The sequence below is a fragment of the Burkholderia latens genome (genome assembly GCF_902499045.1).
In the GTDB taxonomy this organism is placed as follows: Bacteria; Pseudomonadota; Gammaproteobacteria; order Burkholderiales; family Burkholderiaceae; genus Burkholderia; species Burkholderia latens.
In genome coordinates this window covers 1-42243 of sequence record NZ_CABVPL010000063.1, presented here as the reverse complement: position 1 = coordinate 42243, position 42243 = coordinate 1, and the positions used below count along the sequence as shown (strand labels likewise).

Genomic DNA, 42243 nt, shown 5'->3' with positions numbered 1-42243 from the left:
GACGATCGCCGCGCGGCGCGCGTCGGCGCGCGCGAGCCGGCGCGCTGCCACCGCGCCGGCAGCGGCGGTGCGCACGGCCGTCAGGTAGCCGTTGTCGAGCAGCACGGCTTCGGTCAGACCCGTGCGCGCGGACAGCACGAGCATCAGCCCGTTCAGGCTCGGCAAGCCGAGCGACGGGTTGTCGAAGAAGCCGGGGCTCACCTTGATCGCGAAGCTGTCGAAGCGCGGCAGGTACGCCGTCTTGACGTCGACTTCACCGTGACACGCGGGCAGCGCGAGGTTGAGGATCGGCGGCATGACGACCGCGTCGGTGGCGAGCGATGCGAACGCGGCCTCGACCTGGTCGATCGCGGTGAGATCGAGCGGCACCAGCGCGCGCAGTTGCGCGTGCCCGAGCAGCGTGACGGGATGGTTCATGTCAGTTCTCCGAAACGAGCCGCCGATGCACGGCCATGTCGATGTTCGCACCGCTCACGACCACGACGATCGGGCCGTCGCGGTCGCGGCGCGCGATCCGTTCGTCGAGCAGCGCGGCGATGCCGACCGCGCCCGCGCCTTCCACGACGAGTCGCTCTTCGCGATACGCATGTGCGATGCCGCGCGCGATCGCGGGCTCGTCGAGCAGCACGACGTCGTCGGCGAGCGCACGCGTCATGCCGAACGTGTAGCGGTTGTCGAGGCCGATCCCGCCACCGAGCGAATCGGCGAGCGTCGGCTGTTCCTCGACGTCGACCGGGCGGCCGGCCGCGAGGCTCGCATGCATCGCGGCGCCGCGCGTCATCGACACGCCGATCACCTCAATGCCCGGCCGGATCGCCTTCGCCGCGAACGCGACGCCGCTGAACAGCCCGCCGCCCGACAGCGGCACGACGAGCGTGCCCGCGTCGGGCAGCGCTTCGAGAATCTCGATGCCGATCGTCGCCTGCCCGGCGATGATCCGTGGATCGTCGAACGGCGGCACGTACGCATAGCCTTCGTCGCGCACGAGGCGTCGCGCCTCCGCCTGCGCGTCGTCCTGGCTGTCGCCCGCGATCACGACCCGCGCGCCGAGCGCGGCGACCGCGTCGACCTTGTTCGCCGGCACGAGCGACGACATGCAGACCGCCGCGTCGATGCCGAACGCGCGCGCCGCATGCGCGACCGCACGGCCGTGATTGCCGGTGGACGCGGTGACTACGCGCGGCACGCGTTGCGCGGCGAGTTCAGCGAGCGCATTGGTCGCGCCGCGCAGCTTGAAGCTGGCGGTCGGCTGCAGCGTTTCGAGCTTCAGGTGGACAGGTGCGCCGGCGCGCGCGGACAGCGCGGCGGATGCGACGAGCGGCGTGACGCTCGCATGCCCGGCGATGCGGCGGCGCGCGCGGTAGACGTCGGACAGCGACAGGAAGGACATGGAACGCACGCCTCATTGATGTGGTGCGATCCAGTCTAATGTCCCAAATTGCGCTTTCGAATGTCCTGATACATTGTGCGTCGCGCATGCGACGCCGGCGTCGCGTCAATGAAAATCGTGCACGTGCGGATACTGCTCGAACACACCCGCGATCGTCTCGAGCGCGGCATTGCACGCGGCATCCGTCGTCTCCGCGCCGATGCACACACGCACCGCGTTCGGCCGCTCGGTGCTGCCGACGAGGAACGGATCGGGCGACGTCACCGCGATCTTGCGCGTCCGCAATTCGCGCACGAGCCGGTCGGCCTGCCAGTAGTCGGGCACGCGCAGCCATGCCGACAACGCGTTCGGATGCGCGCCGAGCACATACGGGCCGAGCGCGACCTTTACCATCTCCTGGCGCACCGCGAGCCGCTGCCGCTGCAGTTCGACGAGGCGTCGCGCGGTGCCGTCGGCGATCCAGCGGGTCGCGATCTCCGCGATCGGCGACGTCGCCATCCAGCTGCTCACGCGCAGCACGCTCTCGACACGCAGTGCGAGCCGCCTCGGCATCGCGAGATAGCCGGTGCGCAAGCCCGTCAGCACGGACTTCGTCATGCTCGTGCAGTAGAAGCCGAGATCCGGAATCAGGCTCGCGATCGGCGTCGCCGTCTTCGCGGGGAGCGGGCCGTACACGTCGTCCTCGATTACGTACACGCCATAGCGCGACGCAATCCGCGCGATCGCCTTGCGGCGCGAATCGGACATCATCGACACCGTCGGGTTATTGAGGGTCGGCGTGCAGACGAGCGCGCTGATCTTCTCGCTGTCGCACATTTCCTCGAAATGTTCCGGGCGGATTCCGTGCTCGTCCATTTCGAGCCCTTTCAGCGTAAACCCGAGCACGTTCGCCGAGCCGATCACGCCGTGGTCGGTCAGGCTTTCGCACAGCACGGTGTCGCCGGGCCCGACGATCGACGCGAGCGCGAGAAAGATCCCGTGCGCCGCACCGTTCGTGATCAACAGCGATTCGGGGTGAACCGGCATGTTCAGCGCGGCCAGCCATGCGGCGCCGGCTTCGCGATGCGCGTCGAGGCCCGCGATCGGCCGGAACGAGCGGATCCACGGCTGGTCGTCGGCATCGGCCAGCGCCGCGCAGACGGCGCGCCACGCGGCATCGTGCTCGGGCGTGTGCACGATGCGCGCGATCGAGAAGTCGACGAGTTCGCGCTCGGTCGTATCGAGAATGTAGTTCGACATCGACTCGGTCACGCGTGCGGCGACGAAGCTGCCGCGCCCGACTTCGCAGCGGATCAGGCCCTGTCTTTCGAGCTCCTTGTACGCGTTGGTCACGGTCTGCACGCTGACGCCGAGGCTCGACGCCACGTCGCGCTGCGGCGCGAGCCGCGCGCCCGGAGCGAGCGCGCCGCTTTCGATGTCGGCGGCGATTGCCTTCACGAGCCGCTTGTATTTCGACTCGATGCCGTGCACCGCGCCGATCGCGTCCTGCCAGCGCGCCGAAACCTCGGTCCGTCCCATCTCGATGCCTCCGTCGTTGCTTTCGCATGGTCGCTCAGAAAGACACCTGAAAAATATTGTCCTAGTGCAATTGCGTGCGCAAACGGGACGATGCGGCGATCGCGCCAATACATCTGATGTTGTTGCTGCTGCCGCGCCGGCGCGGCATCGTGCGGGGTCACATCAGGTTCGAGCTGCCGCACTCTTCATGTATCGGTCGCCGCGGCTGGTTGCGGCCCGGTGGTCGGACCGGTACGGACTGCGCGACTGCATCGCCGCGCGGCGACGCAGCGTGTTCCCGCGCTCACGACTTACTTACAGCTTGACCGTCCCGGCGCCGGGCGCCTAAATTGCTCGTTGAAGATCGGCGCTCCCGCCGTACGCGACGACGCCCGGCCGGCAAAAACGATAGTTTGCTATCGAATGTTTTAGCCCCTATCATCTCGCCCATGACCAATCTGCACGATCTTCGCCTCGCCGTCAGCAGCATGCTGGTGCTCAGCGCGCGCAAGTGGCGCCGCACGAGCGACGCCGTGCTGACCGCATACAACGTGTCCGAGGCCTGCGCGACGCCGCTGCTGATCGCCGGCCGGCTCGGCGAAGGCGTGCGTCAGGGAACGCTCGCCGAACACGTCGGCATCGAAGGGCCGTCGCTCGTGCGCCTGCTCGACCAGCTGTGCGCGGCAGGCCTCGCACGCCGCGACGAGGATCCGCACGATCGCCGCGCGAAAACGATTTCACTGACGGCCGCCGGTCGCGCGGTGACCGCGAAGATGGAGGAAGACCTGCGCGTGCTGCGTGCGCAGGTGCTCAAGGGCGTTACGCGTGCCGATCTCGAAGCGACGCTGCGCGTGCTGAACGCGTTCAACATGGCCGATGCGCAGCATCCGGCGTCGCGCCCGTCCCACCCCGCCGAATCCGCGTGATGACCTATCCGAGCCTTCGCGACTGGCTGTTCTCGGGCAAGACGTTCGCCGCGTCGATGCTCGCGCTGTACCTCGGCCTGTATTTCCAGTTGCCGCGTCCGTACTGGGCGATGGCGAGCGTCTATATCGTGTCGAACCCGTTCGTCGGCGCGACGCGCTCGAAGGCGCTGTATCGCGCGCTCGGCACCGCGCTCGGCGCCGCCGCCGCGATCCTGTTCGTGCCGCCGTTCGTCGAGACGCCGTACCTGTTCAGCCTCATCGTCGCGACGTGGTGCGGCACGTTGCTCTACCTCGCGATCTCCGACCGTACCGCACGCAGCTACGTGTTCATGCTGGCCGGCTACACGATGCCGCTGGTCGCGCTGCCGACGGTCACCGATCCGTCGACGATCTTCGACGTCGCGATCGCGCGCACCGAGGAAATCGTGCTCGGCATCGTGTGCGCGAGCGTGGTCGGCAGCACGGTATTCCCGAACCGGCTCGCGCCGACGCTGATCGAGCGCACCGACGCGTGGTTCAAGGATGCCGCGTTCTACGGCCGCGAGACGTTGTCCGGCCACATTGCGGGCAACGCGCTGTCCGCGTGCCGGCAGCGCCTCGCCGCGACCATCACCGGCCTCGAATTCCTGCTGAGCCAGTTGAGCTACGACCACGCGCACCCGCGCGTGCTCGCGCGCGCACAGGCGCTCGCGGGCCGGATGCAGTTGTTCCTGCCGCTGATGTCGTCGCTCGCCGATCCGCTGATCGCGCTGATGCGCGACCTGCACGTGCGCCCGGCCGCGCTCGACGCGCTGCTCGCCGACGCCGCGAAGTGGTTCGACGCGCCGCTGCCGTCGCTGAAGGCCGGCGCCGACGGCGAAACGGCGCACGATCCCGTCGCAGACGACCTGCGTGAGCGCATCGCGTCGCTGCAGCCGCCCGACAGTGCGCTCGCGAGCTGGGATGGCGCGCTGCTGTCGAACGCGCTGTGGCGGCTGCGCCAGGTCATCGACATCTGGCAGGACTGCCGCTCGCTGCGCGCGCTGATCGGGAACGAGTCCGGCGTGTGGCAGCCGCGCTACCGGCACTGGCGGCTCGGCGGCACCGAGCGCTTCTTCGATCGCGGGATGATGCTGTTCTCCACGCTGACCGTCGCCGGCGCGATCGTGTTCGCGTGCTGGCTGTGGATCGAATCCGGTTGGCACGACGGTGCCGGCGCCGTCACGCTCGTTGCCGTCGCGTGCAGCTTCTTCGCGGCGCTCGACGAGCCCGCGCCGCTGGTGTTCAAGTTTTTCCTGGCTACCGCCGCGAGCGTCGTATTCGCGGGCCTTTACCTGTTCGCCGTGCTACCGCACGTACACGACTTCCCGATGCTCGTCCTGATGTTCGCCGGCCCGTTCATCGTGATCGGAACGCTGCTGCCGCGCCCGCAGTTCAACATGGTGACGATGCTCGTCGCGGTCAACACCGCGACCTTCATCAGCATCCAGAGCGCCTACGATGCCGACTTCTTCGTGTTCCTGAACAGTAACCTCGCGGGCGTCGCCGGGCTGCTGTTCGCGTACGTGTGGACCCGTGCGACGCGCCCGTTCGGCGCCGAGCTCGCGGTGCGGCGCCTGTTGCGCTCGGGCTGGGAAGACGTCGCACGTTCCGCGTCGACGCAACCGCTCGACGATCAGCGCAACCACGCATCGCGCATGCTCGATCGCGTCACGCAACTGCTGCCGCGGCTCGGCGCGTCCGACGATCACCGTCATCCGTCGATCGAGAGCTTCCGCGACCTGCGCATCGCGCTGAATGCGCTCGACCTGCGCCGCTCGCGCCGCAGGCTGTCGGGCGACGTGCCCGACGCGATCGATCGCGTGCTCGCCGGCGTCACCGATCATTACGCGCGCTGCGCGGCCGCGAACGCGCGCCAGCCCGTGCCGCCGGCGCTGCTCGCGTCGATCGACGACGCACTGCGGCGCGTGGCCGGCCGCAATCTGCCGGGCGCGCCGACGGCGCCGGCGGACGGATCAACGGCGTCCGAGGCCGCGGCGGCGCGACCCACGGCCGCAACACACCGCCGGCTGCGCGACACGCTGCACGCGCTCGTCGGCCTGCGGCTGTCGCTGTATCCGGCCGCGGCCGCGCAGCCGCCGCAAGCGGCTGCGGACGGTGCACGCGCATGATCCCGCTTTCCAACCCGTCTTTCCGACCGCGACCATGATCGGCGAAATCGACATCTTCGGCGTATTCGTGCCGGCTCCGCTCGTGCTGATGCTGATCGCTTATCTGATCAACATCGTCGTGCGCGCGCTGCTCGAGCGCGTCGGCTTTTACCGCCTCGTCTGGCACCGTTCGATCTTCGACCTCGGCATCTACGTGTTCGTGTTTGCCGCCGTCGTCATCGTGTCTCACCATCTCGTGGCTAGCTAACCGTGAAAAAAACCTGGCTCTCGGCAGGGCAGATCCTGCTCACCCTGATCGTCGTCGTCGTGGCCGCCCTCGTGCTGTGGCGGATCATCAACTACTACATGTTCTCGCCGTGGACGCGCGACGGGCACGTGCGCGCCGACGTGATCCAGGTCGCACCCGACGTGTCGGGCCTCATCACCGCGGTGCAGGTCGCCGACAACCAGGAGGTCACGCGCGGCCAGGTACTGTTCGTGATCGACCAGGCCCGCTACGCGCTCGCGGAGCGGCTTGCCGAAGCGACGCTCGCGCAGCGCCGCGCGACGCTCGCGCAGGCGAAGCGCGAATACGCGCGCAACGTGCAGCTCGGCAACCTGGTCGCAAGCGAACAGGTCGAGGAAAGCCGCACGCGCGTCGAACAGGGGGAAGCGGCCGTCGCCGATGCGCAGGTGTCGCTCGACACCGCGAAGCTGAACCTGCAGCGCACGACCATCGTGAGCCCCGTGGACGGCTACCTGAACGATCGCGCGCCGCGCGTCGGCGAATACGTGCCCGCCGGCCGCGCGGTGCTGTCGGTCGTCGACCGCAATTCGTTCCGAGTCGACGGCTACTTCGAGGAGACCAAGCTGCACGGCATCCATATCGGCCAGCCCGTCGACATCGCCGTGATGGGCGAGCCGCGTCCGCTGCGCGGCCACGTGCAGAGCATCGTCGCCGCGATCGAGGATCGCGACCGCACGCAGGGCGCGAACCTGCTGCCGAACGTGAACCCGGCATTCAGCTGGGTGCGGCTCGCGCAGCGCGTGCCGGTGCGCGTCGTGCTCGACGAGGTGCCCGACGACTTCCGGATGATCGCCGGCCGCACGGCGACCGTCGCGATGCGCTCGCCCGATACGCGCCGCGACGACAAAGCGAAGCCTGCGGCCGCTGGCGCTTCCGCGACCGCTTCGGCATCCGCGGCCATCGGCGCGACGGGAGCATCGCAATGAGCCGATACGGCCTGCGCGTCGCCGCCGCCCTCGCACCGCTCGCGCTCGCACTCGGCGCGTGCAAGTCCGTCGGCCCCGACTACAAGCTGCCGCAGCAGGCGTACGTGAACGCGCCGCTCGCGAACCATGCGCTCGACGACGCGAACGGCGCGCTCGTGTCGCGCAGCGCGGTGCCGGGCAACTGGTGGCAGCTGTACGACGATCCGGTGCTCGACGAGCTCGTGCGCAGCGCGCTGAAATCGAACACCGACCTGCGCGTCGCCGCGGCCAATCTCGCGCGTTCGCGCGCGGCGCTGGAAGTCGCGAACGAACAGGGCGGCTTTTCGGGCCGCGCGGAAGCGGCCGTGCAGCGTGCGCAGGAATCGGCCGAGCAGTATCTGCTCGAAAACAAGCTGCCGGTCGTGAACGAAGGCACGGTCGGCATCAGCGTGTCGTACGAACTCGATCTGTTCGGCAAGCTGCGGCGCGGCGTCGAGGCTGCGCGCGCGGACAGCGAAGCCGTGCAGGCAGCCGCGGATCTGGCGCGCATCACGGTCGTCGCCGATGTCGTGCGCGCGTACGTCGAATCGTGCTCCGCCGGCGACGAGCTCGCGATCGCGAGGCAATCGCTCGCGCTGCAGCAGCAGCGCGTGAAGCTGTCGCAGCGGCTGCGCGATGTCGGGCGCGGCAACCAGACCGACGTGACGCGCGGCGTCACGCAGGTGCGCACGCTCTCCGCCGACATCCCGCGCTTCGAAGGGCGCCGCAAGATCGCGCAATACCAGCTCGCCGCGCTGCTCGCGCGCTCGCCGGCCGACCTGCCGAAGGCGGTCGTCGAATGCGAACGGCTGCCGAAGCTGCGCCAGCCGATTCCGATCGGCGACGGCGCCGCGCTGCTGCGACGCCGCCCCGACGTGCGCGAGGCCGAGCGTCAGCTCGCCGCCGCGACCGCGCGAATCGGCGTCGCCACTGCCGCGCTGTATCCGTCGGTCAGCATCGGCGCGTCGGCCGGTTCGGTCGGCGTAGCCGCCGACCTGTTCTCGTCCACGACGAATCGCTGGTCGTTCGGGCCGCTGATCAGCTGGTCGTTCCCGGTCAACGGCCAACGCGCGCGCGTGCGCGAAGCCGAAGCGGCGACCGGCGGCGCGCTCGCGCACTTCGACGGCGTCGTGCTGAACGCATTGCGCGAAACGCAGTCGAGCCTCGCGACGTATGCGGCCGACGTGCAGCGCACCGATGCGCTGCGCACGGCTTACGAGTCGGCGCGCAATTCCGCGGACGAAACGCACCGGCTCTTCGTGGCCGGCCGCGAGTCGTTCATCTCCGATCTCGATGCGACGCGCACGCTGACGAGCGTGCGCGCGCAGGTCGCCGCGGCCGAAGGCCAGGTCGCGGCCGATCAGGTGAGATTGTTCCTCGCGCTCGGCGGCGGGTGGGAAGGCGATGCAGGGGGCAATGCAGCGGCCCCTGCCAAGTAAGCGCATGCGAGGCGCGCACGATGCGCGCCATCATGCGCGCCTCGCATGTCCGGCGTGTCGATGCCGGCGTCGTACTTCGCGCGCGTTACCGGTACACTCGTACGCAATTTCCATCGTCCGCTCGCCGCCGGCCGGGCGGCCCGCCCCCGGATCCGGAGAGTCATCATGCGAACCAGCGCCCGTAATCAATTCGTCGGCCAGATCGGCAGCGTCACGACCGGCGCAGTCAACGACGAAGTCACGCTGCGCACCCAGGACGGCCTCGACATCGTCGCGATCGTCACGCATGGTAGCACGGCGGCACTCGGTCTCAAGGGCGGCACGAACGCATTTGCGCTCGTCAAGGCATCGTCGGTGATCGTGATGATCGACGTCGACGGCAGCAAGGTGTCGGCCCGCAATTGCGTCGCGGGCACCGTGTCGTCGATCGCGACGGGCGCGGTCAATTCGGAAGTCGTGATCAAGGCCGCGGGAGGCGCCGAGATCGTCGCGATCGTCACCAACGACAGTGTCGGCCGTCTCGGTCTCGCGCGCGGCAAAGCCGCGTCCGCGATCTTCAAGGCGTCGAGCGTGATCGTCGGCGTCGAGTGATCGGCCCGTCGATTGCAATGACATCCGCTCGTTGGTCGCTCGCACGCAGCGCTCGACGGTCGGCCTGCATGCGAACGGATACGATGACGTTCGCGCTTTCGCTCACACGCGCGCAAGATCGCGCCATGCACCGGCTGCCATCCGCGGCGGCCGACCCATGCCCCTTGATGCCCGTCTCTTCGCGGCGCTCGTCGCAACCCGTGCATGTCGCGACAAGCGCGCATTTTCCGCGAATTCGTCCGATTGCCTTGCCCATCGGAGGCAGCCTTGCCCGACCTCGCAACCCCCAATCTGCCGTCGCGCGATTTCGAGGCCACGTCGCTTTTCTACGCGACGCTCGGCTTCGTCGAAACGTGGCGCGATGACGGCTGGATGATCCTGAGACGCGGCGACCTGCTGCTGGAATTCTTTCTTCATCCGGATCTCGACCCGGCCACGAGCTGGTTCAGCTGCTGCTTCAGGCTCGCCGACGTCGGCGCGTTTTTCGACGAGTTGCTCGCGGCCGGCATTCCGGAACGATCAACCGGCTCGCCGCGCGTGCATCGGCCGAAGCGCGAGGCGTGGGGCGGCATCGTCGGCGCGCTGATCGATCCGGACGGTTCGTTGATCCGGTTGATCCAGAGGGATGACTGACGACATACCCGATTGCCCGCAACGACGACGCCGTCGCGACGGTCACGAAACGACATCCCATAGGCCGGTACCTTGCGCGGCCCATGCCATTTCTCGTTGCACCGCGAGATCAGTGTCGATGGCGGTGATGAATGTCGGGAAAATGCGCGTGACTGTGCGTGATCGGCAGATGCACGTGCGGATGCGTGTGCGGTTCATCACCGTCGTACGGGAAGTCGTGCATGTGTTGATGATGGTCGTCGTGTCGATGCCGGTGCGTATGCGCGAGCGGCTCGTGCGTGTGCGCGTGTTCATGCCGTTCGCGTACATGCAGCCAGATGCCCAGCGCCATCAACGCGGCAGCGAGCCAGAACGTGACGGACGGCAGCGTCGGCCAGATCAGCAACGACAGCACGACGCCGAACAGCGGCGCCACCGAAAAGTAAGCGCCCGTGCGTGCACTGCCGAGATGACGCAGCGCGACGACGAACAACACCAGGCTGATCCCATAGCCGCCGAGGCCGGTCAGCATCGCGGTGGCCGCGACCGGCGCCGCGGGCAGCGTCGCGCCGGCCGCGAGCGCGATGCCGATATTGACTGGCCCGGCGACCAGGCCTTTCACGCACGCGATGACCATCGCATCGTTCGCGGCGACCCTGCGGGTCACGTTATTGTCGATCGCCCAGCACAGGCATGCACCGGCGATCAACAGCGCGCCGGCCGGCACGCCCGCATGCCCCGGCGGCCACGACAGCAGCGTGCCGCCGACGACGATCGCCACCATGCCGAGAAACACCTGGAAGTCGACGTTCTCGCGAAACACAACCCATGCGATGAGCGCGGTCAGCACGCCTTCGAGATTGAGCAGCAGCGCACTCGTCGCGGCGGGCGTGCGGGACAGGCCGAGCATCAGCAGCGCCGGTCCCGCGACGCCGCCGGCCGCGATCGCGCCGGCGAGCCACGGCAGGTCCGCACGTTGCAGCGGCGCGGCGGCGTCGGCCACGGCATCGTCGCGGGTGCGCAATCGGCGCAGCAGGATCCCGATCCCCAGGCCGATCCCGCTGCCCAGATAGAACAGACCAGCGACCATGAACGGCGGCATCTCACCGATCAGGGCCTTGGCGAGCGGCGTCGCGGCGCCGAACAGCGCAGCAGCGGCAAGTGCGACCAGAATCGCGGATTGCCTCGGGTTCATGATGCTGGTTCTCCGGTGGGCGTTGAAGCGCATCGGTCAGCGGACTTCGCGTGATGGCATCGCACGTATGGTTTGCCGCGGTCCTTCGATTTCGGGCACTGCACGCAAACCACGCCGTGCTTCAATTGCTGTCGCGTGACGGGCTTCGATGCGCGCGTGCCGGCCTGCCGATTCCAACCGGTAGATTATCGCGTTCGCGTCGCGGGTCGCCAACTGACAGTCGTCCGTTCGGCCCATAGTCGGTCGCGGAGAGCAGCGTGTCGATCGTTCTTCATCAGGATCGCGAATCATTCAATCGCCCGAGATTGAATTCATCGCACGCGATTTCATCGTCGGGTCGATTGGACAGTTCGATACTGAACGGGTGATGGCGGAGTGGCGGTTCCGCCGGCGGAGGAAGACCCGGCCTGCCCCCGAGCGGAGCGGAGCAGACCGGTCTGTCAGGTGATGCGCTGCAAGTGTATTGCAGGCAGTCGCCGCGCGGCCTCGCACGGCGACGCATCGCGCGTTACTCGCTCGCGGTCGCTTGCTGCTCGGCCTGCGGTGCGGCATCGGCCGCTGCTTCCGCGGCCGCAGGCTGCGGTGCGGCGGCGTCTGCCTGCGCTTCGGTCTTCGGCTGTTGCGGTGCGCCCTTTGCCGCTTGAGCACCGCCCTTGTTGCCCGGACGACGCGACTTCAGCCGGCGCGCACGCGCCGCGTCGTCGTGCGTCACCCGCCCGGCTTCGTTACCTTGCAGATCGACCCGCACCGCCCCTTCGACGAGACACGACCAATAACGATTGCCGCGGCACCATGTGGACATGGCATCGCGCAGTTCGGCTTCGGTCAGGCCAACGGCCTGCGCTTCTCGCGCGAGGTCGTCCCAAATACCGACCTTCAGCGGCACCTTCGGGGCCGGATTCTTCGGGAACGCGCGCGGAAACCGGCGCTGCAGTTTGCCGATCGCGACGATGACCGGATCGACGGGCGTCGACGGCTTCGTCGAAGCGGGCTTGGCGCCCGACGACGCTTTCGCCGCGGTGCCCGATTTGGCCCCACGAGCGGGCCGATCGCCCGACTTCGGCTTCGCGCCGGCGTCCGGTTGCGTCGCCGGTCGCTTCGCGTTGCGCTCCTGCTTGGCCTTGGCTGCGAGCTGCGCCCGCAATTCGGCAAGTTGTTCAAAACCCATAAATTCAATCCACCAGGAATATAAGGTGTGGTTCGTGCAGTCATTCGCACATCGGCGTTTCGCCGCATCGCCTGCGGCTTGCTGCTACCGATGCGGAATATTGCGGGGCCGCATCGCGCTACCACCACTGTTTCGGGCACCCGGCCACGATGACGGACAAAGGCAGGAGTGGAAGTATACCGGTACGCACGGCGGTCGGCTGACTCACCGGTTCGTATTTGACGGAACCGGAAGGCAGCCAACGCGTCCGCGCGGTCGTGTTGCGCATTATGGCGGCGTTTTGGGCCGGCATCGACCCGCGCGTTACGTAGTGCTGGCTGCACCGCTTTCGTGCGTCGTGGCGGAACCCGCAGCGCTTCACGGGCTGTTCCACGGTACGAAACTGCGAGCGCGGCGCGGCGAGTTCCAGACGCCGTCTTCTGCGGATCGCGCGGCGTCCGTCGGTGGCCGGCTTTCGCGTTTGATCCGCGCGGCGCGATGCCGTGCGCCTGTCGCCATCTTTGTCAAATTAGTTGCGTCCGCATCGATCGCCAGCCGTCCTGCGACGCGTGCACGCACCGGGAGGAAATCCTCGGTCCGATCGCGACCGCGGCCCAATCAGACGATGGTCGGCATCCGCCCGTGGCCGCTGAGCGACCGCGACGCCAACGGAAAACCGCTCGAGATCGACAGTCGCGATGCGTATGGCGCTTCGCGCGATCTCGTGAAAGCGCCGTGGCCGGAATACCGTCAGCCGGCCGTGTCCGCACAGGACGCCCAGCGGATGATCGGCATTCGATCGACCCGCCTAGCGCAGCAGCCGCTGTGGTTGATGGCGGCTTCGCTTCGTCCGGCTGGATCGCCCGAAATCAGAACACGCCGAGCGCAAGCCCCGCGGCAAGACCGGCGCCGATTTCCGCGCAGCGCGCGAGATCCTCGCTGTCGATCGTCTTTGGCGCGAGGATGCGCTCCGGCGTCTGCGCATGCGTGCAGACAATCAGTCCCGGCGCCACGTTCCTGAGCCGCCATCCGGTCGCGATCCGATCGATCTGGCGCAACGCGTTCTGCCCGTCGCTGCCCGCGCAGATCATCGCCGCATACGGCCTGCCGTTCACGCGATCGAGCACCGCGTAGTAACAGCGGTCGAAAAAATCCTTCATCAGCCCCGACATCGCGGCGAGATTCTCGGGCGTCGCGAACAGGTATGCGTCGGCGGCGAGCACGTCGTCCGCGGTCGTCGCATCCGCGCGCTGCAATCTGACATCGACGCCGGCTTGCTCGCGCGCCGCATCCGCGGCTGCTTCGGCCATCTGCCGCGTACCGCCGGTCATCGTGTGATAGACGATCAACAGCGTTTTCATCGGTGTTCGCTCGCTTTCCGTTTCATAGTGGGCCGCCGCACGTGCCAGGTCGGTGCGGACGCGCTACACCGATAGTGTTGTCGTGCCAGGAATTCGGCTGTCGCCGAATCGCACTTTCCTCGATGTGGCGGATGAAGCGCCGAGCGAATCGAATCGAGGCGGCTTCTGCCGATTTGTGCTTCGGCCGACACATGATCATCAGTCGCGCTCCACGCGCGCTGTACCGGTATCGTCGTGACGCGCGTAGTACGCAAGAAACATGTCGGCGGCCGTTTCCGCGACCTTCTGCTGCGCCTGCGGGCCGAGCGGCGGCTGGCCCATCGTCACCTGCGGCCAGAACGCGAACGCTTTCACCATGCCATGCAGTTGATGCGCCGCGAATACGGGATCGGGTGCAGACAGCCGGCCGGCCATCGCGGCCGCGCGAATCCACACCGTCACGTCTTCTTCACGCTCGCCCATGCGTTCGACCATGTCACGGGCGCGTTCGGGTGAATGGATGGCCGCGCCGATCGCGACTCGGGCGAGTGCGAGGAACGCTTCGTCGTTCAGCAACCGCAACTTGCGATCGAGCAATGCAAGCAATTGATCGCGCAACGGCACGTCGGCGCGGTACGCCGGGGTGCCGGTCGTCAGCGTCGCGTCCCATAGCTGATGCAGGATCGCGGCGAACAACGCTTCCTTGCCCGGGAAGTGGTTGTAGACCGTGCGCTTCGATACGTCCGCGCGCGCGGCGATGCGGTCCATGCTGGTCGCGTCGTAACCGGCTGCGAGAAATTCCTCGATCGCCGCATCGATGATTGCCGCGCGCTTTCGGTCGGTCAAACGCTGCGGAGTCGTGCTCGTATTCATTCAAAAATTTTACACCGGTGAGTTTACTTTTTCCAGCGATAAACTACACTGATCGGTGTACTTTAATTTCCGGATGCTTCGACATGGCTTCGCCTTTCGTTTTTCTTCACCGTATGCTGGGGTTCGCTGCTGCCAGTCGTGGCCGCACGCTGTCCGGCGAGTCGCCGCAGCATAACGGCGAACGCTTCAGCAACGTCGCGCCACGTCCCGCCGAAGGTCTTGGCAAGACACTGCGCATCGCATGGAACATGCTCGTCAACAAGCCGCGCGATACGGTTCCGATGGGCCGACTACCCATCGATTCGCTAACGCGTGAACAACTCGACGCGGCGCCCGACCGCAGTCTTTACCGGCTCGGGCACTCGACGCTGCTGATGAAACTGCGCGGTGAGTTCTGGCTGACCGATCCCGTATTTGCGGAGCGCGCGTCGCCGTTCCGGCACATCGGCCCCAAACGCTTCCATGCCTCACCGATTTCGCTCGAGCAGCTGCCGCCGTTGCGCGGGGTGATCCTGTCGCACGATCACTACGATCATCTCGATCGCGACACGGTCGTCGCATTGGCGGCCACCACGGGCCTCTTCATTACGCCGCTCGGTGTCGGGGACCGCCTGATCGAATGGGGCATCGACGCGACGAAGATTCGCCAGCTCGACTGGTGGCAAAGCATCGATATCGACGGGCTCACGCTGACGGCAACTCCCGCCCAGCACTTCTCGGGGCGCAGTTTGTTCGACGGCAACAGCACGCTGTGGGCCTCGTGGGTGATCGCCGACGACGCCCTGCGCGTTTTCTTCAGCGGCGACACCGGCTACTTCGACGGCTTCCGGACAATTGGCGAGCGGCTGGGGCCGTTCGACGTCACGCTGATCGAAACCGGCGCATATGACCCGCAATGGCCGTACGTGCACATGCAGCCGGAAGAGACGGTGCAGGCGCACATCGACCTGCGCGGACGCACACTGATGCCGATTCACAACGGCACGTTCGATCTCGCGATGCATCGTTGGCAAGAACCGTTCGAGCGCGTCACCGCGTTGGCGATGACGCGAGGCATCGCATTGTCTACGCCGAGGATGGGAGAACGGCTCGATTTGAATGCGCCGCACCGTGGTGAGCGATGGTGGAGAACGGTGGACGAGCAGGTGAAGGCATCTGGGGCCAAGGCGCGACGGTGGCGGTTGTGTGCGACACAACCGAGCCGGTAACTGATGTCGCGGTGGGGTTGCGGCCAGCACGATTTGCGGTGGGATGTTGTGAGGCCCCTGATTTAGTTTTTCGTCTCGATAGGGGTGGTCCGCGGCGGACACTTTGGTGGCCGATCGCCGAGAGTTCGTCCCGGGCCCGGACGGCAGCGTCCGGCGTAGCTGTGTCCCGTATCGGCTACGGCTGCGGCAATGCGTTTTACTCTTCTGCCCGAACCCCGTTGATTCGCCGAGTTGCCAGCATGCCGATAAATGCTTAGCCAAGAGGTCAACGATCGCCGTCCTGAACGCGCAACGGGATCCTGATTGGTTTGATGCGGCCGTGACGGACGTCCCACCACGTAACCGCGCGCTCCTATTTTTCTGAAACCCGTAGGTGCCTATCTGGCTGTCTTCGCGCCCTGCCTTCGTTGTCACGTGACAACTGCGTTCCGAGAGCGCATATATTTATCCAGAGCGCGCCTTGTCCGGGAGGGTTTTCACGTCGGCAGCACGTCGGCCCGGGGCAACGCCACGCCACAAAAGTATTAAACACTACATATTACGTTCATATCGATACATATCGACGACGTCAGCTGCCGTCTCATCATGATTGTCGGACAGCACTCCATGGATCCCCATTTTTCCGGCCGACGGAGCTGATTTTTCGTGAAACAACATGAAGAAAATCGCACAAGTCATTGCTGGACAAGGGTTTACGAGGGGCGTCGGTTTTTTCGAAATTGTTTCACGCTGCCTCGTATTCACCCCGTCGGCGCTTGCCAAGCATGCCGACTAGCGACCAATAGCCTGATCGATCCCCTTGCATCGCGGAACGCCGACGTAGACGCATTCGGGGACGACTGTCCCGCCCCGGAAAGCCTCGGCCAACCCACCCTCCCCTCCGAAGCCATGTCGGTCACTCGTATTTATTGGGGACACATCACAGGTCAAAGCTGCGTCGTCTGTCGCGTCCCATTTTTGGGTCGCCGCTGGCCGCCGAAAGACGTTGCCGGCCGAGTGGCGAAGCTGCGTGTCAGGCATGTCGTCATCGCTTGTGCATCCTCGCTGGCTCAGTAAGTTCGTGTCTGCGTGAACCGCATTCCTCAGCTATGGCCTGAGCAGTTGTCACGTGACAACGACTCCCGTCCGGCGGATCTGGCATTGCTGAACGCGCCACTCGCTTGAGATGGAGAACTCTCAGTTCCCCGACAAGAGCAAAGCAGGAATGAAGGTTATTCGGCCGCGGTGCTGAGACGGGTTGTTACGTGACAACCCACCGCAGTCGCAGTCGCAGTCGCAGTCGCAGTCGCAGTCGCAGTCGCAGTCGCAGTCGCAGTCGCAGTCGCAGTCGCAGTCGCACGAGCACGAGCACGAGCACGAGCACGAGCACGAGCACGAGCACGAGCACGAGCACGAGCACGAGCACGAGCACGAGCACCAGCACCAGCACCAGCACCAGCACCAGCACCAGCACCAGCACCAGCACCAGCACCAGCACCAGCACCAGCACCAGCGTTCCGTCATATTGCAGAACACGGCTGCCGCGTTGAGGACCGAAGAATCACGGAGACCGGTAGCGGATGCCAGATCGATGCGATCAGCCGGTCTGGCATGAAGCGTCCCATTTGTCACGTGACAACAGCATTGGGACGCCATTAAACCGGCAAGTCGCTATCAAGCCATTTGGAAATTTCGCGAGCGATGAAGACCGTCTATGTGGCGGATGCGGCGTACTCCTGGCAGTGCCGTGAAGACAACAAGCGCTCCCAACAGCGGCCGATTCTGCTTGTCGTTCTATTTTTAGTTCTCTTTTCCGACATCCGCGTGATGCAGCCATTCGGCCTACTTGTCACGTGACAACAACGTCGAGCAAAAAATAGATCCTCAAAATAATACTTTTCTGGACTTTCTCCCAATAACTACATATATTACGCAAAACTCCGTGGAGAAATTAATGGCTTTCAAGATCGCCGTCAGCAATCAAAAAGGTGGTACTGGAAAGACGACCATCTCTGTCAATATCGCCGCGGCCTTCGAGGCGGGCGGCAACAAGGTGGCGTTGATCGATGCCGACCCTCAAGGGACTTCAGTGAGATGGGTCACGAGCGGAGAACAGACTCTCCCGATGACTGTTTTGTCGCTCGCTCCGGCAGGCCGCGGCATCGGCGGCGAAATCAAGAAACAAGATGCGAATTTCGACGTGATTGTCGTCGACTGCCCCGGTAACCTCGAAGACCCTCGCATCGCGTCCGTGCTCGAAGTCGCGGACTTCTGCCTCGTTCCGCTGTCACCGTCCCCGGCTGACCTGTACAGCACCGTCGCGATGATCCGCATGATCGAGTCGATGCGTGCGGTCCGTAACCCCCAGTTGTCTTCCGCGCTGATGCTGAATAGCGTCAATGGAAAAACTAAAATGCGAGAAGAGATTTTAAAAATTTTAAAGGCTGAAGAAATAGGGGAGCATCTGCTCGACAGCCAGATCGCACAACGCGAGGTCTACCGGCAGACGTTCGCGCTCGGCACCACGATCCATCATCACAACCGCTACCTGAAAGGGCTGAAGGAAGCCCGAGCGGAAATCGAGAGACTGGTCACCGAAATGGCCCAATACATCGCGTCGACGCGCGCTACCGGAGCCGCTCATGGCTAAGGACACATCGAAAGAGAAGAAGCCCACCGGCAATCTGCATCTCGCAGCCGGCCTGCTGCGCGGGCTCGCGCAGGAAAACGCCGCGCTGGAAACGCGCCTGCCGGACCCGACGCCGGCATCGAACCCGGCCGTCGAAGCCTCAACGCCCGCCGCCACGGCCACGCCCGCGGACGCGCTCGAGCTTGGCGCCCCGCAAAAGGTCGCTGTGAAGGACTGTATTCCGAACCCGTTCAACCCGCGCGTGTTCTACTCGGAATCGAGCCTGCACGAGCTTGCGCTGACACTGAAACGGGAAGGGCAGATCGAGCCGATCAAGGTCACGCGGCTCCCGGAATTCCCCGGCAAGCTCGTCGTGATCGATGGGCAGCGCCGCTTGCGTGCGACGAGCATCAACGGCGACGAGACGATCAACGCGACGTTCCGTACGGACCATACGGCCGAGCAGCTCTATACGATCGCGTATCGCGCGAACCACGACCACGAGCGTCAGACCATCTTCGACGATGCGGTCGCATGGAAGCGCCTTCTCGATGAAAAGGTCTTTCCCGATCAGAACACGCTCGCGGAGAAGATCGGCAAGGACAAGGCATCGATCAGCAAGACACTGTCGCTGAACGCATTGCCGAACACGTTGCTCGAGCGGATGGCCAGCGCGAACGACGTGGTCGGCCTGCAGGCGGCATATTTCCTGAAGCTGATCTTCGAGCGCCTCGGTGAAGCGGCTGCCGATCGTCTGCTCACGGCGGTGATCGATCGAAAAAAATCCGTGCGCGACCTCGAGAATTTCCTCCGCGCGCAGAGCGACGGCAACAAGAAATCGGGACGCACGCGTTACAGCGTCCGCCATGATTTTGCGCTGGAATCGCGCGCGATCGGTCAATTGAAGACCTATCCGGACGGCCGCCTGGATCTGCAACTGAAGGGGGTGGACGCCTCGCAGCAGGAGGCACTCGCGGACCGGCTCAAGACGGTGATCGACGCGTACGTCGCCGAACTCGCGGCCGCCGCGCAAAAGTAACGGCCCAAAGCAAAGGCCTCGCGCATGCATTGCACCGGGCAGTCGGACGAATTCCGACGCTCGGTGCATGCGAGTCTACGAGGCCTTGAGCGATCAGTATCAGTTCGTCGCGAGGCTGCTTCTCAGCAGGAACTCCAGCAAGTCGTCCGAAGTCGGCTCGCCCCAGGTGTCGAGCGCCAGCCATCGGAAGAAACTGGTTTGCGCGAGCTTGCTCGCCTTCTTCTTCGGCGACAGCGTCAGATCCTTCGATCCGGCCACCGTTTCGTTGTAGCGCTCGATCAGCTTGGTCTGGTCGTCGATCTCCAGTTCACGGAAGTACGCACCGGCTTCGTCAACCTTCGCAGCAAGGTATTTGTCGCGAATCTGTTCCTGCTTGCTCTGCGCGGACTCCTTCGCCGGCGCGGCAGTTTCGGTGCCCTGCCCATCGGCCAGCGTGTAGCCGTGCGTCAGCGCCTTGCGGAAATACGCAGCCACGTTGTCGACGGGCGCCGCGTTCTTCTTCGTAGTCCGATTGAGCGTATAGGCGATCGCGGCCTTGATACGCTGTACGCCGTACTGCGTGATCAACCGGCGCGCTTCCGAACGCGGGATCCCGAACTTGGCGACCTCGTCGATCAGTGCCTCGTTCTTGACGTCGCCTTCCTCGACCGTATCCGCGCTCTGCTTGCGCGTCACCTTGAACTGGACGGCCTCCACGCTGCGGCCTGACTTGTGTTCGATCAGCTCGAGCGTGTGGTCGGAAACTTCGTTCACCTCTTGAATGCACGGCACCAGGACCTTGCTCTTGAAGAGCTTGTATTCCTTGTACGACTGCGACGCCTTGTCCTGGCCGAGAATCAGATCGCGGAATTTCGGCAGCGGAATCTTCGCGGTGATGCCGATGCCCTCGTAGCGCACCGTGTTTTCCCACAACGCCAGCGAGTGCGAACGCCGGAACTCGCGCGCGATCCGCATATCGATCAGCGCGTAGATCTCCGGATTGAGCAGCTCACTGCGAATCTGGTCCGAGAAGCTGTACTTCAGCACCGATTGCTCGAGTTCGGCGCCGGCGAGCAGACCGGACGCCTTCCACACCGTCGAGCGGTCTGCGGCCAGGTAGTCCCAGTTGACGACGGTACTGATCAGCGAGTTGACCGTGTCCTTCACGTACTTCGTGTTATTGCTGTTCAACCCGCTCTCGTGCGAAAGCGCGGCGATCGAGATCGAGAAGTTCGTGCGACCTGGCTCGAACGCTTCCTGACGAAGGGCGTTCTTGATCAGCGAGCTGAACATCTTGCGCTGCTGCAGACCGATCTTCCCGGACTTCGGAGCAATATGAATCGCCTGGACCGCCTTGCGCAGCAGATCGGGAGGCTCGGGCGTCTGAAATAGCGAGACCTGCTTGTCGGAGCCTTTGATTGCGGGCTTGCGCGGCATCGTGTTGTCCGGAGAAGGTGACCTTATTGATGGCGGACTTTATACCTTTTCCAGCCGTCAGGCAACGGGCTATTTTCGAGTACTACTTTCACTATCATCGCTAAGTCCATGTATTTAAATGATGATTGTCGATTTTTCGAGCAAGACAATGTCCCATATCCATATACCTTTCGCCGAAAAACGCTCCCAAATCCTGCTACCTGTCGCCCGCGACTGCGAAACCCGGCACAAGACTTGCGGAACCTAAGGTACCCGTCCATGGGAAGAAATCCATCGGAACGGGATGAGCGTCACCGGTTCGTGGTGCCGTGCAACACGGTCCGCATCCCTCCCATAACGCGGTACCTTTGACGCGTCCCATAGATGGATACCTGTGGAAGTGCGCGGGCAGCCCTTTATATCGATATGGTTTGCCTGATCGCGCAAACGGCCCCCATGAATGACTACCTTCAGATCTCCCCACAGAAGGGAACCTTTCGCCGGCCCCGATCCTGTTTATGGGATACCGACTCCATCGTTCCCGGCCAAACGAGACAGGCACGCGTGTAGAGTCACCATAAACGGCTACCTTGAGCCTGTCCCATAAACGGCAACCTCACACCGCCCGTGAAGCAACCGGGGTGACAAAAGACCCGGTGACAAGGTCCCATAACTGGCTACCAAAATAGTGCCCCACAAACGGCTACCTCAAGCGTTTTCGAGCCGGAATCCCATAACAGGCTACGCGTGCCCCATATCCACAACCCCTGTTTCCCACAGCGCGGTACCCGATTCCCCAAATCCACAGACCTGAAGCCCCATACTCTTCCGCCTGTGCTCCCATAAATGGGTACCGAACACCCGCGAAACCCTTACCAGACAAGGCTTTGAGCCGTCTAAAGGTAGTTAAAGAAGTAAACGTGGTTTACCAAAAATGTAAACACACGTGTGCCTGTGCAGAAAAACAACCCCCATAAACCGCTACCAAAGTCATCCCCCTGTGGCGGGCACACACAGTCGTCGTGCTTACGGGTCCATAGGTCACCACGGATGTGGACAGCCGCGCCATTCGTTTCAAGCCTGACAAGGCTTTCCACAGGGGGTAAGTACCCACTCACAAGGGCTCAAACGTAGAAACTTATGGGAGGAAATCGGCGTTTTCGGACGTTAGGTTCCCGTCTATGGGATCGCGAAACCGCCGGAGCAGGCTGTTCGACCCGAAGCTATCGACGCAAAACGCTCGTCAAAGCCGGGGTGTGCTTGTCGTTCGTTTCCGCCGTAACCGCAACAAATCACCGCAATTCAGCGGCAAGCAGTTTTGCGCGCCCGAGGCCGGAGTTCCAGAGATAACTCTTCGACTAGCTGCAACGGACCCTTGCGGCGCTTCCCGGCCCATACGCGGTGTGGAGACAACACTGGCTGATCGCTACCTTTTCATCGGGCCACACATTCTTCTACCTTTGGACGCACGTGAGGCAGCTCGCGATCTGCCGGCTGTGTCAGCGAAGGCGCCTCGGCGGCCTGATGAATCGCGACAATTTTCGCATCGTCTCGGACGTGAGCCAGGTGTCGGTGCAAATCCGCCTCGGCAGATCCAGGTGCGGATCCCGAACGTTCTCACCATTGAGCACCGATGCATCCTGTAAAAGCTCACCGGCGAAGTGGCGCCGAATTTTGGCGCTTCATCACGAAACGTCTACGCGCTTCACGCGAAAAACCGAGAGCCATGCTCGGCCGCGGACGAATCGGTACGTCTGCCGCACAGAACAATACGCATCCAGACAAGAGACGGTGACGAGCGGGCGCACATTCTCTGACACGGGGCATCGGATGATTGCCCGCACGGACCCGTGATCGTATGCCGCTCGAAGCGTTCACCTTTGCGCACGCAAGCGTCCTTTCCCACAACTGGCGACGGACAGCGTCGAACAGGTAACCGCATGTGGGGCGACCGGCTACCCGATCGTTCACGCTGTGTCTTTACCGGAGTTTCTCCGCTCGAACCGCACCCGGCATGCACGCGATCGTGGTCGTTTATGGGAGACGCAGCGGCTCAAGCCGAAGCAACGCACAACATTGCACATTCATCCGCGATATCACCGGTGCGCCGGCTCATCGAACGACGATCACGTCGCGCGAGCGGCGCGATTGAGCGGACGAATCCGTCGACATCATCCCGACGCACCCACACCCAGCACCGCAATGAACCTCGCCCTCACGGACAACGCACGTCCGACTGACTGAACGAGTCGTTCGTCACACGATTGCCGTGATCGACATACCCGACCGCCATGCGGCGCGATGTACCGTCCCGTTACCGGGCGATAGACGAGGCTGGGCCGCATGCGTCGGACGATGGCGCGTGGCGGTTCTCGTCTGTGGGTTCCCACGAATCTTTGCACGATGGCGCCACATTTTTTGCAACGCGGTTATGATGCAAAGGCCCTGATCGCGACACGCAAGCCGATCGGAGCAGGGGCGGTATCTCGATGTACTTTCATCCGTGATCAATCAGAAAAGAGAGTTCAGCGATGCGAATCCAGATCAAAACACTCACGCTGGCTGCTACGGCGGCAGCGTTCCTCTTCGGCTCGGCGGCACCAGTGTTCGCGCAGACCGAAGCCAGCGCACCGGCTGCCCAGGACGCGAAAGCCGCGAAGAGTGAAGCGCGCAAGGCAGCACGGGCAAAGCGCAAAGCCGAACACAAGGCAGCACGCGCGAAGAACACCGCCGAACTGAAGAAGCTCGAAGACGCTGGTTACAAGCCGGCGGCCAACGATCCGAACTATCCGCAGAACCTGCAGAATGCGCAGAAGAAGGCGGGCGAAGCCGCTGGCGCAAGCCAATAAGCGTCCCCGCCGTACGACAAGCCCCGGCCTCGCGCCGGGGTTTGTCGTTTGTGCCGTGAAAACACGATGCATGTGCGCGCTTGATCGAAGCTTCGCATCCGCGACAATCGATTCGTGCTCCTCATGTTCCATGCCGACGTATCGGCTCCGTCGTCGGCCGGGTATGTCATCGTCATGCGTTCGCTCGCGCCGTTAGCCCGGCACGACGGACATGCGATGAAAGCGATCCGCTCCCTCGAACGAACAGCGACGCTTGCCATATACCGGCCTTCGTATGTAGCTGCTATGGAATGCGAAAGAACGCGGTGAAATTTCCGCATGCGCCTGGCAACGAACCACAAACGCGGCGCGAACGAGGATCGACCGAAATTCGCACCGACGTTCCCGCTACTGCCGGCATGATCAGCGCCGCGCGTTCGCCACCACTGCATTGCCCGTTGCTTTCAGCCAATCCTTGAATGCCCGCACGGCTTCATCCTCCGCACGCGCGGCTGCCACGTAAGTGAAATAGCGCCACGGCGGCAGTGCCGGTTCGCTGAACGGCTGCACCAGGCGGCCTTCGGCAATATCGTCCGCGACGAGCGCGATCGGCCCCATTGCAACGCCGAGGCCGTCAAGCGCACCTTGCAGCGTCAGATAGAAGTGCTCGAGCGTGAGCGAGTGTCGCGGCACCAGGTTCGCGCACCCGGCCGCCGCAAGCCATTCCGGCCACATGCCGGGATAGGTCGCCGCATGCAGCAGCGTGAATCCGGCAAGGTCGGCCGGCGTGCGCAGCGGCCGGCCCTCGAGCAGCTTCGGCGCGCACACGGGCAGCCGGACTTCGGACAGGAATTCTTCCGCAACATATCCGTCGATGGCCTGCGGGCCGCCACGCACGATCAGGTCGACCTTGTCGCGCAGTTTGTCGATCGGCTCGTTGGACGTCGACAGCCGGACTTCGATGGCCGGATGGGCAACCTGGAACGACGACAGCTTCGGCACGAGCCAGCGCAGCGAAAACGTCGCGGGCGCGCTCACGCGCAGCACGCGCTGCTGCCTCTGACCGAAATGCTGCGCGGTGGCGAGCGCGATGCGGTCGAACGATGCGCCGACCTCGGCGAGATATGCGCGGCCGGCATCGGTCAGCTCGACTCGTCGGTTGTGCCGTTCGAACAGCGGCCGGCCAAGCCAGGCCTCGAGCTGCTGCACATGCCGGCTGATCGCGCCATGCGTGACGCATAGCTCGTCAGCGGCGAGCGTGAAGCTGCCGAGACGGGCAGCGGCTTCGAACGCGCGCAGCGAATTCAATGGAGGGAGTCGTCGGGCCATGTGTCGTTCGTGTGATATTTGCTCACGCGAATACTCAGATTTAATCGTTTGATCGGGCGATCATGCTCCGCCAATATGGCACACAAACGGCCATCGCGGCCGGTATATCTGTCTGAATTTCTCACATGGAGTATGGAGCATGCCGAACGTGGTCGTAGTGGGCGCCCAATGGGGCGACGAAGGCAAGGGGCGCGTCGTGGACTGGCTCGCGGCGCAAGCCGATCTCGTCGCCCGCTACAACGGCGGCCACAACGCGGGCCATACGCTCGTCGTGGGCGACAAGACGTACAAGCTCGCGCTGCTGCCGAGCGGTATCGTGCGCGGCAAGCGCGGCGTGATCGGCAATGGCGTGGCGCTCGATCCGGAAGCGCTGCTGGCCGAGATCGGCCGGATGGCAGAACTCGGGCTGCCGGTCACGCCGGACAATCTGTCGATCGCCGAGAACGCGACGCTGGTCCTGCCGATTCACCGCGCGATCGACCAGGCGCAGGAGCGTCTGCGTCGCGAGCCCATCGGCACCACGCTGCGCGGCATCGGGCCAGCCTATGAGGACAAGGTCGGTCGCCGCGGGCTACGCGTCGCCGATCTCGCTGAACCGGGCCGGCTCGCCGACAAGCTGGACGTGCTCGTCGATCACCACAATGCGTGGTTTCTCGGGCTGGGGCTCGAGCCGTGCTCGCGCGACGCGATGCTGACGACGCTCGTCGACATCGCGCCGAAGATCTTGCCGTTCGTGCGTCCCGTGTGGGCCGACCTGAACGACGCGACCGACCGCGGCGAACGGATCCTGTTCGAGGGCTCTCAGGCCGTGATGCTCGACATCGACTGGGGCACCTATCCGTTCGTGACGTCGTCGGGCACCGTTGCATCGGCCGCGGCGGCCGGCACGGGCCTGGGTGCGGCAAAGCTCGGTCACGTGCTCGGCGTGACGAAGGCATACGCGACGCGTGTCGGCGGCGGCCCGTTCCTTACCGAGCTGACCGGCGCGACCGGCGAAGCGTTGCGCGAGCGCGGGCGCGAATTCGGCGTCAACACCGGGCGGCCGCGCCGATGCGGGTGGCTCGATGCTGTGCAGTTGCGGCAGGCCGTGCGAATCTCGGGCATCGATTCGCTCGCGCTGACCAAGCTCGACGTGCTCGACGGTTTCACGTCGATCGAGCTGTGCGTCGGCTACGAGCTTGATGGCGCGCGCGTCGAGCATCTGCCCGCGGGCCTCGATGCGCACGCACGCGCGAAGCCGGTGTACGAACGGTTCCCGGGGTGGGACGGCACGGTGAAGGGCGTGCGCGATCGTGCGGCGCTGCCGCGCGCCGCGCAGGATTTCATTGCACGGATCGAGGCGGTCGCGGGCGCCCCGGTGTCGATGATCACGACCGGCGCCGAGCGGGACGACACGATCGTGCTGAGCAACCCGTTCGACGCGGCCTGAGCGCGCCGGCGCGCGTGCCACGCAGGGCCGGCCCCGCGATGCGGCCTGCGCCGATCGGCCGCCGATTGCCCTGGGACATCGACCGTCGCGTGAACGACGGTGCGCCGCCGACGCGCACGGCCAACTGGACACGCCTGCACCGCTGCGGTACTGTTCGGCACAATTCGCGCCAGACCGGCCTGCGCCGCGGCGAAGCGATTTCAATCCCGGAGACATGTCGATGGACACGTTACAGATGATGCGCATTTTCGTCCGGGTGGCGGAGGAGGGCAGCTTCACGAGCGCGGCTCAGCGCCTGGACATCACCACCGCGTACGCATCGCGTTCGGTCGCGCAACTGGAAACGCACCTGCGCACGCGTCTGCTCAACCGGAGCACGCGCCGCATCGCATTGACCGACGCCGGGCAGCGCTATCTCGACCGGTGTCAGCGCATCCTCGGCTATATCGACGAAGCGGAAGCCGAGGCGGCCGACGCGCAGGCGAAGCCGTCGGGCCGCCTGCATGTGCACGCGACAACGAGCTTCGGGCAGGCGTACCTGGTGCCTGCGGTCGTGCGATACCGGCAGCGCTACCCGTCGGTGGCGGTCGAGCTCACGCTGTCGCAGCACGTGCCGGACATCATCGACGAAGGCTACGACGTGTCGCTGCAACTGAGCACGACGGAGCTGCCCGATTCCGGGCTGGTATCGCAGCGGCTCGGTGACGTGCACAGCGTGCTGTGCGCGTCGCCTGCCTATCTGAACGAGCGCGGCACGCCGCGCACCGTGCGCGATCTCGACGCGCATTCGTGCCTGCAGATCGTCACGCCGGTATTTCCGCGCGACCGCTGGCATCTCGATGGTCCGAACGGTCGAGAGACATTCGAGCTGCCGCAGCAGGATTTCCAGGTCAACATTGCCGACGCGCTCGGTGCCGCGCTGCGCGCCGGCCTCGGGATCGGCTCATTGCCGATGTCGAGCGCGGTGCCCGCCCTCGCGAGCGGTGCGCTGGTTCGCGTATTGCCCGAGTATCGTTTGCAGAAGCTGACGGTCTACGCGCTGTACGCGTCGCGCCAGTATCTCGATGCGAAGATCCGCACGTTCGTCGATTTTCTGCGGGAATGCGTGCCCGAAATGCTGTCCGCCGACGAGGCGGCGCTGCGCGGTTCCTGCAAATCTTGAACGAAGACGGCCAGCATGTGCGGGGCTGAATGGCGCCGCGTGCGTCATGTCGCTGATGAACCGACGTTGCCATGCTCGGAATGCTTCGCATCCCGAAGTTGATGGCGCATCGCCGCGCGTTTTGCCAAGCGGGCATCCTGCCCGAACGCACCGACGTCGGTCAGACAGCGCCGCCGGCGCTCGCGTAACGAAAAATCCCTGCCCGCAAACGACAACGCCACGGATGCATGTCCGTGGCGTTCTGCTTGCCGTGCATCGGCGCGCGGCAATCGTGATTGCGCGCTGCGCGGTTACTGCGGTTTGTTCCAGAGCGTACGCCCGAAGAACGTGAGCGTGCGGTCCCACGCGATCTGCGACCACACCGGATCGAACTGCGTGCCGGCGATGCGGCCCGGGCCGACGGCCGTTTCGTTCGCGAACGCATGATGCGCGAGATAGCGGTGAAACTCGATGCCGACCTTCGCGTCGGTCAGCTTCTTCTCCAGCGCATCGACCTGATCGATCGCGAAGAACGCATCCTGCGTACCCCAGTGGCCCATCAGCGGCACCTTGATCTTCGACGGATCGAGGTAGTCGAGCGGAGGGAAGCCGTACCACGTGACGCCGGCATCCGCGTCGGCGAACTGCAGCGACAGCAGCGTGAGTGCGCCGCCCATGCAGAAGCCGGTGACCGCGACGCGCGATGCGCGCGTCTTCAGGTATTGCACCGCGCCGGGAATGTCCTGCGACGCGGCGTCGCCGAAATCGAGACCGGTCATCAGATGATGTGCCTCTTCTTCCTCGACCGTCGATTTGCCGCGATACAGATCGGGCACGAGCGCGAAGTAGCCGCAGCGCGCGAGGCGATCGGCGACGCCGCGAATCTGGTCATTCAGGCCCCACCATTCCTGGATGACGACGACCGCGGGCGCGCCTTCGGTTTTTTCCGGCGTCGCGAGGTAGCCCTGCAGTTCCTGCCCGTCCGGGCGGCGAAACGTGATCATGGAACCGGATGTTTGAGACATGAAACCGCTCCTTTTCGAAAAATGCGATGAGTGCGGCATCGGGTCGGCCAGCGAGTGCGGTATGTCCGGTGACGCTGGGTTCGCCCGCGTTCGCTTCGGCCGGCGCCGACCACGCGGCCATTCTATGCGCAATCGCCGGCGGTCTGCGCGAAGCGGCGGGGCGGCGACCTGTCCGGTATTGCGTCGATCGTTCGCGTTGCATCGTCTGGCACGCAGGAAGCGAGACACCCCGCCCCGATGAGCGGGAGCGGGGTGTCTCGTCGGCAACGGCACGCGTAGCTGCGCGTACGCCGCGTGCGTTACCTTACTGGCCGAAATAAACCGAATCGCGAGCGCTTGGCTTGACCGCAATCGCCCGGCCCCCGCGCACGCCGGCGGCAGCCTGGACGCCGTACCCGGTTGTGTCGTCGTTTGCGACGCGTGCCTGCGCGGTCTGCAACGCATTCGGGTAGTGCGCGTCCGACAGTTCCGGCTTGTACCCGGCCTGTTCGAGCTGCACGAGTTCTGCGCGGACCTGCGCGCGCGTCAGCTCGCCCGACGGGTTCGACTGCGCGAATGCGCCAAAGGATGCGGTAAGCGCGGTAGCAGCGGCGACTGCATAGATGAACGACTTCATGGGACCTCCGGTTTTCGTAGATTTCGCGCTTCGCTGGTTGCGTCGAGCGGTTGATTGCATCGTAGCGATCGCGATACCGGCCGGAAATACGCGTTCCAGTGAATGATTATTGCAACCGGGTATACGATCCGTGCGAAGCGCGATTTCGTCTGATGGTCTTGGCGGCGGAGAGCGGAGAGCAGACGCAAGTCCGCGCATCGACGAAATTACGCGCGCTTCGCGTATCGCATCACTCGCCGACCACCGCCTGCCGTTTCCGGTATTCGGCAGGCGTGATCCCGACATGCTTCGCGAACGACCTTCTGAGCGTATCGACGTTCGTGAAGCCGCATTTCGCGGCGACTTGCTTCGGCGTGTGATGTCCGCTTTCGAGCAACTGTCGGGCTGCGGAGATGCGCGTGGCCTCGACCCATGCGGCCGGCGTCATGCCGACCTCCGCGCGGAAGAGCCGCGCGAAGTGGCGCGGGCTCATGCCCGCATGCTTCGCCAGTTCCGCCACCGAGTGCTCGAGTTCGGGATGGCTCGCGACCCAGCGCTGGACTTCCTGCAGCACCGAACGCCCGGCCGGCCGCGCGTCGCCGCCGCGGCTGAACTGGAGCTGCCCGCCCGGACGCTTGAAGAACATGACGAGCTGCGCGGCGACGCGGCGCGCGACTTCGCGGCCGAGATCTTCCTCGACCAGCGCGAGCGCGAGATCGAGGCCGGCGGTAACGCCGGCGCCGGTGCGCAGCTTGCCGTCGCGTACATATAGCGCGTCGGCTTCGACCGTGAGCGACGGATACGCTTCGGCGAGCGCGTCGGCGGTAGCCCAGTGCGTAGTCAGCCGGCGTCCTTTCAGCAAGCCGGTTGCCGCGAGGATGAACGCGCCGGTGCAGATGGAGCCATACCGTTTGCTTTGCACGGCGGCCGATCGCAGCCATGCGAGAACATCGGTTCGCAGCGCGATCCGGCCCGCACCCGGCGCACCGGCGACGAGCAGTGTGTCGATGCGATCCGGTATGTCGGGGACGATCCAGTCGGCCAGCAACCGGGCACCGGACGACGTGCGGATCGGGCCTGACTCGCTCGCGATGATTCGCAGCGTATAGAACGGCTTGCCGCATTCCGCGTTCGCCTGTGCGAATACGTCGAGCGGCGCGGAGACGTCGAGCAGTTGTACGCCCGGTACCGCGAAAATACCCACGACCTTCGGCATGTTCGATTGCGCGCGGTGACGCTGTGGCCAATGTGACGCGTAGCAGTATAGGCGTGCGATGCGATGAAGCGAGCGGCCGGCAGCGGACTACGCGCGCGCGTGTTCATGGTTTGGGGGTCGATGGCAGCCGATCGCGCGAAATGGCAGGAATTGTCGTAATACGTCGATTGCTGCCAAATCGCGGCCTCCGGAGAATGGATGCTGTCTTCAATGGAGGTCGATCATGACTGTGAACGTTGCCGGCATCACCCTTCCCGACAGCCAACTGGCTCGGGAGGTCACCGAACTCGTGCGCGACACCGAATCCGAACTGCTGTTTCATCACTCGAGCCGCGTCTATTACTTCGGCGCGCTGGCCGGCCAGCGCCGCGGGCTCCGCTACGATCCCGAGCTGCTTTATTGCGGCTGCATGTTCCACGACATGGGGCTCACACATCGGCACAGCAGCGCGTGCGCGCGATTCGAAGTGGACGGCGCGAACGCCGCCCGGGATTTCCTGCAGAGCAAAGGCATTTCGCAACAGGACATCGGCGTCGTCTGGACCGCTATCGCGCTGCACACCACGCCCGGGATTCCGCAACACATGCATCCAGTCATCGCGCTCGTGACGGCCGGTGTCGAAATGGACGTGCTGGGCCTCAAGTATTCCGAGTACAGCGACGTCGAGCGCGAGGCCATCGTCCGCGCGCATCCGCGCACACCGCATTTCAAGGAGGACATCATCCAGGCGTTCTATGACGGCATCCGGCACAAGCCGGACACGACGTTCGGCAACGTGAAGGCCGATGTGCTGGCCGACAAGGATCCGCATTTCCATGCGGGCAATTTCTGCAGCGTGATTCGCGGATCGGCGTGGGCCGGTTGATCGGTGTCGTGAGCGGGGAGTGTTTCGGAAAGGCGCAGTGCAGCACGCATCGGGCTCGATGCCACGGCGGAGGCGCGCGCCGGTCTCCCGACGGTTACTCGTTGGAAGGGTTGTCACGTGACAATCGTATGACGTAAACGGGCGACTTTATATACTGAATGTCGCCTCCCGCGCTCCGAAGCGAATCTTCGATTCGCACCACCCGATAACGCGTCAAGGGCGCGGGGGGTACACCGCAGGCCCCTTTCGCCTGGTACTCGCCGCAGCGGCCACCGAAAAGACCACTACGATCCGATTCGCCCGCTTCCGGCAAAACGCCTATAATGGATGGGCAAATTGCCGGAGAAGAGTCATGAGCACGATCGCATTCCATCCTTCGGGCGTCCCGCACCCGCGTCAGGCCGAATTCGCGATACTCGAGCAACTGCTCGCGATCCGCGTGCGTTCGGGCGCCGATCTGGCCGATCTGGCGAGCGCGCGCGTCGACGTCGCGGTGATCGACCGGCTGTCGGAGCACGGGCTGAAATCGGACGAGTTGGCGTTCATCATTCCGCGGCGCACGTTGAGCCACCGCCGCCAGGCACACGAGCGTCTGTCGCCGGAGGAATCCGACAAGGCGATCCGGCTCGCGCGCATCGTCGCGCAGGCGACGGCCACGTTCGGCGACCAGGACAAGGCGATGGCATGGCTGCGCAACGGGCTCCAGCGCTTCGGCGGCCGCACGTCGCTCGACATGTCGAGCACCGAACACGGCGCGCGACTGGTCGAAGAGGCGCTCACGCAGATCGACGAGGGGTACTTCGCTTGACGACGCTTTGGCGGATCAGCAATTACGCGGACCTGAAAGGCGTCGGCGGATTGCGGGCGGGCGGGCGCTGGCATTATGCCGGGCAGCCGGTCGTCTACCTTGCCGAGCATCCGGCACTCGCACTTCTCGAGACGCTCGTTCATTTCGAAATCGCCACCGTCGCGCAATTGCCGAGCGGATATCAGTTGCTTCGCATCGACGTGCCCGAATCGGTCGACGTTGCCGAGATCGCGGAAGGCGATGCGCCGGCCGACTGGCGCGAAGACGTCGACTGGACTCGCAGCGCCGGCACTGAATGGTTGCATGCGCAACCAACTGCGTTACTGCGCGTGCCGAGCGTCGTCGTGCCGCATGCGCATAATTTCCTGCTGAATCCGCTGCACCCCGCGGCGTCCGGCATCCGGATCGCGGAGATCATGCAATCGCCGTACGACAGCCGGATTCTGCGGCTGGTCCATGCGAGCAAGGGTGTGTAAACCCGATTGTGCGTCGTTGCGTGTGCAATGCCGCTCAGCGTTCGCGTGCGGCGCGATCCGCCGCTGCATCCGGTGCCAGCGTCTGCCGGATTCGCGTCACCGTTCGTGAACTGGCGAGGCCCAGCATCGCGCTGACGTCGGCATGCGGATGGCCATCGAGCAACTGGCGGCGCGCATACGTATTGCGCAGTACGCGCGGGCTCAGGTCCGTGGCGTGGAACCCGATCGTGGTCAGCGCTTCGCGCACAACCAGAAGCAGGAACATGTCGTTCATTGCGCCGCCGCCGCGCGGTGCGGGAAACAGCAGCGCCGATGCCGGCGCATCCGCCGAGATCGAGCGCCACGCGGCAAGCGGCGCCCACGCAAACGACGCGAGTGCGATCGTTCGCGCCGGCCGCGCGCGCTTGCGCGGCACGACGAGCGCCGGCGGCCGTGCGTCGAGATCCAGCGCATCGCGGGTCACGGCGCGTATCTCGGCCGACGTGATGCCGCTCGCGAGCAGCAGCGCAACGATCGCGCGGTTCCGGCAGGCGGCCGGCGTGTCGTCCGGGCGCGGCTGAACGTGGCGCTGTAGCGCGGCGTCGGCATTAGCCGACAGGTAGCACGGCTCCGGTTCGCCATCCGGCCATGCAAGATCGCGCGTCGTACGGCCGGCGGGGTGGCGCGTTCGCACACCGGTCTCCACGAGATGGCGGGATAGCCGCTCGATCAGCTTCGCATAGCGCATGCGCGTCGACGTGCCCGGCGCGCAGCTCCGTTCGAGCTCGACCAGGAACGATGCGACGTGATCGGAGCCGAACGTCGCCAGCGATACACGCTGCGACACCAGATGGCGCAGGAAACGTTCGAACATCGCTATGTGCTGCACGATCGATCGCGGCGCGAACGGCCGGCGGCCGGCACCGGTGGCGGCCGTTTCCTGCCACGCGCGAAACGCGCCGACGGGGTCGTGAGTCCAGCGATTCGTATCCATGCAGGATTTATATCCTTACGTCGCAGCGCCGGCAATCTTGCGCCGCCGGCATCGAAAGATCACGCGACCCACGGGCCGGTTGCGGCGATTGTCAAACAGTGTGAGGCAATCGTCAGCATTTGCAACGGAAGTAACAGTCGCCGCAATCCGGCGGTTTTGCGCGTTGGCGCCGCTACATTAGCTCCACCTGCCGCACGTCGCGGTGAGGCATGCGACAAGCCGCACGGAGCGGCCCGCAGCAACAACGTCTTTGGGGAGAATGACCATGAACAAGATTCGCACGATTCTGCTTGGCGCCGCGCTGACGGCAATCGCATCGGCTGCTTTCGCCCAAACCGCCCAGACGGGCGCGGAGGGTTCCGCCGGCGTCGGCGCACAGGTCCATACGCCGCTGCTCGGCGGCGGCGTGGGCGTGCAGGCTGGTGCGGGCGCGAACGCAGCCGGTTCGGGTTCGGGCGCGGGCAATCTCGTCGGCGGTGCACTGCATGGCGTCGGCAAGACGGTCGGCGATGTCGGCTCGGCAGCCGGCAATACGGTCGGCGGCGCGACGCAAGCGGTCGGTTCGGCAGCCGGCTCGGCAAAGGATGCGGCAGCATCGGCCGCGCATGCGACGAAGGCACACGTGAAGCATGTCGCGGGCTCGGCGAAGAGCCACGCGCAACGCGCGGTGTCGACGGCGGGCGATGTCGCCGGCGGCGCGAAGGCGAAGGCCGGCGAAGCGCTCGAAGGCGCGACGAACTCGGTACAGGGCGGCGCATCGGTCGGCGTGAAGGGATCGGCGTCGGCACAAGGCGGCGCGCTGTAAGCGATACGTTTTCCGTGAACGCCCGGTCCGCTTCGATGCGGGCCGGGTTTTTTGTTGACGGGTACGAACATCGCGCGAGCGCTCGTCGTCTATCGGCCGGCCGTGGCCCGCCGCTCATTTCGTCTCGAAGCGAACGACTGCTCGGACGACCACACCTTGCTGTCGTTGCGTTGCCGTCCGAAGAAATAGACGGGACGGAGTCCGAACTAAACGTGGCGCGGCGCGACGTCGATGCTGCTTGCCGGTCGCCGGGCCACGCGTGATGCGTCAGCCGCTCGACCGCGACGCGCACTGCTATCGCATCCGCTTCCAAACCGCGTCCGCGCCGGGCACGCATGCCGCATCGATCGACGCGGCGCTGACCGGCGGAATGCGCCCCGCCCACGGTGCGGCCCGCTCGAGCTGCGCGGCCAGCGAAAACAGCAGCGACGTGCCGCCGGAAACGAGCCACGCCTTGTCGCGCAGCGGCGTGCCGCCGCAGTAGCCGGCGCCGGCGGTTGCCAGCGGAATGCTGAACGACGTGCTGCCGGCGCACTGGTCGCCGCGCTTGAGCAGCGCGCGATTGACGCGTTCGCGCAGCAGTTGCATGCCGTCGAAGCGGATTTCGTGCAGCGTTCCGTGGAATGGGCCGGGCGACAGTTGATCGAGCCGGATCGACGGCCGTGCGTGCATTCCGCATGGCTGTCGACGTCATTGCACGCGAAGCGCCGGATGAACGGCGTCGCGTCGGCAACGGATACCGCGGACGGCAAACGGGTGGGCTGCATGGCGGATTGGGCGATCGACGAAGGCGTTTGCCGACAATGCGCACACAATCGGCGATTGGCAATGCGTTTTTACCGCGGGGGGCGGCGATCTTCGGCGGCCGTGGTGAAATCCCGTCCCTGCGCGCCGATTCCCGAATTCGAGCGTCGCGCTTCGGCCACACTCGCCGTTTCACAGTGCACAATGCCGGTCGCCATCGCCCCTTCGTCTTGAATCAGAGGAACCTCCGTGAAGTTCATCCACGCGGCAGACATTCACCTTGACAGCCCGTTGCACGGCCTGAGCGCGTATCCCGACGCGCCGGCCGCGCAGTTGCGCAACGCGTCGCGCGAGGCGCTGCGGCAGCTCGTGGATCGTGCAATCGAAGAGGAAGTCGCGTTCCTCGTGATTGCCGGCGACTTGTACGACGGCGACTGGAAGGACCACAACACCGGCATCTTCTTCGGCCAGCAGATGGGCCGCCTGCGCAAGGCCGGCATTCGCGTATTCGTGCTCGGCGGCAATCATGATGCCGAGAGCGAGATGACGAAGAAGCTGACCTTGCCCGACAACGTGACCGTGTTCGGACACCGGAAGCCGGAGACGTTCACGCTGCCGGAATTCGACGTCGCGCTGCACGGGCAGAGCTTCAAGGACAAGGCGGTCGTCGACAATCTCGCGATCGGCTATCCGGACCCCGTGCCGGGTCATTACAACATCGGCGTGCTGCACACCGCGCTCGAAGGCCATGCGCTGCATGCGAACTACGCGCCGTGCTCGCTGGCGGAACTGCATGCGAAAGGCTACGACTACTGGGCGCTCGGCCACGTGCACGAGTTTCAGCAATGGACGGGGCCGTCGACAGTCGTGTTTCCCGGCAACCTGCAGGGCCGCCATATCCGCGAGACGGGCCGCCGCGGCGCGGTCATCGTGACGGTCGAGCAGGGCCGCACGCACGTCGAACGCCTGTACCTCGACGTGCTGCGCTGGGAAGCCGTGTCGGTCGATGCGTCCGACTGCTTCACCGTCGCCGATCTGTCGAGAAAGATCGGCCAGTCGCTCGAGACGTTGCTGAGCGTGGACGGCCACGTGCCGCGCGCGGTGCGCGTGACGGTCAGCGGGCGGACGCCCGCGCACGGTCTCTTTTTCGGCCGCGCACCGCAGTTGCGCGCGGAGGTGCTGAACCAGATCGGCATCATCGGCAACGAACGGCTGTGGCTGGAGAAGGTGCGGCTCGCGACGTCCGCGCCGGCGCAGCCGCAGCGCGAGAGCGAGCAGTTCGAGGCATTGGAGGATCTGAAGCGGATCCTGGCGGAGGCCGCGCACGATCCGGACTTCCTCGCGCTGCTCGAACGCGACCTGAGGCCGTTCGTCGGCAAGGTGCGCAGCGACGTGAAGGAGGAAGTGCCGCTGCTGACGATGGCGCGCGCCGGCGAACTCGCGGCGCTGGTCGAGCAGGTCGGGCCCGCGCTGCTCGCGCGGCTGGCGAGGGGAGAGTAAGCGATGCGCATCAGCCAGCTCGATCTGATCAAGTACGGCAAGTTCACCGACGAAACGCTGCGCTTTCCGTCGGCAACGCAGGACTTCCACGTGATCGTGGGGCCGAACGAGGCCGGCAAGTCGACGATCCGCACGGCCGTGTCGGAACTGCTGTTCGGGATGAAGCTGCAGACGCCGCTCGACTTCCTGCATGCGACGCCCGAACTGCGGATCGGCGGCGTGCTGGACGGCCGCACCGGCACGCTCGCGTTTCATCGCGCGCGCGGGCGCAGCCCATTGCGTACGCCGGCCGACGACAAGCTGCCGGACGACTATCTGACTGCGGTCCTTGACGGCGCGACGCGCGAGTTCTTCGAGCAGATGTTCGGGCTCGACCATGGGCGCCTCGTCGATGGCGGCCGCAGCATTCTCGACGCATCCGACAAGCTCGGCCAGGTGCTCTTCGAATCGGCGGCGGGCGTCGGCACGCTCGGGCCGGTGCGCGACGAACTCGACGCGCGCGCCGCGGAGCTGTGGGCGCCGCGACGCAGCGGCAGCGCGTTCGCGCAGGCGGAGGCGCTGTTCAACGAAGCCGTCGGCGAACTGAAGGCGGTCCAGGTGCGCACGCGCGACTGGGTCGATCGCAAGGAAGCGCGCGATGCAATCGAGCACGAGATCGAGCAGGCGCGCGCGGAGCAGCGTCGCCTCGAGGCGCTGCGCTCGAAGCTCGAACGCGTGCGCCGACTGGCGCCGTACCTGAAGGAGCTGACGATCAAGGAAGCGGCGCTCGCCGAGCTCGGTGCCGTCGTCGAGTTGCCGCCGACTGCGTACGCGGATCTGCTGAAAGCGCAAGGCGACCTCGCGGCCGAGCGCAAGGTGCTCGAAGAGCGGCGTGCGGACCTGCTCGCGAAACGGCAGGCACGCGATGCGATCGAGCCGGATGCCGACGTACTGGCACTCGAAGGCGACATCGAAGCGCTCGACCGGTTGCGCGGCGCATGCATGAATCACGCACAGGACTTGCTGCTGCTCGGTGCGGAAGTCCAGCGGCATCTGTCGGCCGCCGGCGCCGCCGCCGCGCAGCTCGGCTGGCCGACCGACGAGCCGTCGCTGCGCGCCGCGCTGCCGAGCGCGCTGTCGCTGAAGACTGTCGCGAACCTGTTGCGCGATCACGGCGCGCTGCATCAGGCGTTGGCCGGTGCGCGCGAGGCGCTCGACGAGCGCACTCGGGAGCTGGCGCAAGTGCAGGACCAACTGGCGCGACTGTCGACGGTCGAGGTGCCCGAAGTGCTGCGCGCGGCCCTCGCCGATGCGCAGGGATTTCGCGGCAGCGGTCAGCGCGAGCAGGCGCTCGAACGCGACATCGCTGCCGCGGAGCGAACACTCGCCGACGCGCTCGATGCGCTCGGCCAATGGCGCAAGCCGGTCGATGCGCTGCGGTTGCTCGACGTGCCGTCGGCTGCGCGGCTCGGTGCGCTGCTCAACGAAGCGAGCGAACGCGCGAGCGCGGCGGCTGCCGCGCGCGACGCGCGGGACGCTGCGCGCGAAGAACTCGAGCGGCTCGAACTGCAGGAGAAGCATTTCGCGGAGACCCACAAGGTCGTCACGACCGCCGACGTGCACGCGGCGCGCGCGCGTCGCGACGGTGCGTGGGGCGACGTCCGCAGCGGTGCGATCGATCTTGCGACCGGCGCGCCGGCCGTCGACGATGCGATTCGCCTCGCCGACGAACTCGTCGACGCGCAGCTCGGCGCGACGCAGGCCGCGGCGACGCTGCAATCGCTGCGCCAGCAGGTCGAGTCCGCGCGCGCGGTGTTGACGCGCCGGCAGGCAGCCGTGGACGAACGCGAGCGCGAGCTGACGGCGCATCGTGACGCATGGGCGGCACTGGCGGCGACGGCCGGCGTACCGGGCATGCCGCTCGCGGCGATGGGCGACTGGCTCGCGAAGCGCGACACGGTGTTCGCGGCGCAGGTCGAGCTCGACCGTCTGCGTCGCGAATTCGCGACGATCCGCGATGCACGCGCCGGTGCGGAAGCCGCGTTGCGTTCGGCGCTGCGGCTGGTATCGCGCGGCAACGATGCCGACGGACTGGCCGCACTCGTCGCGATCGCCGAGACGTTCGTGCAGTCGGCAGAGAAGACGCTCGCCCAGAAGGACAGCCTCGAGGATCGCGCACGCGAAGCCGAGCGCGGCTGCGCGACGGCCCGCTCGCGCGCCGGTCAGGCCCAGACCGCGTACGACGCATGGCACGCGCAATGGCGCGACGCGCTCGCCGACGCGAAGCTGTCCGCGAACGCGGTGACGCTGGCTGCGGCCGAAGGTGCACTCGCGCTGGCGAATACGGTGACGGCCGAACTGGCCGGCGCCGATGCGCCGCGTAGCCGGATCGCCGCGATCCGTGCGGAGTTGGCCGCGCTCGAGACCGGCGCACGGCGGCTTGCCGAAGCGCTGGAGCCTGCATGGCTGGCGGGCGGCGACTGGCTCGACGTCGCGCGCCGGTTGACGATGCGCGTGGCGGCTGCCCGGGAAACCGCGCGGGCAATCGCACGTGCCGACGACGCGGTGCGGCAGGCGGACGGCAAGGTCGCCGATGCGGCTGCGGCCGTCGCCGGTGCGGATGCGCGCATTCAACCGTTGCTGCAACTGGCCGGCGTCGCGTCGATCGACGCGGCACTGCCGCTGGCCGAACGATCGGATCGGCAGCGCGCGCTGCGGCAGGCCGTCGAAGCCGCGAAGGAGGCGCTCGTGCGCGACGGCGACGGGTTGTCCCAGTCGTCCGTCGAGGCCGAGGTCGCAGAACAGGACATCGCCGACGTGCCCGCGCATCTCGAAGCCGTGAAGCAGGCGCTGGCCGACGTCGGCAAACGCCTGAACGAACTCGCGCGGCAACAGGTCGTGGCCCAGCAGGCATTCGGCGCGATCGACGGGCAGGCGAACGCGGCGGTGGCCGAGGCGAAGCGGCAGGAAGCGCTGGCGGCAATGGGCGACGCGGCCGAGCAGTATCTGGAAGTGGCGACCGCGAGCCGTCTGCTGAAGTGGGCGACCGATCGCTATCGTGACCAGAAGCAGGGGCCGATGCTGCGCCGGGCGGGCGAGATTTTCGCGGGGCTCACGCTCGGCGAATTCGCGCGGCTGACAGTCGACACCGAACGGACGCCGCCCGCTCTCTATGCGCGCCGCACGAAGGGCACGTCGGTCGAGGTCGCCGGCCTGAGCGAAGGGACGCGCGACCAGCTGTTCCTCGCGTTGCGGATCGCGGCGCTCGAACTGCAGCTCGCCAGCAGGGGCGCGCTGCCGTTCGTCGCCGACGATCTGTTCATCAACTTCGACGATGCGCGCGCGAAGGCCGGGCTCGAGGCGCTGCGCGATCTGTCGACGCGGACCCAGGTGCTGTTCCTGACTCACCACGATCACCTGCTGCCGCTCGTGCGCGACGTGTTCGGCGCGCAGGTGAACGTGGTCGCATTGCAGCGCGAGGCTGCCGGTGCATGACGCCGGGTGGCCGATATCCAATACGTGGGAATGGTCATCGCGTGCAGGTAGTATGTGCGGTTCCGAATTGCACGCGACCGGTTCGGCCGGTCGCGGCGCCGGCCACACGAGGGGATTCGACAATGAACAAGCTGGTAGCTGCCATCGCGTTCGCGGCGGACAAGCATCGCAATCAGCGGCGCAAGGACGACGACGCGTCGCCGTACATCAACCATCCGATCGCGCTGGCCGACGTGCTGGCCAACGAAGCCGGCATCGAGGACGAGCGCGTGATCGTCGCGGCGGTGCTGCACGACACGATCGAGGATACGGAGACGACCGAACAGGAACTGCTGCGGCTGTTCGGCAAGGATGTCGCCGACATCGTGATGGAAGTCACCGACGACAAGTCGTTGCCGAAGGACGAGCGCAAGCGTCTGCAGGTCGAGCATGCGGCGACCCTCAGCCGGCGCGCGAAGCTGGTGAAGCTGGCCGACAAGATCTGCAACCTGCGCGACATCGCACGGCATCCGCCTGCGGATTGGCCGCTCGAACGCAAGCAGGCGTACTTCGACTGGGCGAAGTCGGTGGTCGACCGGATGCGCGGCGTGCATCCGGGGCTGGAGGCGATCTTCGATGCCGCGTACGACGCGCGGCCGGCGAACTGACGCGCGGCCATGCGGGCGGCACGATCCCGATCCGTTGCGCGGTCATTGGCCGCGGTCGCGGGCGTCGACGTCGGCGGCGACAGGAAGCTGTGCGATCTCGTGATCCTGCGCGGCTCGACGATCGTCTGTCGCGAGGCGCGGATTGCGCCGGAAGCACTGCCTGCGCTGTGCATCGCGCATGACGTGATGGCCGTCGGCGTCGATGCACCGAGCCTGTGGTGGACGGGAACCGGACGTCGGGCTGCGGAGCAGGCGCTCGCACGCGAGCGGATTTCGTGTTTCCCGACGCCGTCGCGCGAGCAGGCCATGGCGAGCGCGTCCGGTTTCTTCGACTGGATGTTCACGGGCGAGCGCGTGTATCGCGCGCTGGCATCTGTCTATCCGCTGCTGACTGATGCACGGTATGCCGGCGGACGCGTGAGCTTCGAGACCTATCCGTATGCGATTACGTGCGCGATGCTCGGCAAGGCGGTCGCGTCGGCGAAGCTGAAGCGCGTTCAGCGGCGGCAATTGCTGACGCAGCTCGGGATCGACGTGTCGGCATTGCGATCGGTCGATGCGCGGGACGCCACGCTGTGTGCGTTGACCGCACAATACGTGATCGACGGAAAAGCGCATGCGTACGGCGACGCGGAGGGCGGGTATATCCGTGTGCCGGTCGTCGGCGAGCCGATCGTTCTCGATGGGCTCCAGCCGCGGAGTGCGCGCGGCTGAGGCGAGCTTTTTCGGGGGATGTGCGGGGACTGTCGGCGTGGAAGGCGTAGCGCGGCGACAGTTGATCGGCGGACTCGGCGGCAGGTTGCGGCGACATACGCGTAGATGCACGGTACGTGCGCCGGCGGTGATGCTCAGTCGTCGAGGATGGACTTCGGGACGCTCGACAGATCACAAGCGTCGGCCTGCTCATAATAAATTTGCGCATCGTCGATCATCACGACCGCGACGTCGATCAGTTCGTCGAGCCGCTGCAGTAGCGATTCGCGCCACTCGGCGTCCTCGTCGCGCTCGGGTGTCTTGTCGAGCTGCTCGATGATCGAGTCGGCGGTTTGCAGAAACGGGATCGCCTGTTGATAGTTTTCGATCGACACCATCGCCGCATTGCGCGCGCCGACGAGCCGTTCCCGATGCTCGTCCGCCAGTTCGGATTCGCCGCAGATGCGCGGCAGGACACCCGAGATCCGTTGCAGAAGCGGCGGAACGTTTTCTTCCAGCATGACGGCGCGTTCGCGCAGTGCGACGTACTCGTCGCGAAGATCGGCGTCGCCGGATTGGGTGGTGCTGTCCATCGTCGGTATGAGTGCGTTGTTCGATCGCGGCATGATACTCGACGGTGGGATGTGCTTTGATGGTTCCGCAGCGTGGCTATTGGTGCGAATCGAGGGCGGGGAGAGATCGAACGCGGGGCGCGGTGCTGCTTCTTCTATTTCTTCTATACAGGGAGAAGGAAGAATGCTTTTTCGGTCGTCGCCGGCTCGCCACGCATGTATGCGGAGCGCCATAAGTAAAGCCGCCGTGCGCGGCAGCGCACGGGGGCTTTTTCAAGAATATTTTCACAAAGGGGTTGCGCGGGGTGGGATGGGTGCCTAGAATCACGCCTCTTTCGCGCTGATGGCAAGGCGGCGCGGAGGAGGAAGGGAAGCGGTGCTTGCAGGTTGCGGTAGCAGCCGCTGAGCACACGAAGCTGAACCCCTCGCGGTCACGACGAAGCAGTTCAGAAAGTTGTTGACGAGCGAAGAAAGGCGGTTCAT

The 42243-nt window shown here is 65.5% G+C and carries 37 protein-coding genes and 2 pseudogenes; 23 read left to right on the top strand and 16 right to left on the bottom strand.

What is annotated here, in order from left to right; genetic code table 11:
• The 3 genes and pseudogenes from BSE24067_RS29315 to ehuR all read right to left on the bottom strand — a co-directional run.
• Positions 1 to 417, bottom strand: a pseudogene (locus BSE24067_RS29315) (ornithine cyclodeaminase family protein); the annotation flags it as partial.
• A gap of 1 nt (position 418) precedes the next feature.
• Entirely contained in the window at positions 419 to 1390 is a 972-nt protein-coding gene (eutB, locus tag BSE24067_RS29310) for a hydroxyectoine utilization dehydratase EutB (RefSeq protein WP_151068670.1), read from the bottom strand.
• Between the two features lie 105 nt (positions 1391 to 1495).
• Positions 1496 to 2908: a MocR-like ectoine utilization transcription factor EhuR gene (gene ehuR / locus BSE24067_RS29305; protein WP_151068669.1), complete on the bottom strand. Its 1413-nt coding sequence runs from the start codon at positions 2906 to 2908 to the stop codon at positions 1496 to 1498.
• 428 nt (positions 2909 to 3336) lie between these two features.
• Between ehuR and BSE24067_RS29300 the strand changes: the two genes are divergently transcribed.
• From BSE24067_RS29300 to BSE24067_RS29270, 7 genes are all read left to right on the top strand, one after another.
• Positions 3337 to 3813, top strand: a complete 477-nt coding sequence (locus tag BSE24067_RS29300) for a MarR family winged helix-turn-helix transcriptional regulator (RefSeq protein ID WP_151068668.1) — start codon at positions 3337 to 3339, stop codon at positions 3811 to 3813.
• Complete coding sequence (locus BSE24067_RS29295; protein WP_174904947.1) at positions 3813 to 5963, top strand: FUSC family protein; 2151 nt, start codon at positions 3813 to 3815, stop codon at positions 5961 to 5963. The genes BSE24067_RS29300 and BSE24067_RS29295 overlap by 1 nt, the downstream gene beginning before the upstream one ends.
• A 34-nt stretch (positions 5964 to 5997) precedes the next feature.
• Positions 5998 to 6210, top strand: coding sequence for a DUF1656 domain-containing protein (locus BSE24067_RS29290; RefSeq protein WP_006755496.1), 213 nt, complete (start codon positions 5998 to 6000; stop codon positions 6208 to 6210).
• 2 nt (positions 6211 to 6212) lie between these two features.
• Positions 6213 to 7175, top strand: a complete 963-nt coding sequence (locus tag BSE24067_RS29285) for an efflux RND transporter periplasmic adaptor subunit (RefSeq protein WP_151066242.1) — start codon at positions 6213 to 6215, stop codon at positions 7173 to 7175.
• Positions 7172 to 8632 (top strand): efflux transporter outer membrane subunit, encoded by a 1461-nt coding sequence (locus BSE24067_RS29280; RefSeq protein WP_151066241.1) that lies wholly within the window; start codon positions 7172 to 7174, stop codon positions 8630 to 8632. The genes BSE24067_RS29285 and BSE24067_RS29280 overlap by 4 nt, the downstream gene beginning before the upstream one ends.
• Before the next feature lie 165 nt (positions 8633 to 8797).
• Complete coding sequence (locus BSE24067_RS29275) at positions 8798 to 9223, top strand: TOBE domain-containing protein (protein WP_151066240.1); 426 nt, start codon at positions 8798 to 8800, stop codon at positions 9221 to 9223.
• Between the two features lie 267 nt (positions 9224 to 9490).
• The gene (locus BSE24067_RS29270) at positions 9491 to 9856 is read left to right on the top strand and encodes a bleomycin resistance protein (protein ID WP_151066239.1); all 366 of its coding nucleotides are present in this window, start codon (positions 9491 to 9493) and stop codon (positions 9854 to 9856) included.
• A gap of 109 nt (positions 9857 to 9965) precedes the next feature.
• Here the strand turns inward: BSE24067_RS29270 and BSE24067_RS29265 are convergent, their stop codons facing one another.
• Together BSE24067_RS29265 and BSE24067_RS29260 are read right to left on the bottom strand one after the other, a co-directional pair.
• Positions 9966 to 11030, bottom strand: coding sequence for a DMT family transporter (locus BSE24067_RS29265; protein ID WP_151066238.1), 1065 nt, complete (start codon positions 11028 to 11030; stop codon positions 9966 to 9968).
• A 508-nt stretch (positions 11031 to 11538) separates the two neighbouring features.
• Entirely contained in the window at positions 11539 to 12198 is a 660-nt protein-coding gene (locus BSE24067_RS29260; protein ID WP_151066237.1) for a ProQ/FinO family protein, read from the bottom strand.
• Between the two features lie 528 nt (positions 12199 to 12726).
• Here BSE24067_RS29260 and BSE24067_RS32680 point away from each other — a divergent pair.
• Positions 12727 to 12937, top strand: a pseudogene (locus tag BSE24067_RS32680) (DUF2889 domain-containing protein); the annotation flags it as partial.
• Between the two features lie 109 nt (positions 12938 to 13046).
• On the opposite strand, the gene BSE24067_RS29255 reads toward BSE24067_RS32680, so the two are convergent.
• Both BSE24067_RS29255 and BSE24067_RS29250 read right to left on the bottom strand, forming a co-directional pair.
• The gene (locus tag BSE24067_RS29255) at positions 13047 to 13538 is read right to left on the bottom strand and encodes a flavodoxin family protein (RefSeq protein ID WP_151066236.1); all 492 of its coding nucleotides are present in this window, start codon (positions 13536 to 13538) and stop codon (positions 13047 to 13049) included.
• Between the two features lie 198 nt (positions 13539 to 13736).
• Positions 13737 to 14390, bottom strand: a complete 654-nt coding sequence (locus BSE24067_RS29250) for a TetR/AcrR family transcriptional regulator (RefSeq protein WP_151066235.1) — start codon at positions 14388 to 14390, stop codon at positions 13737 to 13739.
• An 83-nt stretch (positions 14391 to 14473) separates the two neighbouring features.
• Here BSE24067_RS29250 and BSE24067_RS29245 point away from each other — a divergent pair, with 83 nt between their 5' ends.
• Positions 14474 to 15598, top strand: a complete 1125-nt coding sequence (locus BSE24067_RS29245; protein ID WP_151066234.1) for an MBL fold metallo-hydrolase — start codon at positions 14474 to 14476, stop codon at positions 15596 to 15598.
• Positions 15599 to 16838: 1240 nt separating this feature from the next.
• On the opposite strand, the gene BSE24067_RS29240 is transcribed toward BSE24067_RS29245, so the two are convergent.
• On the bottom strand, positions 16839 to 17087 hold the full coding sequence (locus BSE24067_RS29240) for a hypothetical protein (protein ID WP_174904945.1): 249 nt from the start codon (positions 17085 to 17087) through the stop codon (positions 16839 to 16841).
• A 191-nt stretch (positions 17088 to 17278) separates the two neighbouring features.
• Between BSE24067_RS29240 and BSE24067_RS29235 the strand changes: the two genes are divergently transcribed.
• The 3 genes from BSE24067_RS29235 (at position 17279) to BSE24067_RS29225 (ending at position 19245) form a co-directional block, all read left to right on the top strand.
• The gene (locus BSE24067_RS29235; protein WP_170297514.1) at positions 17279 to 17434 is read left to right on the top strand and encodes a hypothetical protein; all 156 of its coding nucleotides are present in this window, start codon (positions 17279 to 17281) and stop codon (positions 17432 to 17434) included.
• 97 nt (positions 17435 to 17531) lie between these two features.
• Positions 17532 to 18227, top strand: coding sequence for a ParA family protein (locus tag BSE24067_RS29230; RefSeq protein ID WP_151066232.1), 696 nt, complete (start codon positions 17532 to 17534; stop codon positions 18225 to 18227).
• Positions 18220 to 19245, top strand: a complete 1026-nt coding sequence (locus BSE24067_RS29225) for a ParB/RepB/Spo0J family partition protein (RefSeq protein ID WP_151066231.1) — start codon at positions 18220 to 18222, stop codon at positions 19243 to 19245. The genes BSE24067_RS29230 and BSE24067_RS29225 overlap by 8 nt, the downstream gene beginning before the upstream one ends.
• Positions 19246 to 19344: 99 nt before the next feature.
• Here BSE24067_RS29225 and BSE24067_RS29220 read toward each other — a convergent pair whose 3' ends face one another.
• Positions 19345 to 20661, bottom strand: coding sequence for a replication initiation protein (locus BSE24067_RS29220; protein WP_151066230.1), 1317 nt, complete (start codon positions 20659 to 20661; stop codon positions 19345 to 19347).
• Between the two features lie 2510 nt (positions 20662 to 23171).
• On the opposite strand from BSE24067_RS29220, the gene BSE24067_RS29215 reads away from it, so the two are divergent.
• On the top strand, positions 23172 to 23489 hold the full coding sequence (locus tag BSE24067_RS29215) for a DUF4148 domain-containing protein (RefSeq protein WP_151066229.1): 318 nt from the start codon (positions 23172 to 23174) through the stop codon (positions 23487 to 23489).
• Between the two features lie 402 nt (positions 23490 to 23891).
• Here BSE24067_RS29215 and gcvA read toward each other — a convergent pair whose 3' ends face one another.
• Positions 23892 to 24797: a transcriptional regulator GcvA gene (gene gcvA / locus BSE24067_RS29210; RefSeq protein ID WP_151066228.1), complete on the bottom strand. Its 906-nt coding sequence runs from the start codon at positions 24795 to 24797 to the stop codon at positions 23892 to 23894.
• Positions 24798 to 24936: 139 nt separating this feature from the next.
• Here gcvA and BSE24067_RS29205 point away from each other — a divergent pair, with 139 nt between their 5' ends.
• Together BSE24067_RS29205 and BSE24067_RS29200 are read left to right on the top strand one after the other, a co-directional pair.
• The gene (locus BSE24067_RS29205; RefSeq protein WP_151066227.1) at positions 24937 to 26226 is read left to right on the top strand and encodes an adenylosuccinate synthase; all 1290 of its coding nucleotides are present in this window, start codon (positions 24937 to 24939) and stop codon (positions 26224 to 26226) included.
• A 220-nt stretch (positions 26227 to 26446) separates the two neighbouring features.
• On the top strand, positions 26447 to 27388 hold the full coding sequence (locus tag BSE24067_RS29200; RefSeq protein ID WP_151066226.1) for a LysR family transcriptional regulator: 942 nt from the start codon (positions 26447 to 26449) through the stop codon (positions 27386 to 27388).
• A 290-nt stretch (positions 27389 to 27678) separates the two neighbouring features.
• On the opposite strand, the gene BSE24067_RS29195 is transcribed toward BSE24067_RS29200, so the two are convergent.
• From BSE24067_RS29195 to BSE24067_RS29185, 3 genes are all read right to left on the bottom strand, one after another.
• The gene (locus BSE24067_RS29195; RefSeq protein ID WP_151066225.1) at positions 27679 to 28392 is read right to left on the bottom strand and encodes a dienelactone hydrolase family protein; all 714 of its coding nucleotides are present in this window, start codon (positions 28390 to 28392) and stop codon (positions 27679 to 27681) included.
• 304 nt (positions 28393 to 28696) lie between these two features.
• Positions 28697 to 29008 (bottom strand): DUF4148 domain-containing protein, encoded by a 312-nt coding sequence (locus tag BSE24067_RS29190; protein WP_151066224.1) that lies wholly within the window; start codon positions 29006 to 29008, stop codon positions 28697 to 28699.
• Between the two features lie 229 nt (positions 29009 to 29237).
• Positions 29238 to 30203: a GlxA family transcriptional regulator gene (locus tag BSE24067_RS29185; RefSeq protein WP_151066223.1), complete on the bottom strand. Its 966-nt coding sequence runs from the start codon at positions 30201 to 30203 to the stop codon at positions 29238 to 29240.
• A 223-nt stretch (positions 30204 to 30426) separates the two neighbouring features.
• Here BSE24067_RS29185 and BSE24067_RS29180 point away from each other — a divergent pair, with 223 nt between their 5' ends.
• From BSE24067_RS29180 to BSE24067_RS29170, 3 genes are all read left to right on the top strand, one after another.
• Positions 30427 to 31068, top strand: coding sequence for an HD domain-containing protein (locus tag BSE24067_RS29180; protein WP_151066222.1), 642 nt, complete (start codon positions 30427 to 30429; stop codon positions 31066 to 31068).
• 352 nt (positions 31069 to 31420) lie between these two features.
• A complete protein-coding gene (parS, locus tag BSE24067_RS29175) occupies positions 31421 to 31876 on the top strand; it encodes a type II RES/Xre toxin-antitoxin system antitoxin (protein ID WP_151066221.1) in 456 nt (151 codons plus the stop codon).
• Entirely contained in the window at positions 31873 to 32352 is a 480-nt protein-coding gene (locus BSE24067_RS29170; protein ID WP_151066220.1) for an RES family NAD+ phosphorylase, read from the top strand. The genes parS and BSE24067_RS29170 overlap by 4 nt, the downstream gene beginning before the upstream one ends.
• Positions 32353 to 32386: 34 nt before the next feature.
• On the opposite strand, the gene BSE24067_RS29165 is transcribed toward BSE24067_RS29170, so the two are convergent.
• The gene (locus BSE24067_RS29165) at positions 32387 to 33325 is read right to left on the bottom strand and encodes a tyrosine-type recombinase/integrase (RefSeq protein WP_151066219.1); all 939 of its coding nucleotides are present in this window, start codon (positions 33323 to 33325) and stop codon (positions 32387 to 32389) included.
• A 265-nt stretch (positions 33326 to 33590) separates the two neighbouring features.
• Here BSE24067_RS29165 and BSE24067_RS29160 point away from each other — a divergent pair, with 265 nt between their 5' ends.
• Complete coding sequence (locus tag BSE24067_RS29160; RefSeq protein WP_151066218.1) at positions 33591 to 34130, top strand: hypothetical protein; 540 nt, start codon at positions 33591 to 33593, stop codon at positions 34128 to 34130.
• A gap of 294 nt (positions 34131 to 34424) precedes the next feature.
• Here BSE24067_RS29160 and BSE24067_RS29155 read toward each other — a convergent pair whose 3' ends face one another.
• Positions 34425 to 34802 (bottom strand): AraC family transcriptional regulator, encoded by a 378-nt coding sequence (locus tag BSE24067_RS29155; protein ID WP_244130545.1) that lies wholly within the window; start codon positions 34800 to 34802, stop codon positions 34425 to 34427.
• A 321-nt stretch (positions 34803 to 35123) separates the two neighbouring features.
• Here BSE24067_RS29155 and BSE24067_RS29150 point away from each other — a divergent pair, with 321 nt between their 5' ends.
• The 4 genes from BSE24067_RS29150 (at position 35124) to BSE24067_RS29135 (ending at position 41209) form a co-directional block, all read left to right on the top strand.
• Entirely contained in the window at positions 35124 to 36374 is a 1251-nt protein-coding gene (locus BSE24067_RS29150; protein WP_151066217.1) for a metallophosphoesterase family protein, read from the top strand.
• A gap of 3 nt (positions 36375 to 36377) precedes the next feature.
• On the top strand, positions 36378 to 39848 hold the full coding sequence (locus tag BSE24067_RS29145; RefSeq protein WP_151066216.1) for an ATP-binding protein: 3471 nt from the start codon (positions 36378 to 36380) through the stop codon (positions 39846 to 39848).
• A gap of 122 nt (positions 39849 to 39970) precedes the next feature.
• The gene (locus tag BSE24067_RS29140) at positions 39971 to 40495 is read left to right on the top strand and encodes an HD domain-containing protein (RefSeq protein ID WP_151066215.1); all 525 of its coding nucleotides are present in this window, start codon (positions 39971 to 39973) and stop codon (positions 40493 to 40495) included.
• A 9-nt stretch (positions 40496 to 40504) separates the two neighbouring features.
• Complete coding sequence (locus BSE24067_RS29135) at positions 40505 to 41209, top strand: DUF429 domain-containing protein (RefSeq protein WP_151066214.1); 705 nt, start codon at positions 40505 to 40507, stop codon at positions 41207 to 41209.
• 134 nt (positions 41210 to 41343) lie between these two features.
• Here BSE24067_RS29135 and BSE24067_RS29130 read toward each other — a convergent pair whose 3' ends face one another.
• On the bottom strand, positions 41344 to 41781 hold the full coding sequence (locus tag BSE24067_RS29130) for an ATPase (protein ID WP_170297513.1): 438 nt from the start codon (positions 41779 to 41781) through the stop codon (positions 41344 to 41346).
• Positions 41782 to 42243: the final 462 nt, after the last annotated feature.

What these genes read in the sequence shown, in the direction of transcription:
- eutB (WP_151068670.1), bottom strand. Translation starts at nt 1,390, where the DNA reads ATGTCCTTCCTGTCGCTGTCCGACGTCTACCGCGCGCGCCGCCGCATC.
- ehuR (WP_151068669.1), bottom strand. Translation starts at nt 2,908, where the DNA reads ATGGGACGGACCGAGGTTTCGGCGCGCTGGCAGGACGCGATCGGCGCG.
- BSE24067_RS29300 (WP_151068668.1), top strand. Translation starts at nt 3,337, where the DNA reads ATGACCAATCTGCACGATCTTCGCCTCGCCGTCAGCAGCATGCTGGTG.
- BSE24067_RS29295 (WP_174904947.1), top strand. Translation starts at nt 3,813, where the DNA reads ATGACCTATCCGAGCCTTCGCGACTGGCTGTTCTCGGGCAAGACGTTC.
- BSE24067_RS29290 (WP_006755496.1), top strand. Translation starts at nt 5,998, where the DNA reads ATGATCGGCGAAATCGACATCTTCGGCGTATTCGTGCCGGCTCCGCTC.
- BSE24067_RS29280 (WP_151066241.1), top strand. Translation starts at nt 7,172, where the DNA reads ATGAGCCGATACGGCCTGCGCGTCGCCGCCGCCCTCGCACCGCTCGCG.
- BSE24067_RS29275 (WP_151066240.1), top strand. Translation starts at nt 8,798, where the DNA reads ATGCGAACCAGCGCCCGTAATCAATTCGTCGGCCAGATCGGCAGCGTC.
- BSE24067_RS29265 (WP_151066238.1), bottom strand. Translation starts at nt 11,030, where the DNA reads ATGAACCCGAGGCAATCCGCGATTCTGGTCGCACTTGCCGCTGCTGCG.
- BSE24067_RS29260 (WP_151066237.1), bottom strand. Translation starts at nt 12,198, where the DNA reads ATGGGTTTTGAACAACTTGCCGAATTGCGGGCGCAGCTCGCAGCCAAG.
- BSE24067_RS29255 (WP_151066236.1), bottom strand. Translation starts at nt 13,538, where the DNA reads ATGAAAACGCTGTTGATCGTCTATCACACGATGACCGGCGGTACGCGG.
- BSE24067_RS29250 (WP_151066235.1), bottom strand. Translation starts at nt 14,390, where the DNA reads ATGAATACGAGCACGACTCCGCAGCGTTTGACCGACCGAAAGCGCGCG.
- BSE24067_RS29245 (WP_151066234.1), top strand. Translation starts at nt 14,474, where the DNA reads ATGGCTTCGCCTTTCGTTTTTCTTCACCGTATGCTGGGGTTCGCTGCT.
- BSE24067_RS29235 (WP_170297514.1), top strand. Translation starts at nt 17,279, where the DNA reads ATGAAGACCGTCTATGTGGCGGATGCGGCGTACTCCTGGCAGTGCCGT.
- BSE24067_RS29230 (WP_151066232.1), top strand. Translation starts at nt 17,532, where the DNA reads ATGGCTTTCAAGATCGCCGTCAGCAATCAAAAAGGTGGTACTGGAAAG.
- BSE24067_RS29225 (WP_151066231.1), top strand. Translation starts at nt 18,220, where the DNA reads ATGGCTAAGGACACATCGAAAGAGAAGAAGCCCACCGGCAATCTGCAT.
- BSE24067_RS29220 (WP_151066230.1), bottom strand. Translation starts at nt 20,661, where the DNA reads ATGCCGCGCAAGCCCGCAATCAAAGGCTCCGACAAGCAGGTCTCGCTA.
- BSE24067_RS29215 (WP_151066229.1), top strand. Translation starts at nt 23,172, where the DNA reads ATGCGAATCCAGATCAAAACACTCACGCTGGCTGCTACGGCGGCAGCG.
- gcvA (WP_151066228.1), bottom strand. Translation starts at nt 24,797, where the DNA reads ATGGCCCGACGACTCCCTCCATTGAATTCGCTGCGCGCGTTCGAAGCC.
- BSE24067_RS29205 (WP_151066227.1), top strand. Translation starts at nt 24,937, where the DNA reads ATGCCGAACGTGGTCGTAGTGGGCGCCCAATGGGGCGACGAAGGCAAG.
- BSE24067_RS29200 (WP_151066226.1), top strand. Translation starts at nt 26,447, where the DNA reads ATGGACACGTTACAGATGATGCGCATTTTCGTCCGGGTGGCGGAGGAG.
- BSE24067_RS29195 (WP_151066225.1), bottom strand. Translation starts at nt 28,392, where the DNA reads ATGTCTCAAACATCCGGTTCCATGATCACGTTTCGCCGCCCGGACGGG.
- BSE24067_RS29190 (WP_151066224.1), bottom strand. Translation starts at nt 29,008, where the DNA reads ATGAAGTCGTTCATCTATGCAGTCGCCGCTGCTACCGCGCTTACCGCA.
- BSE24067_RS29185 (WP_151066223.1), bottom strand. Translation starts at nt 30,203, where the DNA reads ATGCCGAAGGTCGTGGGTATTTTCGCGGTACCGGGCGTACAACTGCTC.
- BSE24067_RS29180 (WP_151066222.1), top strand. Translation starts at nt 30,427, where the DNA reads ATGACTGTGAACGTTGCCGGCATCACCCTTCCCGACAGCCAACTGGCT.
- parS (WP_151066221.1), top strand. Translation starts at nt 31,421, where the DNA reads ATGAGCACGATCGCATTCCATCCTTCGGGCGTCCCGCACCCGCGTCAG.
- BSE24067_RS29165 (WP_151066219.1), bottom strand. Translation starts at nt 33,325, where the DNA reads ATGGATACGAATCGCTGGACTCACGACCCCGTCGGCGCGTTTCGCGCG.
- BSE24067_RS29160 (WP_151066218.1), top strand. Translation starts at nt 33,591, where the DNA reads ATGAACAAGATTCGCACGATTCTGCTTGGCGCCGCGCTGACGGCAATC.
- BSE24067_RS29155 (WP_244130545.1), bottom strand. Translation starts at nt 34,802, where the DNA reads ATGCACGCACGGCCGTCGATCCGGCTCGATCAACTGTCGCCCGGCCCA.
- BSE24067_RS29145 (WP_151066216.1), top strand. Translation starts at nt 36,378, where the DNA reads ATGCGCATCAGCCAGCTCGATCTGATCAAGTACGGCAAGTTCACCGAC.
- BSE24067_RS29140 (WP_151066215.1), top strand. Translation starts at nt 39,971, where the DNA reads ATGAACAAGCTGGTAGCTGCCATCGCGTTCGCGGCGGACAAGCATCGC.
- BSE24067_RS29135 (WP_151066214.1), top strand. Translation starts at nt 40,505, where the DNA reads ATGCGGGCGGCACGATCCCGATCCGTTGCGCGGTCATTGGCCGCGGTC.
- BSE24067_RS29130 (WP_170297513.1), bottom strand. Translation starts at nt 41,781, where the DNA reads ATGGACAGCACCACCCAATCCGGCGACGCCGATCTTCGCGACGAGTAC.